The following is a 57,671-nucleotide window of genomic DNA, read 5'->3' on the forward strand; positions in this document are numbered from 1 at the left end:
CTGTCTAACGCTTTGAATCCGGTAGGACGACGAGGAAAAAGAACCTTTTATGAACTTAACTGAGAACGGCCACGTTTCGCCTTTCGAGACGATTAACCTCGAAGGAAGACGAATTGACGACGCAATCGTTGACCTCGTTCCCGGTGAATTCGCCCGAAAGAATCAGGTCCTCCCGCTGGAAAACACCAACCGAAAAGTCGTCGTCGCCATCGGCAGCATCGAGTCGTTGGCGGCCCTGCAAGACCTCGAAGTCCTGCTTCAGAAACCGATCGAACCGGTGATGGCCGATGCCAATCAGCTCAAGGAGAAGATCGACGAGGTCTACCTGGAAAAGATTCTCAGCCAGCTTTCCGGCGGTCAGGAAACCGAGACCGCGTTGGCCGACGGCGAAGACGTTACCGACCTTGCCGACCTCACCAAGATGGCGGGCGAAACCGCCGTCGTCCAGATGATCAACCTCATCTTTGCGCAGGCAGTCAAGGACGGCGCATCGGACATCCACATCGAGGCCTACGAGCGCGAAGTCAAGGTTCGATACCGCGTGGACGGCATGCTCCAAGAGATCATGCGCCCGCCGAAGCGGATGCATGCCGCCCTCATCTCCCGTATCAAGATTCTGGGCGAGATGAACATCGCCGAGCGCCGACTCCCGCAGGATGGCCGCATTAAGCTCACCATCGCCAGCCGCCAGATCGACGTTCGTGTTTCGATCCTGCCCACCGTCTTCGGCGAGCGCGCGGTCATGCGTATTCTCGATAAAGGTACGGCCATGCTGGGCCTGGAAGAACTCGGTGTCGCCCCGGACGTACTCGCTCGATTCCGTAAGGTCATCTCCCAACCGTACGGCATCATCCTCGCCACCGGCCCGACCGGTGCCGGTAAGTCGACTACGCTGTACGCCTCGCTCCAGGAGATCTGGTCGCCAACCACCAATATCATCACTGTCGAAGACCCGGTCGAGTACCAGGTGCCCGGCATCAGCCAGATGCAGGTTCGAGCCAATATCGGCCTGACCTTTGCCTCCGGCCTTCGCTCCATCGTCCGACAAGACCCCGACGTCATCATGGTGGGTGAAATCCGCGACCATGAAACCGCCGACATCGCGATTCACGCATCGCTGACTGGCCACTTGGTCTTCAGCACCCTGCACACCAACGATGCACCTGGCGCGGTCACCCGACTTCTTGATATGGGCGTCGAGCCGTTCTTGGTCTCGTCCTCCCTGATCGGCGTCATCGCCCAGCGACTGGTCCGCCGTAACTGTCCGTTCTGCTCCGAACCGACTGAGCCGCCTCCCTATGAACTGGTCGAAGCCCTCGGCATCACCCCCGACGAGCTCAAGACCGGCACCTTCAAGGAAGGCAAAGGCTGTCCGAAGTGTAACAACACCGGCTTCAAGGGCCGACAAGGTCTGTACGAACTCTTCGTCATCGACGAACCTCTGAAGAAGATGATCGTCGATCGACGCTCCTCGAATGAACTGAAGAGCTATGCGATTCAGCACCAAGGTCTCCGCACCCTCCTTACCGACGGCAAACTGAACGTTTTGGCTGGCAAAACGACCGCCAAAGAAATCCTCCGCGTGGTTCAGAGGGAGGAGCTTTAATTGGCAACTTTCGCTTACACGATCCTCGAACCATCGGGGCAGCGAAAGACTGGGTTCGTGGAGGCCAAAACCCGCGATGGCGCGGTGGCACAGGTCACCGCCAATGGCGCGTATCTCATCGAGATCGGCGAGCGAGCCGCCCGCGAAGGATTTAGCCGAGAGCAGGCCGAAAAGAAGGCGACCGGCAAGCCGAGCCGAAGCGACGTTGCCCTCTTCACCCGCCGAATGGCCGACCTCGCCGACGCTGGTCTCCCGCTCGACCGCGTGTTACAGGTTGTCGCCGAGCAGTCCGAGAACCAACAGCTAACCGACCTCGCTGAGGAAGTCCTGCACGACGTCCGCGGCGGTTCCAGTGTCAGCTCCGCGCTTGCCAAGCACCCGAAGACGTTCCCTGACATTTTCACTTCGACTCTCGAAGCCGGTGAGCAGTCCGGGCAGTTCGCCGAAGTCGCCGGACGACTTGCCGAATTCCAAGAGAACGAAGTCGCCCGACGGTCGCAAGTCGTTTCGTCGTTGATCTACCCCAGCATCCTCGCGTTCGTCGCCGTCTTCGTCGTCGTCTTCATTCTCGTCTTTGTTATTCCGAAGCTGTCCGACCAGTTCGCCGCCCAAGGCACGAACCTGCCGGGATCGACGAAGCTGCTGCTGGAGATATCCGACTTCGTTTCCAACCGCTGGATGGTCATCGTTGGCGGCATTGCTGGCGTGGTGGTTCTGTACCGACTCTGGGTCGCCACCGAGGCGGGAGCCTACACCCGAGACGGTCTGGCCATGCGCCTTCCGGTTCTCGGCAAGATCATTCTCAAAGGCACCGTCTCCCGCTTCGCCCGCGTGCTTGGAACCCTCGTCTTTGGCGGCGTCGCCATCCTCGATGCCATCGAACTCGCCGGAACCGCATCTGGCAATCGCGTCTTCAAGAAGAGCGCCGAGCAAGTCAAGTCCGACGTTCGCGAAGGTAAAGCCATCGCCGAAGCCATGCGCGATGCCGGAGCCTTCCCACCCGTCCTCACCCACATGGTGGCCATCGGTGAGGAAACCGGCAACCTGCCATATATGTTGAACCGGGTATCCGACGCCCTCGACTTCGAAGTCGACAACGGACTGCGACGGGCAACCGCACTCGTCGAGCCCATTATCGTTTTAACCATGGGAAGCTTCGTGGCGTTCGTCGTCATCAGCGTCCTGCTCCCCATCATGACCGCATCTCAGTACATCAAATAAAACCGTACACACAGTGAAAAACATGAAAGCCCATACCAGAGCCAATCGTCGACGAGGTTTCACCCTTATCGAATTGATGGTCGTCGTTCTGATCATTGCCGTTCTTGCCGCACTGGTCGTTCCGAAGGTCCAGCAGAACGCAGAAACGGCCAAGATTGGCGCGGCGAAGTCTCAGATCGCCCGCCTCTCATCGCTTCTGCAGCAGTTCCGCCTGGATTGCGATCGCTTCCCCACTACGGAAGAAGGTCTGAACGCGCTCGTTTCCCAGCCGTCCGACGCCACCGGATGGAAAGGTCCATACCTGGACAAAGTCCCGGTCGATCCTTGGCAGATGGACTATCAGTACCTCTTCCCCGGCACCACGGCCGACAGCTTCCTGCTTTCCACCGACGGACCGGACAAGCAGAACGGTACCGACGACGACATCACCAACCTCGACCTCTAAAAGATAGAAACCGCTTTGCCGATTGCCATGACTTATAAGGGATACACCCTCATAGAGATGCTCATTATCACGGTCGTTCTGGTCGTGATTGCCAGCATCGTCATTGGTCGTCAGCAAAACAACAACGCGGGCTTTCAATTCCAACGGGCCATCCAATCGATCGAAACCGCCGCGAACAAGGCAAAGAACGAGGCGATCACGACCGGCAACACCTACGAACTCACGTTCGACAGCGTGAACCAGAGCCTCGTTGTGCAGGAAAGCATGGACGACCAGACCGGGGACTCCAACAATTCGGCGACTTCCAGTTCCGACTCAGGTGGGCAAGGCTCGAACACCAGCCTTGGATCTGGATGGTCGGTTACCGAAGTCCGGAATGCCGACGGCACGACGACCAGCGACATGGACATCAAGTTCTTCGCCGATGGCACCGCCGAAAGCAAGTCGGTTCAGTTCACTGCCGACGACGCCCCCGTCTATCTCAAGGTCACGCAGAACGGAACGATCGAGGTCAAGCGCGGCTCGCTCGACCAAAACGACACGCCAGTAGAATGGGAGGCAGGCAATCTTGAACAACGAACGCAATAAGCGGCGAAGCCGTCGCGGCTTCACGTTGCTCGAGGTCGCGGTTGCCACGGCGATCCTCGCCGTCGGCATCAGTATGGGTATGGGTGCCCTTTCTTCCATGAGCAACACCGAGGTGCGAGCCCGGCAGAGCGAGAAGATGAACCTTCTAGCCGTCGAAAAGTTGCACGAGATTCTCGGTCTCGGCGACGTCGTCAACCAGCAGACTGAAGGCACGCTGGAGGATTACGGTGAGCCAGATCTCAAGTGGACCCTCGAAGTGGCCGCGAGCGGTACGGAGAATATCTACACCGTCCGCCTCACGATTGAGAAAGACAATGGCACGGTCAGCGACCCGAGCGCTGAAGTCTCGACCCTGCTCTTCGTCCCGCCGGACTCCACAACCAGCGGCACTGGCGCAACGGGAGGTACCGGATGATGCGACGCGGTATCACCCTCCTTGAACTCATGGTCGTCCTGCTTTGCATGGCGATTATTTTAGGTGCCTCGACGACGATGGTCGCCACCGCCATCCAGCACACCAACCACGCCAAGGAAAGCCGCGTTGCCTACACTCGGGAAGCCCTTTTCGAAGATCGTCTGCGTTCGATTCTCGAAAATGCTTACTTGTCTTCCGAGGCGACCGACACCGCTTCCTATTTCCGGGGCGGCACCGACCTCAGCCAGTCGACGGCCGGTCAGGCTCAAGACCCCAGCGATCTCGTCTTCACCGCTCTCAGCCCTCGGGTTCCGTCCGAGGTCATAGCCTCCAACGACGATTTCGAAACGCTGAACGATACTTACGGTCCCGAAGGCGGTCTCACCGAATACGAACTGGGCCTCACGCCGATCGGCGATAGCCCTGGCGACTCGGCCACCGGCCTCTACCTTCGCCACCAAACGCCTGCCGATGGCGACTACACGCAAGGCGGCTACCAAACGGTCCTCGATCCCGACATCGAGTCGATCAGTTACGAATTCTACAACGGCACGGAGTGGGAAACCACGTGGGACACCCAAGCCGACAACACGCCACGTCTGCCGTCTGCCATCCGAATCACTTACCGACGCAAGAACGATAATGCGGACCACACCTTCGTCGTCCGGCTCATCCATAGCGATGTGACCCCCGAAAACCCCGTGACCACTGGAGACACAAACCAATGAGAACGAGGCAGCGAGGCGTGGTCATGATCGTAGTGCTCGGCATCTTAGTCGGCGTCCTTACCGGCGTGGCGATTTACGCCGCCAACCAGAGCGATGCCGTCCGTACCACCGCCAACCGGAGTGAGCAGCGACGCGCCAGAATGGCCGCCGAAGCCGGCATCCAGTACGCGCTGTCGTACCTGCAGACCATCGCCGACTCTCCCCAGGACCCCGTCACCCTTGACGGCGACTGGGCTACGCTCGGCAACGATGGAGCCGACTACTTCGTTATCGGCAATGAGTCGTTCCGGCTCCAGATTCTCGACAACGCCAGCTTCCTCGACATCAACACCATCGACGAGGCGACTCTGAACAACCTTCCGCTGACCCAGGAGCAGATCGACAGCTTCCTCGATTGGCGAGAGGCTGGCAACACCACTGCCCGAGCCGAAGGCGCAAAGGACGACTACTATAACAACCTCAGCAAGCCCTACAATGCTCGCGAAGGTCTGTTCCAAACCGTCAACGAACTCCTGATGGTGCGCGGCTGGACCCCGGACACGCTCTACCAGATCCAGAGCAACACGGTTAACACGGGCCGAACGACCAACAACAACCAGCCCGAGAGCCCGCTCAGCGACATTCTCGGCCTCAGTTGCTACAGCGCTACCACCGATCCCGACGGAAACGGTAAGGTCAACATCAACCAGCAGGGCCTGACCGACCAACAGCTTGCCCAACGCGCCCAGATTCCGCTGCAAACGGCCACCGCGATCATCAACGCCAAGAACGCCCGCGCCAATCAGCAGTTCGACCGCCTCAGCCAGGTGATCGCAGTGCCCGGCGTCCAGGGCAACCAGCAGGCCATCCGCGGCATTTTGGACCGCATGACAACGACGGCCGCACCGCGAATCGAGGGACACGTCAACATCAACACCGCCAAGGCGGAGACGCTCAGCTACATCCCGGGCGTCACCCAAGACATCGCCAATCAGATCGTGGACAACCGCCCCACTGACGGCTATCAACAGCTCAGCGATCTGCTCAGCGTCTCGGGCGACACCACCTTCCTTGGGGCCGTCGCCGACAGCATGACCGTCAACACCCAATCCTTCCTCGTTCGCGTCGAAGGCAAGGCGGGACGAATGACCGTCGCCCTCGAAGCCGTCATCGCGATCTCGAACGGAGCGCCGACGGTCGTTCGAGTGGAGCAACCAAGTTTTGCCAATATGCCGGACCGCTGGTCTTGGCAAGATGAAGCCAATGAAACAACCCTACTGGAGAAACAATGAGCCAAAAGACGCATAGTGCGCAATTGCTGATAGAGTGGGACCGCGAATGGGTCCGAGTGCACTTCGTCGAAACGGCTCAAACCAGAGAAGCCCAAAGCCTCGATGGACTCGACGGACTCAGTGGAAAGACCGCCATCGTGCTTCTTTCCCGCCGCCTCGTCCTTCAGCGGTCGATCCCTCTGCCCGATGCCCAGCGGAGTGACGTTCTAATCGCCCTCAAGATGCGATTGGCCGACGTCTTCCCTATTCCGGCATCCGAGTTGGCGTTCGACTATATTCCGACCACGGAAAAGAATGAGAATGGCCGGGTCTGCATTGTTTTTGCCGCCCGAACGGCGGACATCGCCGAAATCATTGGCATCACCCAGCGGCTTGGCATTCAGATTCAGCAGATCGTCCCCAGCCAGGCGCTCACCATCAAGGCCGCCGAGCAGAATGCGGTTAGCTCCGGCGTGTTCGTCGAGCGCTTCGGCGACTTTGTCAACCTTGACGCCTATCGCTACGGCGATCTGATGGCATCCAAGCTGGTCACGCTCCACTCGCTCGACACCGAACTGTCGCGCATGAAGGCGATGACCGGCGACGGGTCGAAGGTCCTCTCCTACAAGGTCAGCCTCGACGGTTCCGAGCAAAACCTTGGAGCCCCGTTTATCGAGTCGTTCGCGCAATCGAACCTTTCGATCGACCTGGAGCCCGAGGATTATCGCACTGCCCGCGTCGAGCAGTCTCGAAAGCTTCGCCAACGTCAGTCTTCGATCGTTTTCATCGGAGGTCTAGTTTTGACGATCTTCACCGTGAATGAATACTGGACGGCAAATCAAAACTTCACTCAAGCGGACGCGAAAGCCGCCAAGCGCGTGAAGAACCTGGCCAAGCCAGTGGAAGCGCTGGAATCCGACGCCAAGAAACTGCAGCCGGCGGCCGACCAATTAAAGACGGCGTTTAAGCCTCCCCAGTCGGTTAGCGATATACTAAAGGTAGTTTCTGCTCTCACACCGAAGGACACTTGGCTCACCAACGTCACCTTTGAGCGAGGAAAAGAACTACAAATTCGCGGTGTTTCGAAGAAAGCAGAGCTCGTTTCTGCGTATGCATTGGCGTTGACCCAACAAAAAGAACAGCGTTTCCGCGACGTTAAGCTGGTCTTCGCAAATGGAGGCGACATCGAGGGAACCCCAACGGTTCAATTCAGCATGACCGCATTCCCTGTTGGCAACCTCCCCATGATTGAGATAGGAAAGAAGAAGAAGTGATCAATTTTAGGGATCCGAAGGACCAAACCACGAGCGCGCTCTTCGTCGCGGGGATCGTCATGATCGTTGGTTCGGTGGTCGCACTTTTCATCCATAAGTACCCAAATATTAAGGATGCAGGACAGAAGTCTAAGGATGAATTGAACAAGCTGAACGCCAGAAGCACCGAAGCGAAGAAAAACAAGGCCGATTACAAAACAATGATCGATAAGTTTCGTTGGAACGATAAGGAAGACGTGGTATCACCAACAGCGCTTACATTGGTTAGTCAGGGGGCCGAGGCTAATCACCTTAAACTCGTGAGCTTCCGACCCCAAAAGAGCATCGAAAGCGATGCGCTGGTTCAGTTGCCTGTCCAGTTCACCGTCGACGGTTCCTTTGCGAACGTTGCCCAGATGCTGTCCACGTTCCAAAACAGCAAAGCCAAACTAGCGGTACAACAGGTCCAGATGGCCGCCCAGGAAGGCGAATCCGATCTCGTAACCGCTACCGTCAGTCTCTACGCATTTATGGACAAACCCAAGAAGGAGGCCCCTGCAACCACCAGCCAGACCCCTGGCGCCAAGACTGCACAAGCCCCTGCAGGAGCAAAGACCAATGGCTAAAGTGAATCCCCTCGTCCTCAAGGTTCTCTTCATCGGCGTTCCGTTCCTGATCGGGATCGCGATGCTCCCGACCGACCAGCCGGCTGGCGGATCGCAGCACCCTTACCGGGTCTCCATGCCGAATTCCAGCAATGGCGTCTACTCTTCCGATAGCGACATTGCGTCCTTCGGTTCCATCGACGGCAAAGCCGTCAGCAGCTTCCGACCCGGTTATCTTCCTAGTTCCCTCACCTCCGGTGAAGAGGATTGGACCTATCGGGGCAACGTTCGGCAGGGCGGCAAGCGCAAGGCTCTCCTCCAAAACACCGTCACCGGCGAATCCGTCTACCTTGAGCCTGGCGATCGGTGGAAGGACCTCCGGCTTCTCTCCCTCAAAGACAATTCCATCCTGATCTCCGACATGTCCGCCATGCTGAAGAGCTTTGGGCTCTCCAGCGGCAGCGCCGGCAATTCGGGCTCTGACAGCAACATGGCAACACCGCAATAAGACAATGGCCGCAAAGAAATCACAGCAATCATCTCTCACAAAGCTCCTCGTCATCGGAGGCGTTCTCGTGGGCGTCGTCATGCTGTTCCCCTCTGGCGAGGCCCCCAAGACGGGCAAGAAAGCCATTACGCTCTTCAGCGGATCGAAAAAGACAGACGATCTCTACACTGCACGTGACCAAAGCGCACAATTCCAGCCAATCGACGCGTCGCTGAAGAACAGCTTCGTGCCGCTGGTCACCAAGAAGGACCCGAACGGGCCTGCTGCAGCCAACGCCATTCCGGCGTTGCTAGCCAATGGCGAGACCACCTGGGTTTACACCGGCAACATGACAGTGAATGGCGTGCCCAACGCTCTTCTGGAAAACACAGCCAACGGCGACGGCGTTTTCCTGCGGCCAAACCAGACCTGGAAGGCGATGCGACTGGTCGCCGTGCATGAAGGCTCGATCGAGATCGAGGGCCCGCGCGGCATGATGCATACGGTGTCGTTCAACGAACTGACGGCCTCGGCGCCCGAAGAACCCCTAACGCCACTCCCGCCCGCTACGATCGATAACAACAACAGCGCGAACCCGGCAAACGGCGGAACCAACAACGGTAACGGTAACGGCAATGGCAACAATCGACGCAACCGACGGCAGTTCGCCGACAATGGTAGCGGTTTGAGCGGACCGATCGGTCAAGACGGCTCCTTCGCCGCCCCCGAAGCTGCCCCGGCTGCTCCTCAGAATTTCAGCAACGGAAACTATCGACGAAATAGGAATAACAATGAAAATAATCTCAATTAGTGCTTTGGCCCTTGCGTTCGGCTTAATGGTGCCGAGTCTTGCGCTTGCGCAGGATAATCCGTTCTTCGGGGGCGGGAGTACTTCGTCTTCCGGCAGCGATAACTGGAAAGATATCAAGCTGAATCCGAAGACGAAGATTAAGCTCGATTTCCATTCCGCCAACGTCGATTACGTCATTTCTATTTTTCAAAAGACGAGCGGTATTAATATCGTCAAGGACCCTTCCCTGACCGGTGGCATCACGCTCACCAGCGCCAGCGAAGTTCCGCTCAAGACCGGTTTCCAAATTCTCGAAAAGACCCTGAACCTGAAGGGCTATGACCTGAAGAAGGACGGCGATCTGCTCGTTATCCAAAAGCAGCAGACCCGAGACCGAGGCGACCGAGGTAATAGTGGCTTCCAGTTCGACCCCTCCATGTTCCAGAACATGAATCAGAACAACTCGGTCCTGAAGATTTATCCGATTCAGTACGCCAACGCAACCCAGGTGGCCCGCGTCGTCAACGACGTATTCCAGGCCAGTGGCCAGCAACAGAATCCGTTCCAAGCCATGTTCCAACGGGGCGGAGGAGGAGGGCGAGGCGGCAACCGCTTTGGCGGCGGCGGCTTCAACTTCGGTGGTTTCAACCCCTTCGGCAACAACAACCAGGGTTCCAACATCCGCGCGTCGGCCGACGACTTCTCGAACTCGGTCATCGTCAACGCTCCGGACAAAGAACAGAAGGAAGTCGAGCGAGTCATTCGCACCATCGACAAGCAAACCGACGACCCGCAGCACACCAAGGTCTATAAGCTCGAATACGCAACCGCAACCGATGTGGCCTCGACGATCCAAAACGTTTTGACCAACAATGCTCCACGCGGCAAGGGAGGCGTCACCTCGTCCGGTAGCAACTTCCAGGATCGATTCCAGCAGGCAATTCGATTTGGCTCGACTCAGGCATCCTTTGGCACCGTCGCCGCCGACTCGCGCACCAACTCGCTGGTCGTCACCGCAACCGACGAAAACCAGTTGGTCGTCCAGTCCGTCATCAAGGACCTGGACAAACCGGTCGACTTCGAGAGCACGACGTTCGTCTTCCCGCTGAACAATGCGAAGGCCGACGACGTCGCCCAGCTCATCAATAACGCGTTCGGCCAACGCCAGGGCGTCAACGGACGCACCAACCGTACGGCTAACACCGGCAACAACCGGCAGACGACGAACAATAACAACCGAAACAACAACAACCGAAATCTCGGTGGTTCGATCGACAATCCGAACGATCCGAAGAACATGTACCTCCAAATGGAGGACCAGAACGCAACGGACGGCGAACTCCTGACCAGCGTTTCGGCGACCCAGGGCTTCCAGTTCCGCGGTGGATTTGGAGGCGGCAACAGTGCCCAGAACCAGTCGACTCAGACCGGTCGAACGCCAGACGGACGCTTGGTTCCGGTTCAGGACCTCACCGGCCAAGTCACAACCATTGCCGACCCGAACACGAACTCGATCATCGTCGTCGCTAACCCGGACTACGCCGCGTTGATCAAGCAGATCCTTGAACAGCTCGACAAGATTCCCGAGCAGGTCATGATCGAAACGACGATCGTGGAAGCCAACCTCGACGCCTCCGACAAGCTCGGCATCGAGTGGAACTACCTCGATAACGCACACCTCGGCGTCCCGGGCCAGCAAGGCAACATCGGAACGACGTTCGGTCTCGGCACGAGCACAACCAATCCTGCTCAAGGATTCAAGTACACCATCGGTGGCAAGAACCTGACTTCGTTCATGAACGCGATTCAGAGCGACACCAAGTTCAACATCCTTTCGACTCCGCGAATCTTTACGTCGAACAACACTCAGGCTGAAATCAACATCAGCCAGAGCATCCCGTACGTGACCAGCAGCCGAACGGACAACAATGGCAACATCCTGTACAACTACGCGTTCCAGGATGTCGGTATCGTTCTGACCGTCACCCCGCGAATCACCGCCAATGGCTACGTCACCATGGACGTCACCCAAACGGCAAACGATCTGCAGGGTTACACGGACTTCAACGCGCCAATCGTCAATCAGCGCGAAGCCAGCACGGTTGTCAGCGTTAAGAATGGCGAAACCATCGTCCTCGGCGGCATCATCCGCAGCACGGTCACGGCGACGACGAACAAGGTTCCGATCCTTGGCGACATCCCAATCCTCGGCAATCTCTTCAAGAGCACGTCGAAGGATAAAGCCAAGACCGAACTCCTCGTTCTCCTCACCCCGCGCATCGTCCATGACGAAGATGAAGCTCGACAACTGAGACAGGATACGACCAAACAGCTTTCGCCTGAGAGCCAAAAGCAGTTGGACAAGGTCATCCCGCCGGAGAACACCAAGAAGGAAATCAAGGACGATAAGAAGGGCGGCGGAAACTAAGGATTAATCCTTCGCCGTATTTCTTCAAAACCACGAGAAATTGGCTCGAAATTAAGTAAAACCAACAGCAGAGGTAACTATGAAAAAGTTGTTATTCGGAATCGCGATTCTGGCAATCGCAGTAATGTCTCAAGCCCAGCGCGGCGGCTTTATGATGGGCGGTGCTGGCGGTGGCGCGAACCCGGCCATGCTCCTCGGACGAGAGGATGTCCAGAAAGACCTAGCTCTGACCGACGCCCAAAAGGACAAGGTCGCGACGCTCACGGATCAGAACGCCATGCGTGATCGATTCATGAAGGCGATGCAGGATGCCGGTGTCAGCTTCGAAGACATGCGCACCGACGAGGGCCGCAAGAAGATGCAGCCGATCATGGAGAAGATGCAGGCCGACATGAAGAAGGAAATCGACGCGATCCTCACGCCGGAGCAGTCGAAGCGACTCGGCCAGATCGGAGTCCAAATGGCCGGAAACCGCGCCATTCTTCAGAAGGACGTCGCTAAGGCTCTCGGCATCACCGACGACCAGAACGAGAAGATTCAGAACCTTGTCAAGATGCAGGGCGACGCCCAGCGCGGCCTCTTCCAGAAAATGCAGGACGGCGAACTGACCCGGGAAGACCTTCAGGACAAGATGAAGAAAAACGGCGAGATTTTCGACACTGAACTCGGCAAGCTTCTCACCGACAACCAGAAGGCGAAGCTCAAGGAAATGGGCGGCAAGCCGTTCGAAAAGAAAGACGACGGCGGACTCTAAGCCCCGTACAACAAAAAGCCCTCTAGCCTGGAGCTAGAGGGCTTTTTGATTTGTGGGCGCAATAGTTGTAAGGGATCAGAAAATCGTTACCGAGACACGCTCTGATCGATGGATATTCGACTTGTCGCTCGGGACGCCATCAGTCGGGCGCCATCGCTAAAATCAAATCCGGGCATGTCGGTCGGTCCTCCTTCACAGCAAGCCTCGATGATTCCGCAGAACTCGCACCTCATGTGCGACCTCTCCGGTCGAGTTGGCATCCCACACTTGGGACATCGATAATCGCAACTTTTTGCGCTATCCATACTCCTTTTGACGACTCAGAGCAGGAATTGTTGCCTTAAGGTTTGGTTAATATGGGACCTTTGCGGCCAAGCTTTAGGCTTCCGCATTGTCCAATTTGACCTTCATTCGCCCAATAGAGCCCTGATATAGCACCTTCGTCGCAGGGCGAGCCAACGCGGCCCTCTACGAAATGACCTCTAGTCGGTTCGCCTTACGCGACCGAGTCGTTGGAATGAAGCTTAAGATTGATCCGACGCAAACGTTCCTCAGCGTTCGAAATCCAAGTCTGAGCCGAATCGGGATGACCCAATGCGGTCTTATTCTTATTAGTCACGAACTTATAGGCGACGGCGGCGACTCCGGCGGCGACCGCTGCGAACCATAGGGCGTTTGTCTTCATTGATGTTTGCTCTCCAGCCTTATTAATAATCATTGCTACTTTGGAACGATTACTTAGTAAATTCGTTCCACATTTTTCAGACGTTTCACCACCGGTACACTAAAGGTTAAATGTTCGACAACTTAACCAGGCGACTTTCCGGCGTTTTCGCCAAGATGCGAGGCAAAGGTCGCCTCAGTGAGGACGACGTCAACGAGATGCTCCGCGAGGTCCGCGTAGCCCTTCTCGAAGCCGACGTCAACTTCGCGGTTGCCAAAGAATTCATTGCCCGGATCAAAGCCATCGCCATTGGCGAGGAACTGTTCTCCTCGCTCAACGCCGACCAAACTATCGTCAAAATCGTCAAGGACGAGTTGGTCGAAATGCTCGGCGGCGAAGGCGTCAAGATGAATTGGGGCTCCACCCCGCCGACCGTCATCCTCATGTGCGGCCTCCAGGGCTCCGGCAAGACCACGACGACGGCCAAACTCGCCAAGTGGTTCCTGGAACAAGGCAAGAAGCCGATGCTCGCCGCCTGCGACATCCAGCGCCCTGCCGCCGTCAAACAGCTCGAAGTCCTCGGCGAGCAGGTCGGCGTCCCCGTCTTCACCAAAATGGACGGCACGCCCCCGCCCAAGATCGCCAAGGAAGCCCTCGAACGCTGCAAGTACCTCATGAACGACGTGCTCATCGTCGACACCGCTGGTCGAACCACCATCGACGATGCGCTCATGGGCGAGTTAGAAGAGATCTACAAAGCTGTCAACCCCAACGAGTCGTTCCTGGTTCTTGACGCCACCACCGGCCAAGAGGCCGTCAATGTGGCCGAAGCCTTCCATGCCCGTGTCAACGTCACCGGTGCAATCTTCACTAAGCTTGACGGCGACACTCGCGGTGGCGCAGTTCTCAGTGTCCGCCAGGCCACCAGCGTTCCCGTCCGCTTCACCGGTATTGGCGAGCAAGTCGACGCCCTCGACGTCTTCCACCCCGACCGGATGGCCCAGCGCATCCTCGGCATGGGCGACGTTCTCGGCCTCATCGAAAAAGTCGAGAAAGCCTTCGATGCCGAAGACGCTGCCGCGATGGAGAAGAGCTTCGGCACCGGCTCGATGGACTTCAACATGATGCTCCAAAGCTTCAAGATGATGAAGAAAATGGGCAACATGAAGAACGTCATGAAGCTCATTCCTGGCCTCTCTGCCCAGCTTCCCGAAGAGGCTCTGGACCAGATCGACGACAAGCAAATTAACCGTACTGAGGCAATCATTCTCTCAATGACTTTCAAAGAGCGTGGAAATCCAGATATAATAAACGGTTCGCGCCGAAAGCGGATCGCGGCTGGCAGTGGTACATCGGTTGAAGAAGTCAATCACCTGATCAAGCAGATGTACGAAATGAGACGAGGCATGAAGCAGATGTCGAAAATGCAGCAGCGGTTCGGAAAGCTTAATAAGCGCAAACGATAACGCAAAAAACCATGGTTAAAATCCGACTGCAAAGACTTGGTAACAAAGGACGCCCGTTCTATCGCGTCGTTGTTATGAAGAGTGAAGCCGGCCGCAACAGCGCGGCAGTTGAGAACATTGGCATCTACAACCCCATTTCTCAGCCTAAAGAAATCCGAATTAACGAAGAGCGCGCTCTTTACTGGCTCCGAAACGGAGCCGAGCCGACGGAGACCGCCGCTTACCTCATGAACAAGCTGGGCATCCTGCCCAAGTTCCTGGATGAGCGACCAGCCCAGAAGCGAAAGTACAAGTTCCTCGATAAGACGACTGCCGCAATCAGCAAGCTGAGCGCCGTCGACGCACCCAAGAAGGAAGAGCCGGTCGCTGTGGCCGCCGCCGTCGAGGAAGCCCCTGCCGCTGAGGAAGCTCCCGCAGCCGAAGAAACCGTAGCCGCCGAAGAAACTCCGGCCACCGAATAAGCATGAGCTACGCCCCATTTGTAGAAGAACTGGTCAAGAGCATCGTCGCCTCCCCCAGCAGCGTGGAGATCGACGAAGTGCTCGAAGGCAACACGCGAACCTTCAATGTTCGCGTCGCTCAAGACGACGTAGGCAAGGTAATCGGCAAGAACGGACGCGTCATTTCCGCCATCCGTTTGGTGGTCAGCGCGATCGCGTCGAAGTCCAAAGAAAAAGCGTACGTCAAGATCGTCACCGAGTAAGGTTGCAATCATGGTTCGAAGCTGGACAGGTAAAGGATGCCTGTCCAGCTTTCGTTATGTATGAATGAGTGAATCGAAGCGAACCCCAGTAGGCCGAATCGTCGGTGCCTTCGGCATCCGAGGGCAAGTCAAGGTCGAAATGATCACCAGCTTCGAATCTCGGTTCGATAAGGGCAATATCCTGTTCCTGGACGGCAAGCCCCTCAAGATCGAAGCCTCCCAATTTCACAAGGGCCGCCCCCTCATCAAGCTCGCCGGCATCAACACCATGTCCGAAGCCGAAACCCTGCAGTGGAAGATTCTTGAAGCCGAAGGCGAACCCGAGATGGACGACGACGAGTACCTCATCGAAGACCTCATCGGCCTGAAGGTCGTCACCGTCGAGGGCGAAGAACTCGGCGAAGTGGACGATATCGAGGACTACCCCGCTCATGAAGTCGTCCTCGTCGGCGAAATCCGCATCCCCTTGGTCGACGAGTTCATCAAAGACATCAACCTCGATAAGGAAGTGATGACGGTCAAGCTGATCTACGGAATGAGGCCGGGAGAAGAGTAGCTTTTAGCCTTCAGCCTTTAGCCCCTGGTCAAGCACCAACCTATTTCCCCAACCCAAGATACCCCTTCGGATGGAGGGGTCGGTGAGCAAAGCGAACCGGGGGAGTGCGAATTCAGAAAACCGGAATGCGTAAATGAAGCACTCGCACTGGTAGCATAAATTCATGCGCGTCATGATGCTCTCTTGGGAATACCCGCCTCGAATCGTCGGAGGCATCAGTCCGCACGTCTACGAGCTCAGCCAAGAGCTCGTCAAGAAAGGCGTCGAAGTCCACGTCATCACGAAATCAACCCCTCTCGCCCCCGATGAGGAGGTCGAACCCAGCGGCGTCAACGTCCACCGAGTCCACCTCGACGACGTCCCCAACGACTTCATCCACGAGATCCAGCTCCTCAACTTCTCCACCGAAAGGCGTGTGAGAAAGCTCCTCGAAGACTGGCGACCGGGCGGACAGCCCACCGTCTTCCACGCCCACGACTGGCTCTCACTCGACGCCGCGAGAACGCTCAAATACGAGTACAAGCTCCCCATCGTCGCCACCCTTCACGCCACCGAATGGGGCCGCCACGGCGGCATCTTCAGCGATACCAGCCGCTACATCGCCGAACAAGAGTACTGGCTCACCTACGAAGCCTGGCGACTCATCGTCTGCTCCGAATTCATGCGCGGTGAGGCCGTCCGTCTCTTCAACTGCCCTTACGACAAAGTCGATGTGGTTTACAATGGCGTCAACCCCGAGAAATTCCAGTTCGATTGGGACGAAGCCGACCGCCAAACTCTGCGAAGACAATACGCCGAACCCGACGAGCAGATCGTCATCTACGTCGGCCGCTTTGTCCGCGAGAAAGGCATCCAGGTCCTCCTCAACGCCGCCCACGTCGTCCTTGCCGACCGCCCCAAGACCAAGTTCCTCATCGTCGGCGGTGGCCACCGTGACCGCTTCGAAAAGTTCGTGGACTGGGCCGGACTCGGCGATCGCGTCGTCTTCGCCGGATTCCGCGCCAATCGCGCGCTCCACGAGCTCTATCGCTGCGCCGACGTCGCCGTCTTCCCCAGCCTCTACGAGCCGTTCGGCATCGTCGCCCTCGAAGGCATGGCCGCTGGCATCCCCGTCGTCTCGAGCGACGCCGGAGGGCTCAAGGAGATTGTGGTCCACGAAAAGACCGGTCTCACCAGCTTTGCCAACGATCCATCGTCGCTTGCCTGGGCCATCCGCGAAGCTCTTAATAATCCGAAGAAGTCGCACGACATGGCCGAAAACGCCAAACAACGCTTAACCCGTGACTTCCAATGGGCCAGTCTGGCCGATCAGACCGTTCGAATCTACGACCGCGTCTGGAGCGAATTCCTCGAAAGCTACTGGGCCGAGAACACGGTTTGGCCCGTTTCGCCCGGTGCCGAAGAGCGGTACCTCAAGCTCCAATTGGCCGAAAAAGCCACGGCTGCGAATGCAATCGAACGACCGATTCCTCGCCACGCACGTATCGAAGAAGAAGACGAGACAGATTCGATTGCCGAGCACATCGAACCCTAAGCGCCGCCAAACAGCTTCGCTAAAAGGTGCACGATCAGCGCGCCGATATACGCAAACGCCGTCATGTACGCAAACATGAACCAGGCCCACTTGCTCGAGTTCGTCTCCCGCTTCACCGTCGCGAGCGTCGAAAGGCACTGAGCACACAGCGCAAAGAACACCATCAGTCCCACCGCCGTCCAAGGCGTAAACAGCGGCTTGCCGTCCGGCCACTTCGCCTCCGTCATCTTCCCACTGAGGCTCTGGTCAAAGTGCGAATCGCCGTTATCCTTGCCCAAAGAGAACAGAATGCCAAGCGACGGCACAACCGTCTCCCGCGCCGGAAAAGCGCTCAAGATCGCCGTCGAAATCCGCCAGTCGAAGCCGACCGGCTTGAACACCGGCTCGATTCCCTTTCCAAACCGGCCCAAAACCGAATGCTCTAGCTGAATTTCGGCCGCTTGAGCTTCCGGCGTGCCCGCCGGAACGTTGTAGCGCGGGAAGTAGCCGGCCGCCCAAATGATCACCGACATGACCAAAATCGTGGTTCCCGCCGTTGAGACGAACACCTTGCCGCGCGTCACCATCGCGATGAAAACATCCTTCCACTTCGGCATCTGGTACGGCGGAAGCTCCAGCAAGAACGCCAGCCGCTTCCCTTTCAGCATCTTCCGGTTCAGGAAGTACACCACCGGAATAGCCAGCAGGAAGCCGAGCATGTGCATTGCAAACAGCGTGAAACCCGCCCAAAACGGCCCGAACTTCGGCTCGATGAACGCGCCGATCATCAGCATGTACACCGGCAGCCGCGCCGAACAACTCATCAGCGGTGCAACCAAAATCGTCGCCAATCGGCTCTTGGCGTCCGGCATCACCCTGGCCGCCATGATCCCCGGAATCGCGCAGGCAAAGCTCGACAAAAGCGGAATAAACGCCCGCCCGTTCAGACCGCACCAACCCAAAAGGCGGTCCATGAGGAACGCGGCGCGAGCGAGATACCCCGTCCCCTCCAGCATCGCAATGAAGAAGAACAGGATCAAAATCTGCGGCAGGAAGACCATCACACTGCCGATACCCGCCACGATACCATCGACCACCAGCGACTTCAGAATCGGAACGCCTTCCAGCGACGCACCAAGCTTGTCCCCCAGCGCAGCGAAGCCGTTCGTGATCAAGTCCATCAGCGGCGTCGCAAAGGTATAGATCGACTGGAAAACAAGGTACATGATCCCCACAAAGATCATCAGCCCAAAGACGCGGTGAGTCAGGATCAAGTCGATCTTGTCCGTCAGCGTTACCGCCTTTTTCGGCTTCTTGATCGTCGAAACGACGTCCTTCTGCACTTTGGCCGTCCATGCGTAGCGCGCCGACGGGTCCAGAATTCGCTCCAATCCCTCTTTCGCCAACAGGAAGTCGGGGCGAAGCTCGGGAAACTCGTCGAAGTAGTGCTCAAACGCCGGCTCTCCCGCCAGAATCTTCTCTTTCAGTTCCTCGGTCGAGATGTCGTACCCCATTCGGGTCAGACGGTCCTTCAATGGCAGAATAGAGTCGGTTCGATCGACGACCGGTCCGGCTACCGTCGGGTTCTTCAGTTGTTCGGCCACCGCCGCCTTCAGCGTCGCTAGGCCCTTTTCCTTATGCCCAACGATCGGCACCACCGGCACGCCAAGGTATTTCGATAGCTTGGCTACATCAACCTTCTGACCCTTATCCTCGACTCGGTCTGCCATCGTCAAGGCGACCATCATCGGCTTGCCGAGGGCGCAGATTTGCGTGTAAATGAAAAGGTTTCGCTCGAGGTTCGATCCGTCGATGACGCAAACAATCAGGTCGATCGTTTTGTCATGGATGACGCTGACCGCCACCGCCTCGTCTTCGGACACGGCGTCGAGGGAGTAAAGACCAGGAACATCGACAAATTCGGTGTCTGCGCCGTCAATCTCAATAACGGCCGATACCTGCTCAACCGTGACGCCGGGATAGTTGGCGATCTTTTGCCGTGAACCGGTCAGAGAATTAAAAAGAGTTGTCTTTCCCGCATTGGGATTCCCGACTAAGGCAACTCTCTTCGGAGCCGCCTTAGTCCAGGAGTTCGACTTCAAATCCAGCCATTTCTAGCTTGCGCAGACACAAGCGGTAGCCTCGCAGATCAATCTCAATGGGATCGCCGAGCGGAGCGATCTTGACCACTTTGAACTCTGTTCCAGGTGTCAGTCCCATCTCGTGGAAGCGGAGGACGTGATCCTTGGGCTCTGGGGTCGAGGCGATTCGCGCTCGCATCCCCTTCTTCAGTTCGCCAAAATCAACCGTAGTCATTTTTTGTGCTCTACTCTTAATCTACCCAAAAAAGTATTGATTCCGAAAGGTCTCCGAATTATTTGACTGTAAATATTGTGTCGGCAGGAGTTTCGTTCAGCTTGACCTTTCCACTCCAAGAAGTAATAACGATGATTTGCTCCGGAAGGTTCGTTGCCGCGTTATTAACCTGTACAGTTTCCGTGGTTCGCATTCCGGCAATTTCGAAATCCTTCGTGATGTAGAGGTTGAAACGGCCCGCTCCATCAAACATCGGTAGACCAGAAGCCTTATCGATCATCTGCTTACCATCGGGATCTAAGACCGGGTCGCCAAAGCCCATTGTGCCGCTCACATCGTAGACCGAAGCTCCATCCAAGTCTTTTTCGGTCGGGTTTTGGTTGATTCGGATCATCCGAGTCATAAAGCCTTGCAGGCTCTGATTATCGCCAGCGGCCTGAGTCGCGAACTCGATGTAAGGGTTCAGCGTATCGCCAAGGCTTCGCTTGGCCGCCATGTAAATCGAATGATCCTTCAGAAGCCTCTTCGAGCCCGTGGCCAGTTCTGCCACCGCTACCGGTTCAAATAGTCGCTTGCGGGGAGCGTCACCAGTTCTCGGAGCGTCGTATCCGAAGTTTGTGCCGTCACTGACGACCAGCCAATCGTTTGGCGGCACATTGGTTGATGACTGGTGGATGAAAAGCTTGCTGGGTCGCACGTACTGCAGGTCCGTCTTGATTGAAATCTTCTTGGTTCCTGCAATCTGGGTCATCGTGATCTCGCCCACGCCCGAATTGGCGTCCGCATACTTCTGCAGAACCTTGGCGAGAATATCCGTCGATTTCATACCCTGGGCTGGCTGGGTGCCCAGAACGAGTGCGGCAATGAGTGCTGTCATGACTTAACTCCTTGTGTCCATTTTTGCTCCTCCACTCCACTTCGATGGTTCAGGAGGCGCGAAAAACTGAATATCCAATCGGATAGACGATTCATATACATTATGATTTCTTTCCGAACCGGATTGACACGATGATGCGCCAAAAGTACGCGTTCTGCGCGTCGGCACACGGTTCTTACGAAATGCATATGCGATGCCGCCGGCGTCCCACTCGGCAAAATAAATGACTTCAAGGGCGGCAACTCGCCCTCCATCGCATCGATTTCTGACTCTAGTAGAGCAATATCGCTCTCATTGACCGAGCGAAGATCGAACTTCCCACCCGCTGGGCACGCCAGCTCTGATCCAAGGTCGAAAAGCTGATTTTGAACCCGAACCAACCGGGATCGAAGTGTTTCTTCCTCGACCAACCCCACGCCAATCCCAAACACCGCGTTAAGCTCGTCGATGGTGCCGATTGCATCCATCCGCGCAGAGTCCTTGGAAATCCGGTCCCCGCCGAGCAGACCGGTCTGCCCCTCATCGCCCGTCTTCGTGTAAATCTTCATAGCGGCTTGGACCGCCGTACGCGCCAGTAAAAGACCGGCAGATTCCGCACCTTGGCGATCTTCTTTGGGTTCAAAAGCAACCGCCAAAGCCACTCCATCTTAATCTTCTGAATCACCTTCGGCGCCCGCTTGACCGTGCCGCTATGCACGTCCAGCGAACCTCCGACCCCAATCCCGATCTTCGCGCCGATCGCTTCCGACGTATCGAGAATAAAAAGCTCTTGCCGGGGCATGCCCATCGCCACCACCAAAACATCAGGCTTAGCCTCTGCAATCTCCTGGGCGATCCTCGTGTCATCGTCTTTCGAGAAATAGCCATCCCTCGCCCCGGCCACCACCATTCCCGGAAAGCGCTCAGCCAGATTCTTAGCCGCCAACTCGGCGATCCCTGGCGCCGAACCTAAAAAGTACATCCGCGCCCCAGTCTCGGCCGAAAGCTGACAAAGGCACTCGACCAAGTCCACACCGCTGACGCGCCCCGGTACCGGACGACCAAGTCGAGACAGGGCCCAGACCGGCCCCGCTGAATCAGGTGTGATCAGGGCCGCTTCGCGAAACATGCGCCGATAGCCGTCATCGGTCGCCGCGTTGATATAAGCGTTAGAGTCGGCCGTGAGAATCAGTTTCGTTCCGTCCGAAGCCAAGTAATCCCGCATGAGACGACGCGTCTCATCGAGGGTGACTCGGTCGATAGGAAATCCAAGAATCTCGACGCGTTCGGGTAGCTGAATGCCAGGCGTGACGGCAACCTCCGCCATATATACAAAATTGTACCAAGAGTCCGCCTCAACCCAAAGTTCTTTTTCAACAACCGATCTCTTAACCTTGGCATAACACTTGCAGATGAGATACCATGACAAGCCACTCGTCGTTTTATCGGCGAGGGAAAATACGGTCCATTCGGAGTACCAAAAACAATGAAGTTTAAACAGGGCTTTACTCTCATCGAATTACTGGTCGTGATCGCCATCATTGCGATTCTCGCCGCCATCCTTTTCCCGGTCTTCGCCCAGGCAAAAGCTGCCGCCAAGAAAGCGGCTACTCTTAGCAACCTCAAGCAGAATGCCACTGCGGTTGCCATTTACCAGGCCGATCACGACGACAACTTCGCCCAAAGCGCCTACTGCGCCGTCAACTGTGCGGCCAACGGCCAACCGACCATCGGCTCCCAACTCTTTACCGTCTACGATGCGCTGATGCCGTACACCAAGAACCGAGACATCATCCAGGACGTTGCCGAGCCGAAGGCGATCGACTTCCCCGATTTCCTCTCGACCGTCGGCATGCTGCCTTATCTGAACGGCGCGACCTCGCTAGCCACCGCCACCAACTACATCCGCTACGCCGGCCTCGTTCCCAACTTCGCCGTGTTCGAAGATCCGGGCATCGGCGGCACCGATGACGGCGTTATCAACGGCACCAGTCTTGACCTCCCCGCCGACACCATCATGTTCGCCTGCGGCAAGATGGTCAAGCCCGGCACCATGAACAAGGACGTCCCCACCGTCGCCACCGCTGGCCTCCAAGAGCGCATCCGCGTCAAATACCTCGTCAACGCGGTCGGACTCGGCGGCGAAGGCTTCCCCGGCGTCGCCCGTCACAGCGGTCAAATCCTGCTCAACTTTGCCGATACTCACGCAAAGACGTTCAAGAGCAACGCGGTTCTCAACACCACCGCACCGGACATTCCTCGCTACGGCGGCGCAAACACCACCGAGCGCGTCTACAACCTGCCGTTCGACATCAACGGCATCCCGAACATCCTCGCCGAGCCGGGCCTCTAAGCCCTCTGCGGTCGGATTTCACCTCAAAAAGCCCTCCCCGACCTGGGGTGGGCTTTTCTTTGTCCCGATTGCGTAGAATAAGGAGTTAGAAGCAATGAGTGCTACCGCGACTGCCACCAAGATTCGACTGACGGTTCTTCGACAAGACGGCGCTGGAAAGGAACAACGCTGGGACACCTTTGAAGTCCCCTATGTCGATAAGATCAACGTCATATCCGCGCTGATCGAAGTCCAGAAGAATCCCGTCACGGTGGAGGGCAAAACGGTCAAGCCGCCCGTCTGGGAGGCCGCCTGTCTCGAAGAGGTCTGCGGCAGTTGCACCATGAACATCAATGACCACATTCGCCAGGCATGCACAGCGCTGGTCGAAGAAGTCGGAATCCTCAACGGAAGCACCTACGAGGTCAAGCTGGAGCCGATGAAGAAGTTCCCGCTCGTCCGCGACCTCATCGTTGACCGAAGCCAGATGTTCGAGAATCTCAAAAAGGTTCGTGCTTGGGTGCCCATCGACGGCTCCTTCGACCTTGGCATGGCCCCACCCCAAGACGACCATGTCCGCCAGCTTCGCTACGCTCTCTCGCGCTGTATGACCTGCGGTTGCTGTATGGAAGCCTGCCCTCAGATTAACGAGAGATCACCGTTCGTCGGCCCCGCCGCCCTTGGCCAAGCCCTGCTCTTCAGCCTCCACCCAGTCGGCAAAACGCTGGACGACGAGCGCCTTGAGTTCCTGGTCGGCGAAGACGGCATCTCCGGTTGTGGCAACGCGCAGAACTGCGTCAAGGTCTGCCCGAAAGGTGTCCCGCTCACCCGCGCCATCGCTCAGTTGAATCGAGATACGGCGGTTTACAAGCTGAAGAAGTGGGTCGGCATCGCCTAAGGCAAACCCCTAAGCCCTAGCGAAGCGAGCCCTTGCCCTGTTTAGTGCCCCCGCCCATCCAGGCGAAGGATCGTCAGCACGTCGCTGAAGTTCGAAATCTTCGTCATGATCGCCGCCAAGTGTTGCGTATCGTGCACGTCCAGCGTCGCGATAATCTCGGCCGTGTTGTTTCCGCTCGTCTTCACGCTCGCCGCCGACACATTCGTCTTCGACTCGCCAAAGATCGTTGAAACCTCCATCAACAGTCCCTGCCGGTTGACGCAAACCATCTTGATCGTCACCGAGTAAACGCTCTTCTCATCGGCGGGCCAGTTAAACGAGATCAGCCGCTCAGGTTCATTCTGCGCAAAATCCAGCGCGTGTGGGCAGATGCGGCGGTGAATCATGATTCCCCGCCCGCGCGTCACGTACCCTACGATCTCGTCGCCCGGGATCGGCGCGCAACACTTCGCCCGGTTCAGCAGAATGCCCTTAAAGCCCTCGGAAGTCAGTTGCAGCTTGCCTTCTCGTGTCTTCGTGACTTCGATCTTCTGCCCACTCTGCTGCTCCGGCTGACTGCCCCGCAGCTTGCTGATGACCCGCTGGACCGAGACCAAACCCGACCCGACTTTCGCCAAAAGGTCCTGGCCGTTCTCCACGCCGTCGAACTCGTGAGACAGCTTATCAACCCGATCCTCACCCAAATAATGCTTCGGATCGAGCCCCAGCGTGCGTAGCTCCTTCTCCAGCGCGTCCTTGCCCTTGATCGCGTCCTGCTCGCGTGAAAGCTTTCGGAAATGTGCTTTGATCTTGCTTCGCGCATGCGCCGACTTCACATGCTCCAGCCAGTCCCAACTCGGGGACGCGTTCGACCGCGTGACGACCTCGATCACGTCGCCATTCTGAAGCTTCGTGCTTAGCGGGCTGATCACGCCGTTGATCTTCGCGCCCACCATCTTCATGCCCAGTTGCGTATGCACGCGGAACGCAAAGTCGATGGGCGTCGATCCCAACGGCAGGTCCAGCACGTCGCCGTTCGGCGTAAAGACAAAAACCTGCTCGGCAAAAAGATCGGTCGACAGCGATCGCAGAAAGTCCGACGACGTCCGTGCGTCCGACGACCAATCAAAAAGCTGTTGCCGCAGGTTCGAGAAGTTCCCAATCTCCTTCTCCGAGCCCTTCCCTTCCTTGTACGTCCAGTGCGCCGCCACACCAAACTCGGCGACCTCGTGCATCTGCCGCGTGCGAATCTGAATCTCAAGCGGCTGTCCACCCGGCCCAAGCACCTTCGTATGCAGGCTTTGGTACCCGTTCGACTTTGGCTTGGCGATGTAGTCGTAAAACAACGCCATCAGCGGCACAAACATCTCGTGGACCAAGCCGAGCACCACGTAGCACTCGGAAACGTCTTCGACGATGATACGCAGGGCCAGCAGATCGTAAATTTCCTCGAAAGGGATTCCCTGCTTCACCATCTTGTTGTAAATCGAATACAGATGCTTCGGACGCCCCCGGATATCGACGATCTTCACACCCCGCGCCTGAACCCGCTCCTTGATCGCCAAAATGACCTCGGAGATTTCCGTTTCTCGCGCGTCCCGCGTGCTCGCCACCCGCTCTTGCACCGACTGGTACTCCCGCGGATGCAGATACTTGAAGCTCAAATCCTCCAGTTGCCACTTGATCTGCCAAATACCTAATCGAGCCGCCAGCGGCGCATACACATCCAGCGTCTCCGAAGCGATCCGCAACTGCTTCTCGGTCGGCATATGGTGGAGGGTCTGCATGTTGTGCAGGCGATCAGCTAGCTTGATGACCATGACCCGATAGTCGTTGGCCATCGCCAACAGCATCTTTCGCAAGGTCTCCGCTGTCCGGTTCGTCTCTGCCGCCTTCTTCTGCCGCGACGTTAGGTTCTCTTGCTGTTGAAGCTTCAGCTTTGTGACGCCATCGATTAGCTCGGCCACATCCTTGCCGAAGTACCCCTCGATCTCCTCCAGCCCAATGTCGCCGTCCTCGACCACGTCGTGCAGAAGGGCGGCGATGATCGTCTCATCGTCCATCTGCAGGTCGGACAGAATGCGCGACACCGCCAGCGGGTGCATGATGTAAGGCTCGCCCGACTGCCGGACCTGACCGGCATGCTCCTTCTCGGCGATGTAATACGCGAAGCGAATCCGCTTCACGTCCGCCTTGGGCCGAATCTCGCGCAGGTGAACTACAAACTGGTGAAAGTCTTCTGGATCTTCCCAGTCGCCGGGTAGTTCGTAATGTTTGGCGGGCATTGGCGGAACCCTTATTATAGTTCCTACTCTTAAACCGGGTGGGCGGTCGCGAGGTATTTCCTCACTTCGTCAGCCTGCTCGGGCGTATCCACCGACACCACCGAACCGCGCCCCTCGACCATCCGAATCCCGACCCCATTCTCAAGGAACCGAAGCTGTTCCAGACTTTCGCTGATCTCCAGCGGCGTCTGGGTCCAAGACGGATACTCCATCAGCACCGACCGCCGATAGGCATAGATGCCGATGTGCTTCTTCAAAGGGCCAACTCGTGCGTTGCGCGGAAAAGGAATCGCGTGCCGACTGAAGTACAGCGCGTTGCCGCGCAGGTCGGTCACGACCTTCACCACCGCCGGATTTTCTTCCTCGCTGGGCGGGCATTCCGCGTACACGCTCGCCATCATCACTGAGGCATCAGAAAACGGCTCGGCGATGGCCCGCACCGTCGACATGTCGATCAGCGGCTCGTCGCCCTGCACGTTGATGTAAACGTCCGCCACCACCGACTCGGCCACTTCCGCAATGCGGTCGGTCCCTGTCGGATGGCTCATCTTGGTCAGAATCGCCGGAGCGCCAAAGCCCTTGCAAGCCTCCACGATCTCTGCGTCGGGCGTCGCCACCAGCACCTGGTCCGTCACGCCCGCCGCCACCGATCGCTCATACACCCACTGGATCATCGGCTTACCGCACAGGTCCACCAGCGGCTTACCTGGAAAGCGAGTGCTGCCCATCCGGGCGGGAATCACGATGGCGAGCGAGTTCATATCGAGCTAGTCTTCGTCGCGGTAGTGACGTCCTTCAAAATGCCAAGCGCCTGCACAACCTTGTCGTACCCAATAGTAATCGTGACCTGATACCGCTTCTTCGGACCCGGAATCCGCGAAATCACGAGTTCGTCATGGCCAAAGAACGTGTACCAATAATCCACGCCGTTCAGCGACGTACCCGTAAAGTGGTCGATGCCGTTCGCATCCTTCACTAACTCCAGCACCTGAGCAAATTCATCCGCCTCGATCGATTCATACTGGTGCATCGCCAAAACGATCTGGTCTTCATGCAGGATGATTCCAAACCCCTCTGTCGTCGTCTCCCAACCTTTCGACACAAAATCCGTCGACAAGCCAGGAATGGTTTCCTCTAAAGGAAAGCCTCGGCTGGGACGCGGGAAGATTGAAAACGCCCGATCTTCGTTCTCTCCCAAAGCGATCCATCGCCGCCCATTCGGCAGTTTGGCTGGACTCGGGTTCACGTACTCAGGAATCTGCGAACTCAAAGCCTTATTGACGACCGGCGTGCTTTCGGGCGCGTCCATCGCCGAGCATCCCCCCAAAAGGAGCCCACAGACGATCCAAAGCCGCCGATCCATAGTTACGAAGCCTCGATACTCTTAATCTGGTACCGAGCGACGCCGCCCGGCGTGGTCACTTCGATGGAGTCGCCTATCGCACGCCCGACGATGCTCTCGCCCATCGGTGAGCTAATCGAAACCATTCCGTTTGCCGGGTCGGCCTCAAAAGCGCCGACCAAAATCACGTCCATATCTTCGTCGAACTCCTCGTCGTATAGAACCACTTTCGAGCCCAAGTGCGCCACATCGCCCTGCTCTTCTGGTCGCTCGACGATTCGCGCACTGCGAAGCGCCTTTTCCAACTCGCTGATACGGTGTTCGAGTCGGGTCTGGTTCAGCTTGGCCTCATGGTAGGCCGCATTTTCTCGAAGGTCGCCATGAGACTTGGCCTCGCGGATCGCTTCAGCGACCGCCATACGAACCGGTCCCTGAAGCTCGTCGAGCTCTTTCTTGAGTTTCTCATAGCCTTCCTTGGTAAGTTGGATTCCGTTTGCCATGAATCTGCTATTGTAGCATCGTTAACCTAAATGCCGCCAATAATCACCGTCGTCGTTGTTAGCTTCAATACGAAGGACCAGCTCCGAAAGTGCCTTGCCGCCCTCGATTCGGCTCGGCACCAGGTGATCGTCGTCGACAACGCGTCCCACGACGGCTCCCCCGACATGGTCGAGCAAGAGTTCCCTACCGTCGAACTGATCCGTTCTCCAGAGAATCTTGGCTTCGGCCGCGCCAACAATCTCGGCGTCGATCACGCAAAGGGCGACCTTGTTCTCTTCCTCAATTCCGATGCTTACGCCCAGGGCGATGCCATCGACATCCTTGCCCTAGCCTTCGACGACAAAAAGGTCGTCGCCGCCGGAGGACGCCTTCTCAATCCCGACGGCTCCCTCCAAGAGTCTATCGCCGGTCCCCTCACGCTCTGGAACGTCTTTCTCGAACAAACCTTCCTCGACGCACTTGCTCGACGCGCTGGGCGCGGCTATTGGAGAACTCGCCAGCTTCCCGCCGACCGCATTTCGACCGTCGATCAAGTCATGGGCGCCTGCCTCATGATCCGCAAAAGCTGTCAGGAAAGGTTCGACGAGCGTTTTTTCCTCTACTGCGAAGACACCGAACTCTGTGAGCGCCTCAAGCGTCATGGACAGATCGTCTACATCCCCACCGCCGAATTCATCCACGAGCTCGGCTCGTCGAGCGCCAAGAACCGATGGCTGTCCGTCGCCCGCTACAACGCGGGAAAAGAGCTGTTCTTCGAAATCCATCGCGGCAAAGCCACGTCGATCATCTGCTGGCTCCTCAATCGCAAAGGCGCGTTCCTCCGCCTCATCGCCGGAACCCTAACCGCATTCACAGCAGGAGGAAGACAGAAAGCTGCCATCTTCTGGCGGGTCCTCTTCGCCCGCCGCGATCAGGTCAATCCTGTTCGTAAGCCGCAATAACGTCGCTCGGCGTCCCGATCATCCGCACCACGCCGCCGTCCAACCAAACGCACCGGTCCGCAAACTGTCGCACCGTTTCTAACTGGTGCGACACCAACAGAATCGTTCCGCCCTGGTCGCGAAACTCGCTCACCCGCTTCAAACACTTCTGCTCGAACTGACGGTCACCTACCGCCAAAACCTCGTCCACAATCAAAATGTCCGCGTCCACATGGGTCACGATAGAAAAGCCCAACCGCGCCATCATGCCGCTCGAATACGTCCGCGCCGGAGCCTCGACCGCGTCGCCCAGTTCGCTGAACTCGATGATGCTCGGCAACCTCTTCCGAATTTCGTCCCGACTCAGGCCAAGAATGACTCCGTTAAAGTAGACGTTCTCGATGCCCGTCAAATCCGGGTGGAACCCCGCGCCAAGCTCCAAGAGCGGAGCCACGCGTCCATGAACCTCCATCGTCCCCGAGGTCGCTTTGTAAATCTTCGCGAGCAAAGAAAGGAGCGTGCTCTTCCCAGCTCCGTTCTTGCCGATGATCGCCAGACATTCCCCTTTCCGAACGTCGATCGAGACCCCCTTCAGCACGTTCAGCTTCACGATGTTTCGCTTCTTCCAAAACACCAGCAGGCTCTTCAGCGACGCGATCCCGGCATGGCTCACCGTGAACTCCTTGTGCAGGTCCGATATTCGAATCGCGATCTCTTGCGTCATGGTCGCTCCACAAACTTCCACTTTAGCCGGTTGAACAGCCAATAGCCGAACACCAGAACCACAAAGGACACAACCCCGCTCACCAGCAGGTACTTCCAAACCAGTTCCATCGGCAACGGCTTGGCCGTATCGCCATGCACCGTCACGTCCGTTTTCGCCAGCAAAATCCGCCGGTAGCCGTGCGAAAGCGCCGCCAAAGGATTCAGGTTATAAAGCTTATATAGAAGCCAGTTGGACTGCAAATTCAGGTGGTTATTCGCCACCATCTCTTCAAAGTAGATGATCGGACACAGGTAGAACATCACCTGCATCACCACGTTCACGATGTATTTCACGTCCTCAAAGAACGTGTTCAATGCGCTGATGATCAGCGATGCCCCCGTCGCCAGCATGAGCGAGAACAGCAACAAGACAGGCAAGTAAAGGATGGTCAGATGGAACGGCCAAACCCGCGGATCGCGGATGTAGACGATCAGCATGTACCCAAAGAAGATCAAAAGCCCGATCAGCAGGTGGATGAAGTTCGAAATGACCGTCGCCAGCGGCAGAATCTCGCGGGGGAAGTAAATCTTCTTAATCAGCGGCACCTGCACCAAGATCGACTGCGCCGCATCCAGCACGCTGTACTGAAAGAACATGAAAGGCAAGTAAGCCGACAGCATGTACGCCGTGTAGTTCGGAATCTTGATTTCCATAAAGGTGCCGAACACCAGGCTCATGATCAAGACCTGAAAAATCGGATTGAGGAACGACCAAACGACGCCGAGAGCCGAGTTCTTATAGCGGATGCGCAGTTCGCGCTGGACCATGACGTACAGGAGCTCGCGGTACGACCAAAGTTCTTTCAGCTCCTTCAGCATCAATCAGACTCGCTTGATTTCCAACACTTTCACGAACGCCACGGTTCCGCTCTCCGGCTCCGCCACAATCCGCTCGCCCTTGCGCCCCAATCCCTTGATGGCGAACTCCAACAGGTTCGTCGGCTTGTCCGTTTCCTCCAGCATGTAAGGCAGGGCTCGTGCTTTCGTGTCTAGTATAACTTTGGCTTTTCGGCCGATGATCTTGACATCGACCGTGTACACGAGCGTTCCGTCCGATGCCGTGGGAGCCGCTTCGCCCGGCGTCTCGTCCAGCAAAAAGAACGCTGGAGTTTGGAGGACAGCCCCGAGGAGAACGCAGAACATGTGTATTCTTTACAACAATGGATGAAGTCTCGATTCTTGTTGTTGGGAGCAGTGTACTCGACCAAGTTTCGAGAGTTGAACGTTTCCCTCATCCCGGCGAAAGCGTGCGCGGTTCCGACGTCCAGCACTTCGCTGGCGGCAAGGGGGCCAACCAGGCCGTCGCCGTGGCTCGCCTTGGCGCAAAAACCACTTTCTGCAGTTGCGTCGGCAACGACGCCAACGGCCACGAGATGATCCAGTCGATGCGCGCCGAAGGTATCGATTGCCAGCACACCGAATTCCTGCAATCCACGCCCACTGGCACCGCGCTCATCGCCCTCAACGATGAAGGTCAGAACATGATCATTGCCTGTCTGGGTGCGAACATGAAGTTCAGCCCCGACTTCGCCTTCAAAGTCGCCCACGAGAACCTGCACCACGTTCTCCTCCTCCAGGCCGAGATTCCCCTCGAAACCGTCCGCGCCGCCGCCGAAGCCAGTCAAGGCATCGTCGTTTTCAACCCCGCTCCGTCAATCTCCGTCCCCGCCTCGATCTATCCGCTAGTGGACTATCTCACCCCCAACGAACACGAGGCCGCCCACCTAGTCGACCACCCCGTCAACACCATCGACGACGCTCGCCGCGCTGCCGAAGAGCTTCTCGCCCGCGGATGCCGCAACGTCGTCATCACCGTCGGCCCCCAGGGTGCCTACTACATGAACGAAAACGAGGCTGGGCACGTCAAGGCCCCCAAAGTGAATGTTGTGGATACCGTCGGCGCGGGTGACTGCTTCAATGGTGCGTTAGCCTTCGCCATCGCCCACAATACGCCGCTTCACGAAGCCGTCAACTTCGCCGTGGGTTGTGCGTCAATTTCTGTGACGTATCTTGGAGCCCAATCTGGGCTTCCCTATTGGGACGCGCTTCCGCTCGGCCTCAAGGCCCATCTTCAAAGCCCGCAATCTGTTTAAGTTCGCCCGTCACCATGTAATGAACCCGCTCCGCGATGTTCACGCTGTGGTCGGCGATGCGCTCCAAGTGGTGGATCGCCAAGAACAGCCAGCCGTGCGCCACCACGAAGTCGGGATCGCGCCGCATCAACAGGAATACCTGCGCCCGCAGTTCACGGTAAAGACCGTCTGCCTGGTTTTCCATATCGGCAACCTCCTGAACGCGGTCCAGGTCGCGGCGAACGTACGCCTCTAGCGCCTCATGGATCATCTTGCGACACAAAGTCGCAAACTTGCCTAAATCGATAATGTCGGACCGCCCTTGCTCGTTATCGATCTTCAGCGCCGCTTTGGCCAGGTCGACCGCCAAGTCCGCGCACCGCTCCAAGTCCGTGATGATCTTTAAGCAGGCGCCGACCTGCCGCAGGTCGTTCCCCGCCGGGTTCTGGAGCCCGATGATCTTCATGCATTTGGCTTCGATCGCCAGTTCCATTTGGTCGATGGCGTCGTCTTGCAGGATCGCTTCGTGAGCCAACGCTGGATCGAGCTTGATGAGCGCATTCGAAGCGTCCGCCATCATCCGCTCGACGCCGCTCGCCATCGCCAGCAATTCATGCTCGAGTTCGGCCAACTCTCGGTCAAAGTTCTGTCGGGCGTAATTTACACTGTCCATGGCTAATTCGGGTTATGGCAGAAGTACGACCGCTCCCCTTCCACGGTCTCCGGCGGATCGACATCGGCGCAAATATCCTGCCGTCGCACGCATCGCGACGCGAACCGACATCCGCGAATCCGCAACTTCGGATCGGGAATCTCGCCCTCCAGCGGGTCGGGCAAGAACATCAGTTTGTCCAGTGTCGGTGCCGATTCCAACAGAGCCTTCGTGTAAGGGTGCTTGGGATTGGAGAAGATCTCATCCGTCGGCCCGGACTCCACAATCCGCCCCAGGTACATAACCATGATTCGGTCCGCCAAGAACCGCACCGTCGTTAGGTCATGCGAGATGTACAGGAAGGCACACCCCTTTTGGCTTCGAATGTCCTTCAGCAAATTCAAAATCTGAGCGCGGATGCTCAAGTCCAGCGCCGATGTTGGCTCATCGCAGATGACCAACGGCGGTTGTAGCGCCAACGCCCGCCCGATCGCCACCCTCTGCCGTTGACCACCGCTCAACTCGTGGGGATATCGGTCGGCAAAGCGAGTATCGAGCCCAACTTCGGTAATCAGCGCGGGAATGTCCACCGGCGTCTGGGTCAGAACTCCTGGCTCCGCCATCGACCGCTTCACCATCCAGCGCGGATTCAGCGAAGCATACGGGTCTTGCCAAACCATGCCGACTTTCCGCGCCATGTCGCGCGTCGTCCCTTCGACCACCGACCCCATCAGCTTGATCGTCCCGCCCGAAGTCGGTTGCAAACCCAAAATCGCTTTTGCCAGCGTCGTCTTGCCGCAGCCGCTCTCGCCGACTACCGCCACGATCTCTCCCGCTTCAATCTCCAACGAGACACCGTCAAGGGCATGAACTTCTCCCCCATGCACCGGGTACGTGACGCTGAGGTCTTTGACGGATAAGATCGATTTACTGCTCAAGGTCCTTCCCTATGATGCTTTGGCTCCAAAACAGTCGGTCGCGGAGCTTATGCAAGAAGTCTTCATTTTGAATGGTAACGAGGTTCGTTGTGCGCGTCGAACGCCGAATTTCCACATAGTCGCCCGGAAGCAGGTGCAGCCTCGTCTGTCCGTCGCCGCTCAAAACCGCGTCTCCGCCCGTATCCAGCCGCAATCGAACCACGCTGTCGGCCCGAAGCAGAAGCGGTCGCGCCGACAAAGTATGCGGGGCCAGAGCCACCAAAATCAGAGCCTCCACCGTTGGATCCACCACCGGACCACCGGCCGACAAATTGTAGCCCGTCGAACCCGTCGGCGTCGAAACCATCACGCCGTCCGCCGGATACGAAGTCAAATGGTGTCCATTGACCTCCACCCCAAAGGTCAGCATCCGATCCGTAATGATTCTCTGCAGGATCGACTCGTTCAGCGTGTGGATCGTCGCCACCGTATGGTCGCCGCGAATCAGGTCGGTCTGAAGCATCATCCGCCGCTCAACCACGTGCTCCCCGTCCACAAACGCGCTCAGCGCCGCACCGATCTCATCTGGAGTGCACTGGGTTACAAACCCAAAGCGCCCAAAGTGGACACCCAAAATCGGCGTTCCTTGTTCGGAGCAGATGTGCGCCGCCCGGATGATCGTGCCGTCGCCCCCGAATGCGATCACCAGATCGCACAAAGCAAGTTCTTCCTTGGGAGCGGATTGAATCTCCAGCTTGCCCGCAACGTGGTCCTCCGCCACGACCTCAACTTGGGCATGCTCAAACAGCCAACGGGCCGCCTCTCGGGCGGCCTCGATGGCATCCTCACGATGCAGATTGACTACAAGAGCTACGCGCAATTAACCGGCAGCACGCATCCGCTTCAGGTTCTTCTGAACGTCGGCGTTGTTCGCATCCATACTCGCGGCCGTCTCAAGAAGCTTGATCGCTTCCGCTCGTTTATTCATCTTCTCGAGGACCACGGCAAGGTTATTGTACGCTGGTACGTAACTCTTGTCAGCCTTGATCGCGCTTTTTAATGCGACTTCCGCAGCGGCGTAGTTCGCGTCACGCAGGTGGCATCGACCGATTCCGTCGAGCGCAGCGGCGCTGTTCGGCATCGTATAGGTGATCTGCTTGTACATGCCCATCGCCGCTTTCGTGTCGTCGGTGTCGTACAGCGCATCGGCCAAAAGCAGGCGAACTTCGTTATCGTTCGAATCGGCTTTCAGCAGGTCCGACCAAATCGGCATGGCCGCTCGGTAGTCACCGTCACGCGAAGCCGCTGCCGCCAGATTCTTCTTGTTGCGGTAGCTCGGGTCGATCGAAACAAGCTTGTCGAACATCGCTCGCGACTCGGTGTACTCGCCCTTGTTGAAGAGGAGGACGCCGAGGTTGCTTAGAGCTTCCTTATTTTCGGAATCCAGGGAAAGAGCCTTTCGAAACGCTTCCTCTGCGCCGTCGGAATCCTTGCCGTCCTTCTTCAGAAGGCCAAGATTCACATAGTAGTTGACGTCACCGGCAAAAGCGTCCTGGTTCGCGTCGTAAAGTCGGGTGAGATCGGCTTTCCGGCCAGTCTTCTCGTAGGAGTCGCCCAGCGCCAGAATGATCGTCTTATCGTTGTTGCCGTTCTTCATCGATCGCTCGATGTACTTGATCGCGTTCGCATAATCGTGCGACTTGTACGCGACGGCGCCGGCATTGCGAGCATAAGTCATGTCCTTGGCATCCAGGTCCGACGCCTTCATGAACGAGGATTCGGCCTTGTCCAACTTGTTCTGACCCTCTTGAGCCACGCCGAGGTTGTTGTAAACCTGCGCCGAGTTCTTTCGCAGGTTAAGAGCGCGAGAGAAGCTCGTTTCGGCTTGGCTGTATCGGTGGTCGTCCAACTGGATGTTGCCAATGTTGTAAAAAGCCTGGAATCGCGTGTCGTCCATCGCGATCAGTTCTTGGTACGTGCTGAGGGCCTTCTGCTTCTGACCCGCCATCAAATACGAGTTGCCAAGGTTGTTCAGCACCTCGAGGTCTTTCGGGCTCAGCGATTTGGCCGTCTCCAGGAACGGGATCGCCTCATCGGCCTCCTTATTGCGCAGGTGCAGGAAGCCAATCCACGAGTTCACATCGGCGTTCTTCGGGTTCTCGCCGTAGAGTTTCATGAAGTCGGTCATCGCCTCGCTGGCTTTTCCGTCCTTGTACTTCGCGGCAGCATCGGCAACTCGTTGCTTAAACGCAACTTCGCTTGCGGTCTGGGCAAATGCCGAGCCTACTGCGATCGTCAACAAAGAAGTTACAAATAATCGCATCGCTGTTTTCATTTCAAGTCCCTTTAACATCACTTTTTATGCCAATCGGCAAAGGTCAAGCTAATTGAGTAAGACATCGAATGTCCCCTCAAAAGCGGCAGTCAATTCAGAAAGGCTCCATTTTTGGGTCTTTCCGGCTATGTCTAGGTTCAATTCGGGCTGTTCAGTAACCGACCCCAGCGCCCGTGCCGAGATCAGAAAACGATCAGCAATTGCTTTAACTTTATCAGGTTCGCTGGTACCAACGACCACCATTCCCGGAATTTCTGCAAACGTTTCGAAAACTGAGCCTATCGAAGCGTGGATTCCATTCCTCGAAGCCATGGCCATCTCGGCTAAAGCAACCCCCAGTCCTCCGTCGCTAATGTCGTGCGCTGACGAAACCAGCTTTTGCTTAGCGAGTTCGTAAAGTAAGGTGCAAAGATCCTTTTCACCGTTCAGGTTTGGTGCCTCCGGCTGGCCGTCTTCGATACCATGAACGACCTGAAGATATGAACTCGCTCCGATTCCCTGCTGAACGGATAAATCGTTCTTCGTTGTGAGCAGGACGAGCGACTCCCCGCACTTCGGCCCCATACCGATGGCATCGTCAGCCGAGTCCAAAATGCCCAGCATTCCGATCATCGGCGTCGGTGGAATCTCGCCCAATTCGCTCTCATTGTAGAAACTCACGTTACCGCTGATGACCGGCGTCTCCAGCGCCTCGCTCGCCTCTGCAATCCCTTCGACCGCCTCTGCAAACTGCCAGTACACATGCGGCTGTTGTGGACTACCGAAGTTCAAACCGTCCGTCACCGCCACCGGCTTCGCGCCCGTACATGCCACGTTCCGCGCCGCCTCGACCACCGCCAACTGGCCACCGCGTCGCGGGTGAAGTCGTGTCCACCGCGCATTGCCGTCGATCTTTACCGAAAAGGCCTTCTGCGAACCGCTCGGCGCGATCGTTGCCGCATCCGCGACGCCCGCCTTATTCACGGTTTGCGTCTGCACCTGCTGGTCGTATTGTCGAAAAACGTATCGCTTGCTTGCGATGTCCGGGCTCGCCAGCAATTTCAGCAAGTCCTCGTGGGTGTCCGTCGCCGGCAGTTCCGTCGGATCGAACTTCTCCGCTTGTCGGAAGTACTCCGGCACCGACTGCTCGCTGTGATACACCGGACAGTGGTCCGTCAGCAACGTCGGATCGAGGTTCGCAATCACTTCGCCCTGCCGCGTCACCGTCACCAAACCGTTATCGGTTACGTGCCCAACCACCACCGCGTGGATGCCCCACTTGTGGAATACATCGATGACCTCCTGCTCGCGGCCCAGATGCGTGACGGCCAGCATCCGCTCTTGGCTCTCGCTCAGCATCAGCTCGTATCCGCTCATGTCCGACTCTCGCATCGGAACCAAGTCCAAATCGACCGTCATTCCAACGCCGCCTTGCGACGACATCTCGACCGTCGAGCAGGTTAAGCCTGCGGCCCCCATATCCTGGATCGCCACGACCGCGCCCGTCTGCAAAGCCTCCAATGTTGCTTCGATCAACTGCTTTTCCGCAAACGGATCGCCGATCTGCACGTTCGGCCGCTTCGCATCGCTATCCTCACCAAACGTCTCCGAAGCAAACGTTGCACCGTGAATGCCGTCCCGGCCCGTCGACGAACCCAAATACAGAACCGGATTCCCGATTCCGCTTGCCGCCGCCGTCGTGACTTCGTCCATCTTGAGCACGCCGACGCACATCGCGTTGACCAGCGGATTCCCGCTGTAGTTGGGGTGAAAATTGACTTCACCCGCCACCGTCGGAACCCCGACGCAGTTGCCGTACCCGGCGATTCCTTCCACCACGTGGGCAAAAAGGTAGCGGTTCTTCTTCACCACCTCCACCGGGGCCGAGCCATGTTCCAAAGGTCCAAATCGAAGCGAGTTCAGCATAGCCACCGGCCGCGCTCCCATCGTCAAAATGTCGCGAATAATGCCGCCAACGCCGGTCGCGGCACCCTGATACGGCTCCACATACGAAGGGTGATTGTGCGACTCCACCTTCATCGTCACGCCCAGTCCGTCGCCGATCGGAACCACGCCCGCGTTCTCAAGTCCGCTCCCTTCGATCGCCTCCTTATACTTCTTAAACCGAGACAAAATCGGGCGGCTGTATTTGTACCCACAGTGCTCCGACCACATGACGGCGAACATGCCCAATTCGGTGTAAGTCGGATCCCGTTGCAGAAGTTCGGTGATGAGCTTGTATTCGCTGTCGTTCAAACCCATCGAGGTGTAGACTTCAGGAGTGAAGGCGGGCATTGTCCTAAGTATATCTTTCGACCACCTCCCCACGACCGCTCACGGATAAGAAAAGCGGCTAACCGAGGGGCCCCAACATCTTATCAACTGTTCTCGGCTCTCGGTTTTCGGCTCCTGGTCAAAGTTCCCTTCGCCCTCGCCCCGAACATGCCGTATCCTAAGAACGTGGCCCCAACCAAAGCCGCCTTTTTCATAGCCCTGCCTCTCGCCCTCTGCGCTTGCGGACGAGACCAAAACCTCTATGGCCACTGGGAAGGCGATCGTGACTGGCGTACGCTTGGCCAACCAAGCGAAGAAGTCGCTCGCGCTCTCGCCGCCATTAACCTCGACCTCAAATCCGACGACAGCTTCGTGCTCACCGACGGCGGAGTCCCTTTCACCGGCACCTGGTACCAAACCGGCGACGGCATCGCCCTTCAGGTCCAAACCATCCTCAATCGCCCGCTGGAAATCCAGTCCGAAAACACCAAAAAGGCTACCGATTTCACCGTCCGCTATGCCAATGGCAACCTCTACTTCCGTTCAACCGCCGACAAAGTCGAAATCGAACTCAAAAAGAAAACGAAACGCGGCTGAAAGGTGTATCGTATTCTCAACTGGAACTAACCCATGGTTGCGCTGATCCTCATCATTGTCATTCTTCTCGTCATCCTCTTCGGATGTATCGGAATCTATAACAGCCTCGTCGCCCTGCGGCGCGACTGCGACAATGCCCTCAGTCAGATCGACGTTCAGCTAAAGCGTCGCTACGACCTCATTCCGAACCTCGTCGAGACCGTCAAAGGCTACATGAAGTTCGAGTCCGAGACGCTCGAAAAGGTCATCCAGGCCCGCAACCTCGCCCTCGGCGCAAAGTCAGTGGGCGAAAAGTCCGCCGCCGACGCCCAGGTCACCACTGCTCTCAACGGCTTCTTTGCCGTCGCTGAGTCCTACCCCGACCTCAAGTCCAGCGCCAATATGCTCTCGCTCCAAGAAGAGCTGAAGACCACGGAGAACAAGGTGTCCTTCGCCCGCCAATATTACAATGACGTGGTCACCCGTCTTAACACAAAAATCGAGCAGTTCCCGTCCTCGATCTTTGCTGGAATGGGAGGCTTCAAAGCCAAGGAACTCTTCGAACTCGATGAGCCTGAAGCTAGGCAGGCCGTCAAGGTCCAATTCTAAGCCGATATTAGGCCCGAATTCGAACCCAAAACCAGGCAAAAATACGCTGTTAAGAAGATGTTAAGTTAACTTTGCCTTAACATGGGAAAAAGCATCATTTGCCCATGCGAAAAGCATTCACGTTGATTGAACTTCTCGTGGTTATTGCCATCATTGCCATTCTCGCCGCCATCCTGTTCCCGGTCTTTGCGCAAGCGAAGGAAGCCGCGAAGAAGACAGCGTGTCTTAGCAACGATAAGCAGATGGCGACGGCCCTCTTTATTTATGCCAGCGACAATGACGATATGCTCTGCCAGACCAGTTGGGAGAGTGACGCTACCCATCCCTATCAAGTCCACTGGTCCTATTTGATGCAGCCGTACATCAAGAACTTTGATATGTTCCGATGTCCGTCCGATTCGACCCCGGTCAAGCCCAAGACGCCCTGCGCCAGCGACGGCGATCTCGGCAAGATGCCGATGGTCTGCGACTGGATTCCGGTCAAGGGTTACTCGTACATCCCGAACTACAACACGATTCCGGCTCACGACTGGCTCCCGGTTAGCCTCACCGCTTTCAACCAGCCCGCCAACACGATCCTCGTGACCGAAAAGCGAGATACTGGCAGCAGCAAGGATGCCCATAAGGGTCTCAGCGGCTTCCTCCCGTCCCAGCCGTGCCCGAACTGGACGCTGGCAACCTACTCGGGTCGCATCCCACCGGCAAACACGTACACCTACACCGATGCTCAGTTGGTCAAGGCCGCTAACCTCAGCGGAACCACCGCCGACTACAAGGAAGTCGACGTCACCCGCGTCGCATGGGATCGCCACTCGGGCAAGAAGTGGGAAGGTGGAGCCAACTACTCCTTCGCCGACGGCCACGCCAAGTTCCAGAAGCTCGAACAGACCCTCAATCCGTCCAACTACGAGTACGGCGAGCGATGGCTCCCGAACTCGGCTCCGTGGAACACTTCGCCCTGCAACTAAGCTTGTAGCCGAAGAAAAGAACATCGAAAACGTCCCTCAAATTCGAGGGGCGTTTTCATAGATCGACACCCAATGTCGAGAATAAGCGATCCGCCGTCGGCGCGGGGGATTATCTGTTTCTCAACCTGTTTTTTTCTTAACAATCGGGGTTCAGCGAAGTTAAGAGGGGCCGTTAATAACCCTCCCTTAACACACTTGCCTTCAGCATGAACCCATGCGAAGAGCGTTTACCCTAATCGAACTTCTAGTGGTTATTGCCATTATCGCGATTCTCGCTGCCATCCTCTTCCCGGTGTTCGCCCAGGCGAAAGAAGCCGCGAAGAAGACTGCTTGCCTTAGCAACGACAAGCAGATGGCCACCGCCCTGTACATGTACGCCAGCGACAATGACGACACCCTTTGTCAAACCAGTTGGGAGAAGGACGCAGACCATCCGTTCCAGGCCCACTGGTCCTTTCTCATGCAGCCGTACATCAAAAGCTTCGACATGTTCAGGTGCCCGTCCGACCCCAATCCGGTCAAGCCTCGCTACCCATGCGCCTCCAACGCCGATCTCGGCAAGATGCCGATGACCTGCGATTGGATCCCCGTCGGTGGCTACTCTTACATCCCGAATTACAACGCCATGCCCGCCCACGACTGGCTCCCGGTCAACATGACCGCCTTCGCCTACCCGGCTACCACAATCCTTGTGACCGAAAAGCGAGACACCGGTAGCGCCAAAGACGCTCACAAGGGCCTCAGCGGCTTCCTCCCGTCGCAGCCGTGCCCAAACTGGACCTTCGCGCCGTATTCCGGCCGCATCCCACCGGCGAACACCTACACCTACACCGATGCCCAATTGGTCAAGGATGCAAACCTCAGCGGAACCGCCGCCGACTACAAACAGGTCGACGTCACCCGCGTAGCTTGGGACCGCCACTCCGGCAAGAAATGGGAAGGCGGAGCGAACTACTCTTTCGCCGATGGCCATGCAAAGTTCCAAAAGCTGGAGCAGACATTGAATCCGTCCAACTACGAGTACGGCGAGCAATGGTATCCCAACTCTGCCCCCTGGAACTCCGACCCCTGTAACTAAACTCTCATAAGAGCATAATCGTATGCTGCAAATTCCCTCTCCCGTTTCTTGAAATGTGAGAGGGTGAGAGCGATCCACCTAGTCTACGTTGAGGAAAACCCAAAGGCTTTCTCCGAATTCTCCAAAGGTAACTCGAGGGTCCGCGTTCGAACCTGAACCCGGAGACTCTAAGGGTTCAAATGGCACTAATATGAACGCAAACGCCTTGCTCCCCGAAAAATGAGGAAAGCCAACTGGGAAGGTGGGCATCTTGCCCACCAAGACCGGCCAAAGGAGGATAGCCCCTTTGGGACTACGCGACTTTTTTCGCGCTTTCGGAGGCGAGACTTGTCTCGCCGTCTCCTCACATTCTAAGTTTCCGCTAAGCGAACCAGATCAGGATCGCCCGCCAATAGATGTAACAAAGTTCAGCCGCTTGGGGGCTGTGAGCGTCTCGCTCACATAAGGCGTCACTCTTGGCACCGGTAAAGAAGTCTGCTTGCCAGCCGAAGTCCGAGGGAGGGTGAAGTCATATCAGCCCCTGACCCAACAACAGCTAAAACGCGCCAGGCGGAACCACTACAATCCCCGGCCCCGGCTCCACGTACGTGGTCAACAAAAACCCGCCTGCCTTCACGCTCGTCGCCACAAAACTCTCGCGGTACGTTCCATCTTCCGACACCTTAGGAATAATCGTCCTCGCCTCCTTCCCGCCCATATCCAGCGTCCCCGGCGTCAGATTTTCGACCCGCAAAAACGGCAGCGTCGCCTCCGTCAATCCCTTCAACCCGGAAACTTTCACCGTCACCGTTGTCTTTTCGCCTTCCTTCAGGTTCGCCTTATCCGACGACAAGTCGACCGAAATCGCCCGTGGCTCCGCCTTCATCGTCGCCTCTCCCTGTCGCAGCGACATCGCGACCGAACCCGGCTTCGTATCATAAGGGACGTAGAACACGGCCGAGCGCATCGATTCGGCCAGGATCGAGAACGACGTGTCACCGTTCCGAAGCTGCGTCTTCGTGGGATCGCCGCCAAACGGCCCCCAAACAACCGCCGGACGCCCGATCTGCATAAAACTGGGAAACGTATAGGCATCCAAACCGCCTGGATCAGGCGAAATCGGAATTCGCATCGCCCCGATCTGGCGGCCATCCTTCGTCCGTACCACCAGCGGATATCCGTTCTTGGCGGTGGTCGGCACAATCCACTTCCGCCAAACCCCGGCCCGGTTTAGCCGCACGCCCGGCACGTCGTTCAAGTACGCCTCGACGCCCTCCATCTGCTTGCTGTCGCTGTCCACAAACACCGACCCTGTGATCGCATCGCCTGGCGAAATGTCGTTCGGGAGGTACACATTCACGCTCCCATAGGCGTTGGAGAACTTCGCGACCACGTATCCCCGATCCTTCGTCGAGTCATCTAGATACGCCGGTGCAGCAATGGCGATAGAAACAAGCGACGCAATCATAACCCATCTCTCAGACGCACAATCCCCATAAAAAGTACGGTTTGCAAAGTGGACAACTTCCCTTCCTCCCTGGGGAGGAAGGGTGCAGGGATGGAGGGGACCAAAGGACTCCGACAAACGGTTCGCCAAAAGCCTATTGGGGGCTGTGAGCGTCGCGAAGTTCCCGCCGAGCAACGCGAGGAAAATGAACGAAGTGAATCGGGACCGCTCACAAAAAAAAGCTTGGACGGCTTCCCGCTTGGCTAATGAGATCAAAGACCCCCAATTCTATGCGATAACCAAATACACCAGGACCTAAGCTCCTACCCCAAGGCCGCGCCCCATCAGCGCCGTCCGAGCCCGCTCAAAAGCCTCTTCCTCAACCGCTCGCTCAAACGACCGGAAGCCCGCAAGTTCAAAACCATGCTTGTCCGCCAGTCGAATCGTCTCCTCGACCTGCTCGACCGACACGTCCTTGCCCAGCGTAAAGTTCTCGATCTTCCCTTCCAGCGCCAGCATCATCGTCTCGCTCATGCACGCATAAGCCGTCTTCGGCGGAAAACCGAAGCTCATTCCAAAATCTACGTTGCCGGGCACCGCCACCACGCCGCCTTCGATCACCAGCACATCCGGCCGTTCCTTCGCCACCTTCACCGATACGTCTCTGGGCCGGGCCACGTCGCAAATGATCGCTCCCGGCTTCAAATGCTCAGGAAAGATCAAATCGGCTCCCGCTGATGTTACGGTGATCACCAAATCCGCCGCTTTGATCGAAGCCACGTCGACCGACGCCTCTGCCCTCGCGCACTCGTCAGCCACCGCCTGAGTTCGCTCAGGATCGCGCCCGACCACTATCGACCGCGAAAAATGCGGCGAAAGCATCCGCGCGCACGTCCGACCAATCGAACCTGTCGCACCAACGACCGCCAGAACCGACGACTCTGGTCGAACCCCGATGATGTCGCAGGCCTTCAAAGCCCCCTGGATCGCCGTCGCGATCGTATAGCTGTTCCCCGTCGTAATCGCAATCGGCGAATTCTTCGCCACGGTGACGCCGCCGTCTCCCACCACGCTCGTGAACGCCCCGAGACCCATAATCTCGGCTCCCTCGGACTTCGCCAGTTCGGAACAATAGATCAGCTTCTCGTACACCGCATCCAGCGGCAACTTATGAAGCATCATGTCCGGTGTCAAAGGACAAATGATGAACAGCCCCTCCGTCTTCGCGCCCGTCTTGCTCTCGACGCCCTTCACGTACGAACCGATGAAAGGCTTCTTCCGACCGTAGAACTTCTCGATCAGCCAGTCGGGCATGTACTTGGCAATCGGGTACTTCCGCGCCGCGTCCTTGGGCTTGATAGGATGGATGACGAACGCAAATCGATGCACAGGTGTTTCCTAAGTTACCTTACGCCTGACTCAGGTCGATCCGATTCGGCTTCCAGCCCAATTTCGCCAGAACTTCGAGGTATTCCTCCGGCTTGATGTCCTCGGGCCGCCGCCCCAGGTGAGCGACAATCACGCCTTCCATCACGTTCGTCGCGAAAGTCTCGCCGTTGATCACCGGCGTCGTGGTGATCGCCGCCGCCACCTTCGCCTCCTGCAAAAACTTCAAATCCGCCTTGCGCAGGGTCTGCGTGATGATCGTCTTGCCTTCCAACTGGTCCGGCATAAACTTTCGGATGTAGTGCCAGTCGCCGCAGATGATGTCGGCTTCCAAAAAGTACTTCGGATACTTTGGTGTGCGCGTCTCTTGCTTCTCGCCCGTCGGATAGAACCACTTAAACGGCAACTTTGTAATGATTGGCAGGAGCAATTTGCCGAGCGTCTTGACCCCACTGTACGTTCGAATTGGGATCGGCATCCCGATTCCGAACAAAAAGTCGCCGTAAACCACCGAAGCGCCGCTCTCGTGCAGAGCCTGCGCCATGCCAAATCGGTCCACCGCACTCACGAGCAGAACTTTCGACTTCGAAAAGTCGATTTCCCCGCTCGCCTGAAGAGCCTTTATCGTCTCGCGCTCCAGCGTATGCTTCAAACCGCCACCATCTACCACCGGCGTCTTCTTCACGCCCTTCACCAGGTTCAAAATCTCACGAAAGGCGTACTTGCGGTCCTCGACCACCAGGTAGATATCTGCCCCTCCGACACCCAACGCATCCACCTTGCCGTCCAATTCCAGGAACAACTCGCCAAAGCGCTTCATGTCGCCATCGGTTCCGCGGCGCTCCAACTGATACGTATCGCCGAGCAGTTCGACGGTCTCTTTCTTGTCCCGCTTGCTCGTTCCCAAACTGACGGATACGACGGTTTTCATTTAGAAGACCGCGATCGCTTCAATTTCGACGTCGACGCCCCGAGGCAGACCCGCAACTGCAACTGTCGATCGGGCCGGAGGCACCGATCCCATCGCCGAGCCGTAAATTTCGTTCACCGTCGCAAAATGGTCCATCGATGAAAGGAAAATCGTCGTCTTCACAATGTTGGAGAAGTCGAGTCCCGCCGCCTTCAGAACCGCACCCATATTTTCGATGACCTGCGTTGCTTGGGCTCGCACGTCGCCGTCCACCAAGGTTCCGTCGGCTCGAAGCGGAATCTGCCCGCTCATAAAGTACAAGCTTCCCGAGGCCTTCATCGCCTGGCTGTATGGGCCGATCGCGGCCGGGGCATCGGAAGTTGAAACGACTTCTCTGGTCATAGCCAAAAGGATACCTACGTACTCCCCAATCGCCGCAAAAGAAAAAGGGACGCCGTTTGGCGTCCCGGTTATCTCCCTCGTTAGACAAAGACCAAAGGGATAGCGTGATTATCGTTTCATGTTGATGAGGTCTTGCAGCAGTTCGTCGACCGTGGTAACAACCTTGGTGTTCGCCTGGAAGCCTCGCTGAGTGACGATAAGATCGGTGAATTCGCTCGAAATGTCGACGTTGGACTGCTCCAAGAACCCGGCGCTGATCGTGCCGCGACCATCGGTTCGAGGCGTTCCAACCAGCGGACGGCCACTGTTGTCAGACTCCAGAAGCAGGTTGTTGCCGCTTCGCTCCAAACCTTCTGGGTTGCTGAACGATGCCAATGCAACCTGAGCGATCGGTCGAGTAAAGCCGTTCGTAAAGATGCCCGTCACGACGCCGTCTTGCGAGATCGAAAACGACTCCAAAGCGCCCGGTGCAAAGCCGTCCTGGTCTGTAGCCGTCACCTGCGACGTTCCGTTCAACTGAGAAATCTTGCTGAAGTTCATGTCGACGCTGAACTGGGCAAATGACTGGCTTGCCGTGGGAGTGAGCGTGATCTGATTAAACGTTCCCGAAGCAAGATTAGAAACTTGGGCACCGCTGCTATCGAAGAACATCGGTTCATTTGTCCCGGTGCTACTGCTGCCGACCAAGGTACCCGTGCCTGGAGTGCCTTCCCAAGCCTCCCAGTCCCAACTGGAAGTCGCACTGGCCGGGCCGCCTGCAGCTGGAGGAACACTGTGGTTCTTCATAACCAGGTTGATATCATGATAGCCACCCTGCGAATCGTAGATTCGCACCGAGGAAGTTGCTGTGTCAGTAGCAACCGCGTTGGCGTTCAAGTTGCCTGCAAACGTGGCGTTGGTCGTCTGCTGAACCGAGTTCAGCGAGCTCGGGATCGATACGTAACTCGTCGGAGACATCGCTTCGGTGGTGTCGATGGCACCGGCCGAAGACCCCTGCCATCCCAAAACGCGCTCACCGGTAGCCGACGAAACGAGATAACCCTGGGTATCGACCTGGAATGAACCGTCCCGGGTAAAGGCCATGCGCTGAGAGTTCGACGTGATGAAGTAGCCGTTGCCCTGAATCGCAAGGTCCGTCGTCTTGTTTGTCTGGTTAAGAGCGCCCTGGGTGTCGTTAACGTCGGTCGAAGTGACCGACACGCCCAGACCGTACTGGATGGGGTTGACGCCACCTCGGCTGGCCGTAGCGCCCGAAGCGCTTCGAACCGTCTGCGACATCATCTCCGCGAAACTGACTCGCGAACTCTTAAACGCGGTGGTATTGACGTTGGCGAGGTTATCGCCGATGACGTTCATTCTCGATTGTTGCGCCTTGATCGATGCGACGCCCGACAGCATTGCTTGTAGCATGTTTAATTAATCCCTTGTTGCTTGGTCCGTGTGAATTTGAAAGGAATGATCGATTCTTTTCGTGGCTTCCCGAGAGATTAATCTTGAGTCCAGCCTTGATCCACTAAATTGTTAGGTCGGTCAAATATCGATTTTCTATAGGTCAAACGACCACAGCGCTATCAATATTTGTAAAAACGTTATCTTTGAGGCTGTCCTTATCGACTGCCGTGATGACGGTACGGTTCTTAATGCTGACGACGAGTGCGGCATTATCGACCAAAACCAGCGATTCTTTCGCTCCTTTGGCCGCCGCTTTATCGACGCCCTGCATCACTCGGTCCCACGCCGATGCATCCAGCTCGATGTTCCGACTTTGAAGCCGGGTTTGAGCGTGGCTGCTCACCTTCAGACGATCCTGCAGAATGGACTTGAATTCGCTCAGATCGGAGACGTTTCCGCCAACCTGTGGCGTCGGCTGATTGTTCAGCAGATCCGATATTCGCGCATTCTGAATCTTGTCCATGGTCCTCTCCTAGCTGATGGTTTGAATCCCGCCGACCGGTAGCTGAAGCTTCGTCCCGGAAGAAGTCGTGATCTCTGCCATGATGGTACCATTCGACGTTGTAATCGAGGTCACATCGCCCTCCATCGGCGTCGTCCCGTTTGATCCTGCGATATGCTTGCCGATCAGGTACGAGTAGTCCGCCGGGATGTAGCTCTGGCCCGCCGCATCCGATGAATACACCTGCTGAACCGAGTCCATCGATACCGATGTCTCCGTGCCATCCAGCTTCTTCACCGTCAGCTTATACGCGCCGTTGGAGAGCGTAACACCCGTTACCGTTCCCGCAATGATCTGATCGCCGGAAGCCGAGGACGTATCCACCGCCCCGATCTGCTTTCCGATGAGGCTTTGCGCCTGCGTAAGGTCACCTTGCTTCTGCAAAGCCTGGAGTCCCTGCACTTGGCCAAGTTGCGAAATCTGCGCAAAATACTCGCTATCGCTAGTTGGATCAAGTGGATTCTGGTTAGACATCTGAACGGTTAACAAATGGATAAAAGTATCCATGTTAAGCTCAGACCTAGGTGCTGATTTAGTCGATACGTAATAAGCATTAGGATCGACACTTGAAACTAATGTTCCCATAGTTTATATCTCCAGATCTAAAAGTGTAGTCGATGCACGTCTCGGCTCGGGTTTCGTCTCCGCCGACGACTCTTGCGTGCCATTTTGTGCCATTCGGTGGTTCACCGCGGCATATCGTGGCTGCTGCTGTTGCTGCTGAGAATTCTGAGATTGCGCCTGCGAGAACTGCTGACCCATGTTCATGGTGTCCGCGCTCGCACTCCGAACCTCGACCTTAACTTGGCCGACGCTTCGGTCAGCCAATGCACCTGCCAAGTCGTTTCGCGACTCGTGCAGAGCCTGGCGAAGCGGCTCGTTCGACGCGCTCAAGGTTGCGGTCAAGCCCTCGACATCCTTTCGGATATTGACGACCACGCTCCCCAGATCGGGCGGCTGCATCTCAACACGAACCTCGTTGCGAACGCTGTTCGCGCTCAGCTCTTCAATTCGCTTGGTCAACGTTTCCACGACTCGCTGTCGCTCAGCCGTAGTCAACTGAGGTCCATTGCTGGGAGTCTGAACTGGCGTCGCATCTGCCGTCTTGGTCGGAGCCGGAGCATCCTTGGCCGCCATCACCTGAACATCCGATTGAGCATCCTTCTGAGCGTCTGACTTGGAATCGCTGTCGCCCTTGCCCTGGCCTAGTTGATTAGAAACCTCGGCCTCGGCCTTTGCGTCGCCCAAGGTCACTTCGGCTTTGCCAGCCTTGATGCCCTTCGACTCCAGCTTCTCGTCGATCTTAACTCCGTCGGCCTTCTTCACGTCGCCCTTATCAAGCGACGCTGCCTTGCCGATCGTCTGAGCGACCGGCGCAACGGAGACAACCGGAGCCGCCGTAGCTTCGGTCAAAGCCGCATTGGAAGTCGTCTGAATCGACGTGATGTTCAGCGGAGTCTCAACCTTCTCGGCCGGCATTGGGCCGGTCGGAGCCGTCTTTGCCGTCCCACGCGAGTCGACCGGCATCGGCGAAGAGCCGTTGATCACGGCGCTCTTCGGGTTAGCCGCCAGATTTCGCAGTTGGCCATTCGTCACCATCGAAGACACAAGTTGTGCCATGTCGAACGGAACGTCCTTCGTACCAACCGGGTCGGTTGCGTCGGAGGAGACCGTCGTCGCGACGGGCAGAATCTGCTGAGCCGGAGCCGGATCAACCGGTGCCGTCTTGCCGACGGTTGAAATTGGGTTAATCGAAGGCGAAGTCTTATCCGTCTTCGGCGCAGTTCCCGGGGCTGGCGCGATCGCCAGTTGGGGCGCGTTAAGAAGTTGAACGGGAATGGTGACAGCCTGATCGATAAGAACGGCTACCGGAATTTCTTTGCCGGTTCCTTTCTTGTCGGAATCCTTGGAGTCCAGTTTCTGCAGTTGAGCATTCGGCTCGGTGTCTGCGACTTCTCCAGGAGTCTCGTCCCCTCCTTTTGCCTGTTGAAGAGTCTTTTCAAACTCATCTGGCGGTGGGGGCGGCTCGGTTCCCTTCCCTGGCGGAGCTGGCGGCGCAGCCCCTCCATCTAACATTAGACGTAGGTCCATCCTTGTTGAGTATCGGGCAGCGTTGGAATTTCATTAGGGACCCGGCGCGGGATTCGCTAAATAAGCCATAATTGATAGGTGCGGGCATCAGATTCAACGGAACCTGTAAAAGCCATTCTCTTCGATGTAGACGGAACGTTATTAAACGGGTTGTCTATGGTCGTCGCCGGTCTCGGCGATGCGTTCGAAAAGTACGGAACCCACCGCCCGAGCGATGAGGAGATTCTCGCCCTCATCGGCATCCCGCTTTCCAAACAAATGACGCTCTTCGGCTGTTCCCCAAAGAACGACGCAGAGCTCGACGAAATGATTCGATACACCATCGAGCGATACGAGGCTCACAATCACCTCGAAGTCGAATACGATGAAGCCGTCGAAGCCCTCACCCTCGCTTTCAAATCGGGTCTTGGCGTTGCCCTCGTAACGAGCCGCAACCACCTCGAAATCGACATCCTGAAAAGCCGCTTCTCCGCGTGGGATTCAATTCACCACGCCATCTGCGCCTCCGATGTCGAGAACCCGAAGCCGCACGCCGACAGCGCCCTGCTCGCAATGGAGAAGTTGGGCGTCCAGCCGCATGAAGCCGTGCTGGTCGGCGACTCGATTTTCGACCTCAAGTGCGCCAAATCCGCCGGAATCCGGTGTGGAGCCGCCCTCTACGGCGCCGGTAAGAAGGAAGACCTTCTCGCCGAAGCCCCCGATTACATTTTTACGACCCCCAAGGACCTGCTGGAGTGGGTCCAGAACCAAATTGAGCAAAGTCATGCCAAGGAAGAAGACAACCGACCAACCGATTTCCAACCTCGAAGTTAAGGCCAAGAAGCCAGCGACCTCCAAAAACAAGACCGCCAAGCCTAAGGCCGATTCACTGAACGAAGAACTCGCTAGCGTCCTCGGAGAGGACGTCTCTCTCGTTTTCCGCGCCCCGTCTGCCAAAGCCAAAGCCCCCAAGGCCGAGGCGAAGGCCGTCGTCGCCGCTCCTACGCCTGCAGTCGAGCGTCCAAAGCCAGCCCGCGGCCAGAAGGCCAAAGCTGTCGAGCCGGACTCCGACGAATGGGACGCCGATCTGCCGATTCCGCAGTTCCGAACTCGCAACGAGAAGCCGCAAGCCGAGTCCCGCCCCGCCCGCCAGGCCGAAACGCAAGCCAAACAGCCCCAAGCCAGGCTTGGCAAGCGACGCGGTGAAGCATCGCAAAAGCCTGCCGAACCGGAAGTCGAAACGCCTCGCTTCGACGATGAAGGCGCTGCCCCAATGCGCGAATACGAACCGACCGAGTCGTTCGAATTTGAAGATGAAGGCCGCACCATCACCGTCAACATGCGCGAGCGTGTGGCCGTTGAGCCGAAGGAAACAACCAGCCGAACCAGGTTTTCCAATCAAAAGGTCAGTGAGCCGCCAGCCAAGCCCGAACCCGAAAAGGTCGTTATTCCTCCACGCGCGCTGATCGACATCCCCGAGGATGCCCCACAGATCGTGCTTCGTAACGGCGTTCCGACGCTCGTCCGCGAGTCGCGCGTTTATCCTAATTTCTGGTTCTACGCCGCTCCGCCCGACGAAGATCGCCTCAATACCGTCCTCGAAGAGATTCGACAGGCTTCCGAAGCCGGACTGCACGTCTTCGTCATCGGCGTCGAGGCCGTCTGCGACCAGCACCACTTCAATAGCCTGGTCGAAAAGTGCCGAGTGCTGTTGGCCCGCATTGTCAAGGTCGATAGCGAAGCCCAAGTCGTCTTCCACCTTGATCTTGTGGCTCCGAAGGGTTGGGAAATCGACTTCCCCGAAGGCGTTTACCGCGACACCAACGGTGACCTCGCCGAGCCGAGCCTTAGCGATGACAAGTTCTGGGCCAACCTTGACAATCTCATTCGAGACTTCTCAAAGAACCTGCTCGGCGTCGCAAACGCGGAACACATCCTCGGCCTGGACCTCGACAAGGACGGCTGGTCCATCCGCCCCGAGCACAGCTTTGACATCTCGGTTGCCAGCAAGCGCAAGTTCAAGGAGTGGGTGCGCGAGCGATACCAAGGTGATGTTGTCCTCTTAAGGGCGTCTTGGTTCGACGGATCCGCCGACTTCGAATCCATCCGAATCCCGGATATTTCGTCGAAGAAGCGCAAGGGGCGTCTCGTCGAAGGCGACCGTAAAGAGCGGCCCGTCGTCGACTACTTCCTCTTCCTCAGCGATCTCTCCGCCCGCCGCATTGCCGATCTCGCCTACGCCGTCAAGGAGTCGTCCGAAGGGCGGTTTATCGTCGGCACGCGATACGGAAAAACCTTCCAAAACTATCGCCCTGGATCGGGCCAGCTTTCGCTTGGCAAGATTCTTCGCACACCCGAAATCGACTTCATCTCAGCAAGCCCGAGCAACCGAAATCGGCAGGCAAGCGGAGTCTCGTCGTTCGAGTCGCCAGTGGACAGCTACGCCCTCAACGGCAAGCTCTTCATTTCGCTCGAAGACTTCAAGACTTCCCTCTCCAACCGGCCCGAGCCCGAGCTTGGCACTCCGACCATTCGCACCCCACAAGGTCTCGAAGCGGTCCATCGCCGCGGCTTCGGCGCGTCCTGCTCGCACCAAACCGGCATTTGCTGGAGCGATCAGTGGGGCAACGGCTGGCTGACCGCCGCCTCCGTTTGGGAGCGAGCCAAGGCCCTCTTGGAGCTTTCCGTCCGCTCGATGTCGGTCAACTGCTCCGACCCCGACGTTGCCGTCTTCATTGATGAGCGAGCCCTGGGCTACTTGGTTGACACCGAATGCTTCGGATCGTTGATTGAGCAGTCGCTGGAGTCGATCGGTCGCGCCGGCGTCAGCTACGGCCTTTACCTCCTCAGCGACTTGACCCACCGAGTCAAGTTCCCCGAATGTAAGGTCTACATGTTCCTCAATGCGTGGGATATCCGCCCGGACCTTCGTAGCGCCATCAAGCAACGCCTGCACAAGGACGGCAAGCTCCTATTCTGGGTGTACAGCGCGGGCATGTTCGACAATGGCCGCGAGTCCCTGGAGCGAGCCCGCGAGGTCACCGGCATCGCCATTCGCCCGCAACCGATCTTCAGCCGTCCAGGCACTGGCATTCTCGACCGACGAAACGTCCTCGCCCAGGCTTTCCCGGGCAATGTGATCCAATCCGAGAAGGCGGTTGAGCCAACCTACTTCGCCGTCCCAGAAGATGGCGCCGTCATCGGCGAATACACGCAAACCGGCCTTCCTAGCTTCGTCCTCCGCGACATTTCGGTCGAAGAATCCAAGCAGACTTGGTCCAGCGCATTCCTCGGCGAAACGACGATCAACTCCGCCCTCGTTCGTGCCTTGGCGCAGAAGGCAGGAGCGCATGTGTGGAGCTTCCACGAAGACGTCATCCACGTTCGACCGCCGTTCCTCACCGTTCACTGCACCGGCGACGGACAGCGAACCATCGCCCTTCCTGGCAAATGGAGCGCCTACAACCTCCTGACCGCCGAATGGGTGGCCGTCGATTCGACGAACATCAAGTTCAGTTCGCCGGACGGCGTTACGCACATGTTCCTCATCGGCACCACCGACGAGATTCGTCAAATCCTCGAAGCCAACCCGCGAAGCCTGCTTCGGATGGCCGAGCTTCCGGCTCGCGAATCGAATATCCGAATGGATATCAGTTCGTTCGACGTTCCGATCATGCGACTCGGCGAATGGGCCTCGGAGAACGACGTCGAGGACTCTCTCGACGAATGGTTCCTCCGCCCGCAAGACGACGAACCGTACGAGGAGGACGCCTCGCTCGCGCCCGGAACCGTTCAGCGAACGACCGGCCGACGCCGGTCCAAGCGGGATCGACGCCAGCGCAAAGCGAGCTTTGCCGACCAGGTCGATTTCGATCCGACCGGCGAAGAGAAGCTGAAGGATAAGGGCGACGTGGAGCTGAATATCCTGTTTAGGAAGCGAGATTGATGGCGCATCGATTCGGCCATGTCGCCGTTGTTGGTCAGCCGAACGTCGGCAAGAGCACGCTCATCAATTTCATCGTCGGCCACAAGGTCAGTATCGTCAGTAGCAAGCCCCAGACCACGCGCAAGCGTGTGATGGGGATTGTGACCAGACCCGAATACCAAATCGCCTTCATCGACACGCCGGGTATCCATGAACCCCATAACCGCCTTCAGCGGTCGATGGTCGAGCAAGCCCGTGGCTCGCTAGACGGTATCGACGTTATCTTGGTTGTCGTGGATGGAGCCAAGGCACCCGACGAAATCGATGAATCGATCGCCAAGCTGGTCCGGACCAACAAGTCCGTGCCCGTCGTCCTGTGCCTTAACAAAATGGACCACCTCAAGGCGGAGCACGTCGTGCGCCACGTCGAAGCCTACGGCGAGATGTTTGGGACCGACGAATACATGCTGACGACTGCCACTAAGGGGCAGAACGTCGGCAAGCTCCTGGATATCGTCTTGAGCCACCTGCCGGAGCGAGCACCGTTCTATCCCGAAGACGAATTCACCGACCAAACGGCACGGTTTATCGCCGCTGAATATGTTCGAGAGAAAATCCTGTTGAAGACTCGGCAGGAAGTTCCGCACGCGACCGCGGTAGTCGTCGAGAGTTGGGATGAGAGAGCCGATGGTATCGTCCATATTTCCGCCTCGATCATCGTGGACAAGGACAGTCAGCGTGCCATTCTCCTTGGCAAGCACGGTCAGTTCATCAAAACCGTTGGCACCGAAGCTCGGGCAGATTTGGAAGAAATGCTCGGTCACCAAGTCTTCTTGGAACTGCATGTGCGGGTCCAGGCCGGTTGGCGACAGAACCCGCGCATGCTCCACGAGCTTGACTACGACGGCTAGCTAAAACGACGCAAACTGCTTGCGGATATCGTTCGTTCGCTCCAATTCTCGCGCCATCATCGCCGAAGCTCCTCGGTTGTACTGAGCCATGAAGATCGATCCCACGATCAGCAAGGCAACGCCCGTCGTCAGGCCCGACCATCTCGGTTGATCGGGTTCGAGCGATCGCTGGGAGACCAAGAGCAACGTACCACCCCCCAGGATGAATCCCAGCGGCAAGAAGAGATCGCCATGCCAAAAGGCGAGGTTCTCGACCGCATGGAAGGCGAATAGGACCAAGCCGACCGACGACGCCCAAGGCCCAAGCGGCATTTGCCCCTTCTGGGAAACATACAGGATCAAGAATAGGAAAGTCGCTGCCATCGTCTGGTTAGTCAACCATCCGCAGGCGAAAATACATCCAAGCAAGATCACTCCTACCAAACGGTCGCTTCCCTTCTCGCGACGAAGCGTCGCGATCGTCGCCCAAATCCAAGTCAGCGTAAACGGAAATTCGAGGTATCTCGATCCCAGCGAATAGTTCGCCATATAGCCCCAGTCGTGCCAGCAAAGCATGGAGATCATGAGTCCACCCACGAGGATCGTCCAGGCTAGCCATCGGTTGCCAAGGTTCTTGCCCTTTGCCCGGGACCAGAACCATGCCGGGACCGCCACGAGCAACGAGAGAAGACCGGTACCAACCATGATCGGCCCGAACTGAGCCACGTACATTTCCCGTGGGTTGTCTTCTCCGGCATAGAAGTGAAGGGTGATGTCTTTTTTCGCTATTTCCAGCGAATGGTTCCAATCGGCGGCACTGCCGGATTTCAGAAAAGTGCCCTTCACCTTCGCGGCTTCCGACTCGTTGACCAGCTTCCTCCAATCACCATAGGGCTTGCTACTGTTCCACAACCCGTGCCGAAGCACCCGCACTCCCACCAGCGCGGCAATCGGAGTTGGGCAGGAATGGATCATCGCATCGCCCAGACTCATTTCGGCAACCCGAACCGAGAGTGGGTTCTTTGCTTCCGCCACATCTTTGCTGATACCGGAGGCGGCGGCATAATGGGGGTAAGTGACTCCGGCCCAAATGGGCAGAACGAGTCCGCTGGGGAAATCCATGTAGGAACTGCGGAACGTCGCCTCTCGACAGCGAACCTCGTCGTCGACATAGTCCTCGTACTTCGTCGGAAACGGTTGGGCGGTAAGAGCTTCTTCCGCTATGCCGTTATCACCCGCCAGAGTTAGGAAATGGAACTCTCTCTCTCGCCAGTACCAGTTATCCGGTTCCTTGGCTGCAACCTCGCCTGCTAGCTTAGCTAATTTTTGGGCCTGTTCCTTCAGTAGATTCTTGTCGCGAACACCTTTGAGACTCGTCAGTGACAAACTGATGCGCATCAGATGAGCCTTTGCCTTGAGGTCATCGGGGTGGTCTTGAACATACTTCTCCAGCGCCGACGTGGGGATGCGCCCTGCTTCCGATTCTTGATTCCACTTGTTCATCGTTTGGACCAGAATTGCCCCCAATTGGCTATCCCGACCAGCGTCGGACGGACCGTCAGGGTCCGGCAGGGTCCACGCTCCAAGGTTGATCGGATTGGTGCGGTCGGTGGTACTGACAATGTCCATTCGCGCCAGCGAAGCCTGCCCCATCAGCAAGCGAACACCCATGAGCATCGCGCTTCGAAATGAGGCGACGACGACCGAGCAAACGACGACGACGGCGAGAATCGTGAGCGTCCGGCGGTCGCTCTTCACTGGGCCACCTCCGTCGCAACCAAGTCATGCTCAATGTACTCCCGGGCCACCGGAGGTTGAATCGACGCCTTCGAGGAAAACTGGAGGCTTGACAAGCCGATCAAGGCTAAGGCGATGATAGCGGTCACCACCGAGTCGATAGCTGCCATTCGGCGTTCTGCTCGCGAATAGAGGTTCGGGGGAACTTGCGTGGCCTGTACCTTGTCACGCGAGTACTTCAGAAGCTGATCGAGCCGGTTCATTCACCCATCCTCCTCTGCAGCTCTTTCTTGGCATGGCTGAACCGGCTGGCAACGGTACCCTCAGGAATCCCCAGCGCTTGCCCAGCTTCCGCATAGGAGAATCCATAGACAGCCACGAGCAGAATCACCTCACGAAAGTCGTCTTTCAGGCTGGCGATGATCGTTCGAAGCTCGATCAACTGCGGGTCCTGCTCCCCGGGGACGGCCGCGTTGGGCGGAATCGGAACCCACTTCGGACGCCTTCGCCAAAGAGACTTGGCTTTGTTCGCTACGACCTTGGCAATCCAAGCCTCGGGTTGGTCAAACGAGGCCAGCCGTTCCCGGTGCTGCCAAATCTTGATCAGTACGTCTTGGGCCAAATCTTCGGCCAAAGAGTGATCGAGGGTCAGGGCGTAGGAAAGCTTGAAAACTAATTCTCGGATCGAGTCAAAGTCGCGCTGAAAGGCGCGGTCCCGATCCCGCGAGATCGCCAAGGCTTCGATGGCATTCCAGGTAAGTTCGGCCATAACTATGAAGACCCCGACCTCTGCCCAATCCTTCAATAAAAGAATGAGCAGCGTTTCTGCTGCTCATTCTAACCGAATCCGAGTCGCTTTCTCGGTTAGTCGATCTCTTTCCAGCTGTCCTTGACAGTGTCCTTGGCACGGCGTCGGACCTGGCCATACGACCGTCCCGTTTCGCTCGTATTGGCTTGCGTTCGCGGCACCGTCTGGTGAGTCGAGGAGCGAACCGAAGCCGACCGCTTGATCTCTGCCTTGGCGAGGCCAACCAATCCAGCGCCCTCACCCTGCTTCTTGACGGTCGCCTTATCCCAGAGATAGAGAATCGGCGAGGCGTTGTAGATCGAAGAGTAAGTACCGGAAACAATACCGATCAGCATCGTAACCACGAAGAACTTCAGGTCCGGCGTCGGAGTTCCAAAGAGGACCAGAATGAGGAGCGTCACGATAACCGTTCCCGACGTGTTCAACGATCGAGAGAACGACTGCGTGATCGATCGGTTCATCAGGTGCTCCAGGTCTTCACCCGCTTCCGGATGATGCAGGTTCTCACGAATTCGGTCGAAGATAACAATCGTATCGTGAACCGAGAAGCCGATGATCGTCAGCATCGCGGTCAAGAACAGAGAGCTGATGTCCCACTTGAAGACGAAGCCGAAGAACGCCGCCATGAAGATGACGACAAGGATGTCGTGGAATAGAGCGCCAATCGCCGAAAGACCGAACTTCAAGCCGCCCTTAAATCCGCCGACCGAGAAGCCGAACCGGAATGCGAGGTAGCCGATGATCAACAAGATCGATACGGCGACGCCGGTGATAGCGCTGATCTGGACTTCCTTCTGTAGCGTCGGACCAACCGTCTGGATGCCTTCAAAGTGCGCATCCGGGATGCCAGCCGCAGTCGCGATGGTTGTCGCGCGATCCTTGTCGGCAACGTTCTTCAGGGCTTCTTCCGGCACCGAAATAATGGCGACTCGGCCCTTATCCGTTTCGGAACCAAACTTGACGGTCGAACCTTTGTACCCAGCCTTGTCCAGACTGTCGCCGATCATCTTTTCGGTAACGTTTGCGCCAACGGAGTA

At 57.2% G+C, this 57,671-nt stretch carries 57 protein-coding genes and 2 pseudogenes (1 of these 59 only partly in view); 29 read left to right on the forward strand and 30 right to left on the reverse strand.

Features of this window, described 5'->3' with window-relative positions:
- Window positions 1-49: 49 nt before the first annotated feature.
- From GC165_13590 to GC165_13650, 13 genes are all read left to right on the forward strand, one after another.
- Complete coding sequence (locus tag GC165_13590) at window positions 50-1,606, forward strand: type II secretion system protein GspE (protein ID MBI1333901.1); 1,557 nt, start codon at window positions 50-52, stop codon at window positions 1,604-1,606.
- Window positions 1,607-2,827 carry a hypothetical protein gene (locus GC165_13595; GenBank protein ID MBI1333902.1) on the forward strand — a complete coding sequence of 407 codons (1,221 nt, stop codon included), beginning with the start codon at window positions 1,607-1,609 and terminating at the stop codon, window positions 2,825-2,827.
- A 22-nt stretch (window positions 2,828-2,849) separates the two neighbouring features.
- On the forward strand, window positions 2,850-3,272 hold the full coding sequence (gspG, locus tag GC165_13600; GenBank protein ID MBI1333903.1) for a type II secretion system protein GspG: 423 nt from the start codon (window positions 2,850-2,852) through the stop codon (window positions 3,270-3,272).
- Window positions 3,273-3,329: 57 nt separating this feature from the next.
- Window positions 3,330-3,860 carry a hypothetical protein gene (locus GC165_13605; protein MBI1333904.1) on the forward strand — a complete coding sequence of 177 codons (531 nt, stop codon included), beginning with the start codon at window positions 3,330-3,332 and terminating at the stop codon, window positions 3,858-3,860.
- Window positions 3,838-4,275, forward strand: coding sequence for a prepilin-type N-terminal cleavage/methylation domain-containing protein (locus GC165_13610; protein MBI1333905.1), 438 nt, complete (start codon window positions 3,838-3,840; stop codon window positions 4,273-4,275). Before GC165_13605 ends, GC165_13610 begins: the two co-directional genes overlap by 23 nt.
- Window positions 4,272-5,003: a hypothetical protein gene (locus tag GC165_13615; protein ID MBI1333906.1), complete on the forward strand. Its 732-nt coding sequence runs from the start codon at window positions 4,272-4,274 to the stop codon at window positions 5,001-5,003. Before GC165_13610 ends, GC165_13615 begins: the two co-directional genes overlap by 4 nt.
- Window positions 5,000-6,274 (forward strand): hypothetical protein, encoded by a 1,275-nt coding sequence (locus tag GC165_13620; GenBank protein MBI1333907.1) that lies wholly within the window; start codon window positions 5,000-5,002, stop codon window positions 6,272-6,274. Before GC165_13615 ends, GC165_13620 begins: the two co-directional genes overlap by 4 nt.
- A complete protein-coding gene (locus GC165_13625; protein ID MBI1333908.1) occupies window positions 6,271-7,527 on the forward strand; it encodes a hypothetical protein in 1,257 nt (418 codons plus the stop codon). Before GC165_13620 ends, GC165_13625 begins: the two co-directional genes overlap by 4 nt.
- A gap of 59 nt (window positions 7,528-7,586) precedes the next feature.
- Window positions 7,587-8,132 (forward strand): type 4a pilus biogenesis protein PilO, encoded by a 546-nt coding sequence (pilO, locus tag GC165_13630; protein MBI1333909.1) that lies wholly within the window; start codon window positions 7,587-7,589, stop codon window positions 8,130-8,132.
- Window positions 8,125-8,619, forward strand: a complete 495-nt coding sequence (locus GC165_13635; GenBank protein MBI1333910.1) for a hypothetical protein — start codon at window positions 8,125-8,127, stop codon at window positions 8,617-8,619. Before pilO ends, GC165_13635 begins: the two co-directional genes overlap by 8 nt.
- A gap of 4 nt (window positions 8,620-8,623) precedes the next feature.
- Window positions 8,624-9,409 (forward strand): hypothetical protein, encoded by a 786-nt coding sequence (locus GC165_13640; protein MBI1333911.1) that lies wholly within the window; start codon window positions 8,624-8,626, stop codon window positions 9,407-9,409.
- Window positions 9,390-11,816 (forward strand): hypothetical protein, encoded by a 2,427-nt coding sequence (locus GC165_13645; GenBank protein ID MBI1333912.1) that lies wholly within the window; start codon window positions 9,390-9,392, stop codon window positions 11,814-11,816. The genes GC165_13640 and GC165_13645 overlap by 20 nt, the downstream gene beginning before the upstream one ends.
- Before the next feature lie 79 nt (window positions 11,817-11,895).
- Entirely contained in the window at window positions 11,896-12,570 is a 675-nt protein-coding gene (locus GC165_13650) for a hypothetical protein (protein MBI1333913.1), read from the forward strand.
- Window positions 12,571-13,066: 496 nt separating this feature from the next.
- Here the strand turns inward: GC165_13650 and GC165_13655 are convergent, their stop codons facing one another.
- On the reverse strand, window positions 13,067-13,255 hold the full coding sequence (locus tag GC165_13655) for a hypothetical protein (GenBank protein MBI1333914.1): 189 nt from the start codon (window positions 13,253-13,255) through the stop codon (window positions 13,067-13,069).
- Between the two features lie 110 nt (window positions 13,256-13,365).
- On the opposite strand from GC165_13655, the gene GC165_13660 reads away from it, so the two are divergent.
- The 5 genes from GC165_13660 to GC165_13680 all read left to right on the forward strand — a co-directional run bounded on the left by GC165_13660 (window position 13,366) and on the right by GC165_13680 (window position 17,493).
- Complete coding sequence (locus tag GC165_13660) at window positions 13,366-14,700, forward strand: signal recognition particle protein (GenBank protein MBI1333915.1); 1,335 nt, start codon at window positions 13,366-13,368, stop codon at window positions 14,698-14,700.
- An 11-nt stretch (window positions 14,701-14,711) separates the two neighbouring features.
- Window positions 14,712-15,161: a 30S ribosomal protein S16 gene (rpsP, locus tag GC165_13665; protein MBI1333916.1), complete on the forward strand. Its 450-nt coding sequence runs from the start codon at window positions 14,712-14,714 to the stop codon at window positions 15,159-15,161.
- A 2-nt stretch (window positions 15,162-15,163) separates the two neighbouring features.
- Window positions 15,164-15,403, forward strand: coding sequence for a KH domain-containing protein (locus tag GC165_13670; protein ID MBI1333917.1), 240 nt, complete (start codon window positions 15,164-15,166; stop codon window positions 15,401-15,403).
- A 64-nt stretch (window positions 15,404-15,467) separates the two neighbouring features.
- Window positions 15,468-15,959, forward strand: coding sequence for a 16S rRNA processing protein RimM (gene rimM, locus GC165_13675; protein ID MBI1333918.1), 492 nt, complete (start codon window positions 15,468-15,470; stop codon window positions 15,957-15,959).
- A gap of 163 nt (window positions 15,960-16,122) precedes the next feature.
- Window positions 16,123-17,493, forward strand: a complete 1,371-nt coding sequence (locus tag GC165_13680) for a glycosyltransferase (protein MBI1333919.1) — start codon at window positions 16,123-16,125, stop codon at window positions 17,491-17,493.
- Here GC165_13680 and feoB read toward each other — a convergent pair.
- From feoB to GC165_13705, 5 genes are read right to left on the reverse strand one after another with little or no spacing between them, the layout of a single operon-like run.
- Complete coding sequence (feoB, locus tag GC165_13685) at window positions 17,490-19,580, reverse strand: ferrous iron transport protein B (protein MBI1333920.1); 2,091 nt, start codon at window positions 19,578-19,580, stop codon at window positions 17,490-17,492. The genes GC165_13680 and feoB overlap by 4 nt on opposite strands.
- Window positions 19,552-19,788, reverse strand: coding sequence for a hypothetical protein (locus tag GC165_13690; GenBank protein MBI1333921.1), 237 nt, complete (start codon window positions 19,786-19,788; stop codon window positions 19,552-19,554). Before GC165_13690 ends, feoB begins: the two co-directional genes overlap by 29 nt.
- 58 nt (window positions 19,789-19,846) lie before the next feature.
- Window positions 19,847-20,665 carry a hypothetical protein gene (locus GC165_13695; protein MBI1333922.1) on the reverse strand — a complete coding sequence of 273 codons (819 nt, stop codon included), beginning with the start codon at window positions 20,663-20,665 and terminating at the stop codon, window positions 19,847-19,849.
- Window positions 20,662-21,213: a cob(I)yrinic acid a,c-diamide adenosyltransferase gene (locus GC165_13700; GenBank protein MBI1333923.1), complete on the reverse strand. Its 552-nt coding sequence runs from the start codon at window positions 21,211-21,213 to the stop codon at window positions 20,662-20,664. Before GC165_13700 ends, GC165_13695 begins: the two co-directional genes overlap by 4 nt.
- Complete coding sequence (locus tag GC165_13705) at window positions 21,210-21,971, reverse strand: WecB/TagA/CpsF family glycosyltransferase (protein ID MBI1333924.1); 762 nt, start codon at window positions 21,969-21,971, stop codon at window positions 21,210-21,212. Before GC165_13705 ends, GC165_13700 begins: the two co-directional genes overlap by 4 nt.
- A 159-nt stretch (window positions 21,972-22,130) precedes the next feature.
- Between GC165_13705 and GC165_13710 the strand changes: the two genes are divergently transcribed.
- Window positions 22,131-22,997, forward strand: a complete 867-nt coding sequence (locus tag GC165_13710) for a prepilin-type N-terminal cleavage/methylation domain-containing protein (GenBank protein MBI1333925.1) — start codon at window positions 22,131-22,133, stop codon at window positions 22,995-22,997.
- A 94-nt stretch (window positions 22,998-23,091) separates the two neighbouring features.
- Window positions 23,092-23,874, forward strand: a complete 783-nt coding sequence (gene sdhB, locus GC165_13715; protein MBI1333926.1) for a succinate dehydrogenase iron-sulfur subunit — start codon at window positions 23,092-23,094, stop codon at window positions 23,872-23,874.
- Window positions 23,875-23,915: 41 nt separating this feature from the next.
- On the opposite strand, the gene GC165_13720 is transcribed toward sdhB, so the two are convergent.
- From GC165_13720 to greA, 4 genes are read right to left on the reverse strand one after another with little or no spacing between them, the layout of a single operon-like run.
- Window positions 23,916-26,138 carry a RelA/SpoT family protein gene (locus GC165_13720; protein ID MBI1333927.1) on the reverse strand — a complete coding sequence of 741 codons (2,223 nt, stop codon included), beginning with the start codon at window positions 26,136-26,138 and terminating at the stop codon, window positions 23,916-23,918.
- 29 nt (window positions 26,139-26,167) lie between these two features.
- Entirely contained in the window at window positions 26,168-26,899 is a 732-nt protein-coding gene (kdsB, locus tag GC165_13725; GenBank protein ID MBI1333928.1) for a 3-deoxy-manno-octulosonate cytidylyltransferase, read from the reverse strand.
- Complete coding sequence (locus GC165_13730; GenBank protein MBI1333929.1) at window positions 26,896-27,501, reverse strand: hypothetical protein; 606 nt, start codon at window positions 27,499-27,501, stop codon at window positions 26,896-26,898. The genes kdsB and GC165_13730 overlap by 4 nt, the downstream gene beginning before the upstream one ends.
- 2 nt (window positions 27,502-27,503) lie before the next feature.
- Complete coding sequence (gene greA, locus GC165_13735) at window positions 27,504-27,980, reverse strand: transcription elongation factor GreA (protein MBI1333930.1); 477 nt, start codon at window positions 27,978-27,980, stop codon at window positions 27,504-27,506.
- Window positions 27,981-28,010: 30 nt separating this feature from the next.
- Between greA and GC165_13740 the strand changes: the two genes are divergently transcribed.
- Window positions 28,011-28,922 carry a glycosyltransferase gene (locus GC165_13740; GenBank protein ID MBI1333931.1) on the forward strand — a complete coding sequence of 304 codons (912 nt, stop codon included), beginning with the start codon at window positions 28,011-28,013 and terminating at the stop codon, window positions 28,920-28,922.
- Here the strand turns inward: GC165_13740 and GC165_13745 are convergent.
- Genes GC165_13745 through GC165_13755 form a run of 3 tightly spaced genes read right to left on the reverse strand, consistent with a single transcriptional unit; the run spans window position 28,897 to window position 30,761 of the window.
- Window positions 28,897-29,625 (reverse strand): ATP-binding cassette domain-containing protein, encoded by a 729-nt coding sequence (locus GC165_13745; GenBank protein ID MBI1333932.1) that lies wholly within the window; start codon window positions 29,623-29,625, stop codon window positions 28,897-28,899. The genes GC165_13740 and GC165_13745 overlap by 26 nt on opposite strands.
- A complete protein-coding gene (locus GC165_13750) occupies window positions 29,622-30,485 on the reverse strand; it encodes a hypothetical protein (GenBank protein ID MBI1333933.1) in 864 nt (287 codons plus the stop codon). Before GC165_13750 ends, GC165_13745 begins: the two co-directional genes overlap by 4 nt.
- Before the next feature lie 3 nt (window positions 30,486-30,488).
- The gene (locus tag GC165_13755; GenBank protein MBI1333934.1) at window positions 30,489-30,761 is read right to left on the reverse strand and encodes a hypothetical protein; all 273 of its coding nucleotides are present in this window, start codon (window positions 30,759-30,761) and stop codon (window positions 30,489-30,491) included.
- Between GC165_13755 and rbsK the strand changes: the two genes are divergently transcribed.
- A complete protein-coding gene (gene rbsK, locus GC165_13760) occupies window positions 30,722-31,759 on the forward strand; it encodes a ribokinase (GenBank protein MBI1333935.1) in 1,038 nt (345 codons plus the stop codon). The genes GC165_13755 and rbsK overlap by 40 nt on opposite strands.
- Here rbsK and phoU read toward each other — a convergent pair.
- Genes phoU through purL form a run of 5 tightly spaced genes read right to left on the reverse strand, consistent with a single transcriptional unit; the run spans window position 31,725 to window position 37,916 of the window.
- Complete coding sequence (phoU, locus tag GC165_13765) at window positions 31,725-32,411, reverse strand: phosphate signaling complex protein PhoU (GenBank protein MBI1333936.1); 687 nt, start codon at window positions 32,409-32,411, stop codon at window positions 31,725-31,727. The genes rbsK and phoU overlap by 35 nt on opposite strands.
- A 2-nt stretch (window positions 32,412-32,413) precedes the next feature.
- Complete coding sequence (locus GC165_13770; GenBank protein MBI1333937.1) at window positions 32,414-33,328, reverse strand: ATP-binding cassette domain-containing protein; 915 nt, start codon at window positions 33,326-33,328, stop codon at window positions 32,414-32,416.
- Window positions 33,318-34,187, reverse strand: a complete 870-nt coding sequence (locus tag GC165_13775) for a hypothetical protein (GenBank protein MBI1333938.1) — start codon at window positions 34,185-34,187, stop codon at window positions 33,318-33,320. Before GC165_13775 ends, GC165_13770 begins: the two co-directional genes overlap by 11 nt.
- A complete protein-coding gene (locus GC165_13780; protein ID MBI1333939.1) occupies window positions 34,188-35,660 on the reverse strand; it encodes a tetratricopeptide repeat protein in 1,473 nt (490 codons plus the stop codon).
- A gap of 30 nt (window positions 35,661-35,690) precedes the next feature.
- The gene (gene purL, locus GC165_13785; GenBank protein MBI1333940.1) at window positions 35,691-37,916 is read right to left on the reverse strand and encodes a phosphoribosylformylglycinamidine synthase subunit PurL; all 2,226 of its coding nucleotides are present in this window, start codon (window positions 37,914-37,916) and stop codon (window positions 35,691-35,693) included.
- A 165-nt stretch (window positions 37,917-38,081) separates the two neighbouring features.
- Between purL and GC165_13790 the strand changes: the two genes are divergently transcribed.
- The 4 genes and pseudogenes from GC165_13790 to GC165_13805 all read left to right on the forward strand — a co-directional run bounded on the left by GC165_13790 (window position 38,082) and on the right by GC165_13805 (window position 40,403).
- Window positions 38,082-38,492 (forward strand): hypothetical protein, encoded by a 411-nt coding sequence (locus GC165_13790; protein MBI1333941.1) that lies wholly within the window; start codon window positions 38,082-38,084, stop codon window positions 38,490-38,492.
- Window positions 38,493-38,525: 33 nt separating this feature from the next.
- Window positions 38,526-39,080 carry a LemA family protein gene (locus GC165_13795; GenBank protein ID MBI1333942.1) on the forward strand — a complete coding sequence of 185 codons (555 nt, stop codon included), beginning with the start codon at window positions 38,526-38,528 and terminating at the stop codon, window positions 39,078-39,080.
- Between the two features lie 98 nt (window positions 39,081-39,178).
- Window positions 39,179-39,346: pseudogene (locus GC165_13800) on the forward strand (prepilin-type N-terminal cleavage/methylation domain-containing protein).
- Window positions 39,347-40,262: 916 nt separating this feature from the next.
- Window positions 40,263-40,403, forward strand: a pseudogene (locus GC165_13805) (prepilin-type N-terminal cleavage/methylation domain-containing protein).
- A gap of 1,258 nt (window positions 40,404-41,661) precedes the next feature.
- On the opposite strand, the gene GC165_13810 reads toward GC165_13805, so the two are convergent.
- The 8 genes from GC165_13810 to GC165_13845 all read right to left on the reverse strand — a co-directional run bounded on the left by GC165_13810 (window position 41,662) and on the right by GC165_13845 (window position 49,295).
- Entirely contained in the window at window positions 41,662-42,573 is a 912-nt protein-coding gene (locus GC165_13810; GenBank protein ID MBI1333943.1) for a hypothetical protein, read from the reverse strand.
- Window positions 42,574-42,867: 294 nt separating this feature from the next.
- The gene (locus tag GC165_13815; protein MBI1333944.1) at window positions 42,868-43,941 is read right to left on the reverse strand and encodes a shikimate dehydrogenase; all 1,074 of its coding nucleotides are present in this window, start codon (window positions 43,939-43,941) and stop codon (window positions 42,868-42,870) included.
- A gap of 19 nt (window positions 43,942-43,960) precedes the next feature.
- Window positions 43,961-44,869, reverse strand: coding sequence for a quinate 5-dehydrogenase (locus GC165_13820; protein MBI1333945.1), 909 nt, complete (start codon window positions 44,867-44,869; stop codon window positions 43,961-43,963).
- A complete protein-coding gene (locus tag GC165_13825) occupies window positions 44,870-45,250 on the reverse strand; it encodes a hypothetical protein (GenBank protein MBI1333946.1) in 381 nt (126 codons plus the stop codon).
- A 108-nt stretch (window positions 45,251-45,358) separates the two neighbouring features.
- Window positions 45,359-46,660: a flagellar hook-basal body complex protein gene (locus tag GC165_13830; GenBank protein ID MBI1333947.1), complete on the reverse strand. Its 1,302-nt coding sequence runs from the start codon at window positions 46,658-46,660 to the stop codon at window positions 45,359-45,361.
- Between the two features lie 142 nt (window positions 46,661-46,802).
- Window positions 46,803-47,165 (reverse strand): flagellar protein, encoded by a 363-nt coding sequence (locus GC165_13835; GenBank protein ID MBI1333948.1) that lies wholly within the window; start codon window positions 47,163-47,165, stop codon window positions 46,803-46,805.
- Between the two features lie 9 nt (window positions 47,166-47,174).
- Window positions 47,175-47,789, reverse strand: a complete 615-nt coding sequence (locus tag GC165_13840) for a hypothetical protein (GenBank protein ID MBI1333949.1) — start codon at window positions 47,787-47,789, stop codon at window positions 47,175-47,177.
- Window positions 47,790-47,792: 3 nt separating this feature from the next.
- Window positions 47,793-49,295: a hypothetical protein gene (locus tag GC165_13845; protein MBI1333950.1), complete on the reverse strand. Its 1,503-nt coding sequence runs from the start codon at window positions 49,293-49,295 to the stop codon at window positions 47,793-47,795.
- A 78-nt stretch (window positions 49,296-49,373) separates the two neighbouring features.
- On the opposite strand from GC165_13845, the gene GC165_13850 reads away from it, so the two are divergent.
- Genes GC165_13850 through GC165_13860 form a run of 3 tightly spaced genes read left to right on the forward strand, consistent with a single transcriptional unit; the run spans window position 49,374 to window position 54,110 of the window.
- Window positions 49,374-50,108, forward strand: coding sequence for an HAD-IA family hydrolase (locus tag GC165_13850; protein MBI1333951.1), 735 nt, complete (start codon window positions 49,374-49,376; stop codon window positions 50,106-50,108).
- Complete coding sequence (locus tag GC165_13855) at window positions 50,059-53,220, forward strand: hypothetical protein (GenBank protein MBI1333952.1); 3,162 nt, start codon at window positions 50,059-50,061, stop codon at window positions 53,218-53,220. Before GC165_13850 ends, GC165_13855 begins: the two co-directional genes overlap by 50 nt.
- Entirely contained in the window at window positions 53,220-54,110 is an 891-nt protein-coding gene (locus tag GC165_13860) for a GTPase Era (GenBank protein ID MBI1333953.1), read from the forward strand. Before GC165_13855 ends, GC165_13860 begins: the two co-directional genes overlap by 1 nt.
- Here GC165_13860 and GC165_13865 read toward each other — a convergent pair whose 3' ends face one another.
- The 4 genes from GC165_13865 to secD form a co-directional block, all read right to left on the reverse strand.
- Entirely contained in the window at window positions 54,111-55,847 is a 1,737-nt protein-coding gene (locus GC165_13865) for a hypothetical protein (protein MBI1333954.1), read from the reverse strand.
- Window positions 55,844-56,089 carry a hypothetical protein gene (locus GC165_13870; protein ID MBI1333955.1) on the reverse strand — a complete coding sequence of 82 codons (246 nt, stop codon included), beginning with the start codon at window positions 56,087-56,089 and terminating at the stop codon, window positions 55,844-55,846. Before GC165_13870 ends, GC165_13865 begins: the two co-directional genes overlap by 4 nt.
- Window positions 56,086-56,595, reverse strand: coding sequence for a sigma-70 family RNA polymerase sigma factor (locus tag GC165_13875; GenBank protein MBI1333956.1), 510 nt, complete (start codon window positions 56,593-56,595; stop codon window positions 56,086-56,088). The genes GC165_13870 and GC165_13875 overlap by 4 nt, the downstream gene beginning before the upstream one ends.
- A gap of 95 nt (window positions 56,596-56,690) precedes the next feature.
- Window positions 56,691-57,671 carry the final stretch of a protein translocase subunit SecD gene (gene secD / locus GC165_13880; protein ID MBI1333957.1) on the reverse strand. Its footprint extends 1,539 nt past the window's final position, so 981 of the gene's 2,520 nt are visible here — the last part of the coding sequence; the start codon falls outside the window, past its right edge; it ends in the stop codon at window positions 56,691-56,693.

This window comes from Armatimonadota bacterium (assembly GCA_016125185.1).
GTDB lineage: Bacteria > Armatimonadota > Fimbriimonadia > Fimbriimonadales > Fimbriimonadaceae > Fimbriimonas.

Coding starts and splice junctions, on each gene's coding strand:
- GC165_13795 (MBI1333942.1), top strand. CDS start 38,526: ATGGTTGCGCTGATCCTCATCATTGTCATTCTTCTCGTCATCCTCTTC.
- GC165_13640 (MBI1333911.1), top strand. CDS start 8,624: ATGGCCGCAAAGAAATCACAGCAATCATCTCTCACAAAGCTCCTCGTC.
- GC165_13740 (MBI1333931.1), top strand. CDS start 28,011: ATGCCGCCAATAATCACCGTCGTCGTTGTTAGCTTCAATACGAAGGAC.
- GC165_13700 (MBI1333923.1), bottom strand. CDS start 21,213: ATGAAGATTTACACGAAGACGGGCGATGAGGGGCAGACCGGTCTGCTC.
- rpsP (MBI1333916.1), top strand. CDS start 14,712: ATGGTTAAAATCCGACTGCAAAGACTTGGTAACAAAGGACGCCCGTTC.
- GC165_13645 (MBI1333912.1), top strand. CDS start 9,390: ATGAAAATAATCTCAATTAGTGCTTTGGCCCTTGCGTTCGGCTTAATG.
- GC165_13780 (MBI1333939.1), bottom strand. CDS start 35,660: ATGTTAAAGGGACTTGAAATGAAAACAGCGATGCGATTATTTGTAACT.
- GC165_13635 (MBI1333910.1), top strand. CDS start 8,125: ATGGCTAAAGTGAATCCCCTCGTCCTCAAGGTTCTCTTCATCGGCGTT.
- GC165_13820 (MBI1333945.1), bottom strand. CDS start 44,869: ATGAAAACCGTCGTATCCGTCAGTTTGGGAACGAGCAAGCGGGACAAG.
- GC165_13695 (MBI1333922.1), bottom strand. CDS start 20,665: ATGACAGCACTCATTGCCGCACTCGTTCTGGGCACCCAGCCAGCCCAG.
- GC165_13745 (MBI1333932.1), bottom strand. CDS start 29,625: ATGACGCAAGAGATCGCGATTCGAATATCGGACCTGCACAAGGAGTTC.
- GC165_13605 (MBI1333904.1), top strand. CDS start 3,330: ATGCTCATTATCACGGTCGTTCTGGTCGTGATTGCCAGCATCGTCATT.
- kdsB (MBI1333928.1), bottom strand. CDS start 26,899: ATGAACTCGCTCGCCATCGTGATTCCCGCCCGGATGGGCAGCACTCGC.
- GC165_13620 (MBI1333907.1), top strand. CDS start 5,000: ATGAGAACGAGGCAGCGAGGCGTGGTCATGATCGTAGTGCTCGGCATC.
- GC165_13810 (MBI1333943.1), bottom strand. CDS start 42,573: ATGATTGCGTCGCTTGTTTCTATCGCCATTGCTGCACCGGCGTATCTA.
- GC165_13730 (MBI1333929.1), bottom strand. CDS start 27,501: ATGGATCGGCGGCTTTGGATCGTCTGTGGGCTCCTTTTGGGGGGATGC.
- rimM (MBI1333918.1), top strand. CDS start 15,468: ATGAGTGAATCGAAGCGAACCCCAGTAGGCCGAATCGTCGGTGCCTTC.
- GC165_13875 (MBI1333956.1), bottom strand. CDS start 56,595: ATGGCCGAACTTACCTGGAATGCCATCGAAGCCTTGGCGATCTCGCGG.
- GC165_13870 (MBI1333955.1), bottom strand. CDS start 56,089: ATGAACCGGCTCGATCAGCTTCTGAAGTACTCGCGTGACAAGGTACAG.
- GC165_13855 (MBI1333952.1), top strand. CDS start 50,059: ATGCCAAGGAAGAAGACAACCGACCAACCGATTTCCAACCTCGAAGTT.
- GC165_13840 (MBI1333949.1), bottom strand. CDS start 47,789: ATGGGAACATTAGTTTCAAGTGTCGATCCTAATGCTTATTACGTATCG.
- rbsK (MBI1333935.1), top strand. CDS start 30,722: ATGCCGTGGGAGCCGCTTCGCCCGGCGTCTCGTCCAGCAAAAAGAACG.
- GC165_13845 (MBI1333950.1), bottom strand. CDS start 49,295: ATGGACCTACGTCTAATGTTAGATGGAGGGGCTGCGCCGCCAGCTCCG.
- GC165_13835 (MBI1333948.1), bottom strand. CDS start 47,165: ATGGACAAGATTCAGAATGCGCGAATATCGGATCTGCTGAACAATCAG.
- GC165_13690 (MBI1333921.1), bottom strand. CDS start 19,788: ATGACTACGGTTGATTTTGGCGAACTGAAGAAGGGGATGCGAGCGCGA.
- GC165_13830 (MBI1333947.1), bottom strand. CDS start 46,660: ATGCTACAAGCAATGCTGTCGGGCGTCGCATCGATCAAGGCGCAACAA.
- GC165_13705 (MBI1333924.1), bottom strand. CDS start 21,971: ATGGCGGAGGTTGCCGTCACGCCTGGCATTCAGCTACCCGAACGCGTC.
- GC165_13655 (MBI1333914.1), bottom strand. CDS start 13,255: ATGAAGACAAACGCCCTATGGTTCGCAGCGGTCGCCGCCGGAGTCGCC.
- GC165_13720 (MBI1333927.1), bottom strand. CDS start 26,138: ATGCCCGCCAAACATTACGAACTACCCGGCGACTGGGAAGATCCAGAA.
- phoU (MBI1333936.1), bottom strand. CDS start 32,411: ATGGACAGTGTAAATTACGCCCGACAGAACTTTGACCGAGAGTTGGCC.
- sdhB (MBI1333926.1), top strand. CDS start 23,092: ATGAGTGCTACCGCGACTGCCACCAAGATTCGACTGACGGTTCTTCGA.
- GC165_13650 (MBI1333913.1), top strand. CDS start 11,896: ATGAAAAAGTTGTTATTCGGAATCGCGATTCTGGCAATCGCAGTAATG.
- greA (MBI1333930.1), bottom strand. CDS start 27,980: ATGGCAAACGGAATCCAACTTACCAAGGAAGGCTATGAGAAACTCAAG.
- pilO (MBI1333909.1), top strand. CDS start 7,587: ATGATCGTTGGTTCGGTGGTCGCACTTTTCATCCATAAGTACCCAAAT.
- GC165_13660 (MBI1333915.1), top strand. CDS start 13,366: ATGTTCGACAACTTAACCAGGCGACTTTCCGGCGTTTTCGCCAAGATG.
- GC165_13710 (MBI1333925.1), top strand. CDS start 22,131: ATGAAGTTTAAACAGGGCTTTACTCTCATCGAATTACTGGTCGTGATC.
- GC165_13590 (MBI1333901.1), top strand. CDS start 50: ATGAACTTAACTGAGAACGGCCACGTTTCGCCTTTCGAGACGATTAAC.
- GC165_13670 (MBI1333917.1), top strand. CDS start 15,164: ATGAGCTACGCCCCATTTGTAGAAGAACTGGTCAAGAGCATCGTCGCC.
- GC165_13860 (MBI1333953.1), top strand. CDS start 53,220: ATGGCGCATCGATTCGGCCATGTCGCCGTTGTTGGTCAGCCGAACGTC.
- GC165_13825 (MBI1333946.1), bottom strand. CDS start 45,250: ATGACCAGAGAAGTCGTTTCAACTTCCGATGCCCCGGCCGCGATCGGC.
- GC165_13615 (MBI1333906.1), top strand. CDS start 4,272: ATGATGCGACGCGGTATCACCCTCCTTGAACTCATGGTCGTCCTGCTT.
- gspG (MBI1333903.1), top strand. CDS start 2,850: ATGAAAGCCCATACCAGAGCCAATCGTCGACGAGGTTTCACCCTTATC.
- GC165_13680 (MBI1333919.1), top strand. CDS start 16,123: ATGCGCGTCATGATGCTCTCTTGGGAATACCCGCCTCGAATCGTCGGA.
- purL (MBI1333940.1), bottom strand. CDS start 37,916: ATGCCCGCCTTCACTCCTGAAGTCTACACCTCGATGGGTTTGAACGAC.
- GC165_13750 (MBI1333933.1), bottom strand. CDS start 30,485: ATGCTGAAGGAGCTGAAAGAACTTTGGTCGTACCGCGAGCTCCTGTAC.
- GC165_13625 (MBI1333908.1), top strand. CDS start 6,271: ATGAGCCAAAAGACGCATAGTGCGCAATTGCTGATAGAGTGGGACCGC.